Origin of the sequence: Longispora albida DSM 44784 (assembly GCF_000379825.1) — a bacterium.
GTDB classification, from domain to species: domain Bacteria; phylum Actinomycetota; class Actinomycetes; order Mycobacteriales; family Micromonosporaceae; genus Longispora; species Longispora albida.
Window position 1 is genome coordinate 115,343 of the sequence record NZ_KB903833.1, and the last position, 55,387, is coordinate 170,729.

Below are 55,387 nucleotides of genomic sequence, written 5' to 3' on the forward strand. Positions count from 1 at the left end.
ATGGCCCGGGCGGCACCCGCGACGGCCAGGTTGATCTGGCGGGCGCCCTGCGAGGCACCGAAGACGAACAGCGTCGGGCGGTCCGGGTCCAGGCCGAAGTAGCGGCGGGCCTCCGCGCGGCGGGCCTGGCGGTCCAGGGTCGCGATGGACCTGCGCAGCGGCACGCCGACCACCCGGCCGCCCAGCTCGGGCAGCGCCGCGGCCTGGCCGGGGAAGCCGAGGGCCAGGTGGCCGCCGACCTTCATGCCCAGCTTGTTCGCGACACCCGGGGGCACGTTGACCTCGTGGATGACGACGGGGGTCTTGCGGCGCCACGCGGCGAGGTACGCGGGGACGGCGACGTAGCCGCCGAAGCCGACCACGGCCTCAGCCTTCACCTCGTCGAAGATCGCCTTGGTGGCCTGCATCGCCCGCCACATCCGCGGCGGGGTCTTCACCAGGTCCAGGTTGACCGAGCGGGGCAGCTGGTAAGCCGGCACCGTCCGCAGGTCGTAACCCGCGGCCGGGATCAGCTCGTTCTCCAGGCCCTTCGGCGTGCCGAGGCAGGTGATCCTGATCCCCGGGTCATGCCGCCGCAGGCAGTCAGCGAACGCGAGCAACGGATAGATGTGCCCGCCCGTGCCACCACCAGCGAGAACCACTGACCTCATGACCGACCCTTCGAAGATGTACCGCTGCGCTGCCTGGGCGCCGCCCGGTCCGCGCCGTTACCGGGCAACGGGGGCAGCGGAGCCCAGAGTAGTCGTCCCCACTTCCCGGGCGGCCGGGCGTGCAGGGCAGCCGCAGCCTCGGGCTCGGCCCTGGCGAAGGAGGCGAGCATCCCGACCGCCGCCAGCGAGACCACCAGGGAACTCCCGCCAGCCGAGATGAACGGCAGGGTGACCCCGGTGATCGGGACCAGGCCGATCACCACGCACATGTTCAGGATGGCCTGCCCGGCCAGCCAGATCGTCGCCGACCCCGCGGCGAGCCGCCGGAACGGGTCGGCCACCCGGCGGGCGATCCGCAGGCCGGCGTAGGCGAGCACGCCGAACAGCGCCAGCACGACCGCGCAGCCGACGACGCCCAGCTCCTCGGCGATCACGGCGTAGATGAAGTCGTTGGCCTCCTCCGGCAGGTACCCCCACTTGAGGCTGCTCGCGCCGAGGCCCACGCCGAACCAGCCGCCGCGGCCGATCGCGTAGTAGGACTGCATGGCCTGTAGGCCGGTCTCCGTCGGGTCCAGCTCTGGGTGCCAGAAGGACTTGAGCCGGGCCTCGCGGTAGTCGGAGGGGATCAGCCAGATGAGGGCGAGGATCGCGGCCGTGCACGTCGCGAGCAGCAGGCCCAGGATGCGCAGCCGGACACCGCCGATCCACAGCAGGGCTCCGAACGTGGCGAGCATGCACAGCATCGTGCCGAGGTCGTGGTACCCGACGAGGCCCAGCAGGAGGCCTGCCACCGGGAACAGCGGGGCCGCCAGCTCCTTCGGCTGGTCGAGCACGTCACGCTTGCGTACGAGCAGCTCGGCGGCCCACAGCACCAGCGCCAGCTTCGCGAACTCCGCCGGCTGGACCTGCATCGATCCGATGTGGAGCCAGATGCCCTGCGCGTCGACCTGGATCCCGCCGAACGACAGCTTGCCCCCCATCAGCCCGCCGACGAACATGAACGCCTGCACGCAGATGGCGACGATGACGAGTGGCGTGCCGAGCGCCCGGTACGTGCGGACGGGCAGCCGCTGGAACAGCCAGAAGCCGATCAGGCCGAGGACGGCCCAGGTGGCCTGCTTGGTGACCACGGCGAACGCGTTGCCCGACTTGACGTACGCCGTGACGCTGGTCGCCGAGAAGACCATCACGAGCCCGATCGCGACCAGCAGGCCGACGCTGGCGAGCAGCAGGTAGTACGACGCCAGCGGGCGGGCGAGCAGGCCGCGCCACGCGGCGAGGGGCGTGGCCGGGCGGGCGGAAGCAGTCGTCACGGATCACCTCTCACGCTGTCTGTGGCACCGTCAGGTGCGATGTGCCCGCAGGCCCGCCCTGATCGCGTCCGGGCCGGCCCCGCAGGCCAGGGCGAGGGAGGCCGCGGCCAGGGCGTTGACGATGTCGTGCACGGTCTCCGGGTGCAGGTCAGCCAGGACGCCCAGCTCCGTGGCGTCGCCCTCGCCCGTCCGGTCGACCAGGATGTCCTCGACGAGGCCCACACAGCCGCTCGGCGGGATGTCGAGGGTGAAGCCGATCGTGCGGCCGGGGTGGGCGGCCAGGGCCGCCGCCACCTCCGGCTCGTCGAGGAAGCCGACAGCGATCCCGCCCTGCCAGGCCGCCGGGTGCCGGTCGCCGTTGAGCCAGACCCCGGCCAGCGGGGCGCTCTCGCAGGTGTCGCCCGCGGTCAGCTCGGTGACGGTGAGGCGCAGGCCGGCGGCGTCGAGCATCGGGGCGAGCAGCCGGGCGGTACCCGTCTTGCCCTGGCCCCCGGACACCGCCAGCCAGTCACCCATGCTCAGCCCTCGGCCTTGATGAAGTCGGCGTAGAACACGCCCAGCGCGACCAGCACACCCAGCCCGGCGATGATCCAGAACCGGACGACGATGTTGACCTCGCTCCAGCCCTTCAGCTCGAAATGATGCTGGAGGGGTGACATGCGGAAGATCCGTTTACCGGTGGTCCGGAACGAGATGATCTGGAGCACCACCGACATCGTGATGATGACGAACAGGAACCCGAGGATCGGCAGCAGCAGCACCGTGCGGGTCGCCATCGCCATGCCGCCGATCAGGCCGCCCAGCGCCAGCGCGCCCGTGTCGCCCATGAAGATCCGGGCCGGGGACGTGTTCCACCACAGGAAGCCGAGCAGCGCGCCGGCCGCCGCGGCGGCGACCATCGCGATCTCCAGCGGATCCCGGGTGACGTAGCAGTAGGCCTCGCCCTGGCGGGCCGGCGGGTAGTCGGGGCACCAGTGCCGGTACTGCCAGAAGGCGATCATCGTGTACGCCATGAGGACCAGGATCGACGCGCCGGTCGCCAGGCCGTCGAGCCCGTCGGTCAGGTTCACCGCGTTACTGGTCGACATGATCACGAAGATGAAGATGACGACGGCGACGATCGTGCCGGTCCTCATCCACTCCACGTCACGGGCCAGCGACAGGTACTCGCTGCCGACTGTCAGCTCGTAGATCTGGTTGCCGCGCTCCAGCACCCGGGGGAAGTTGAGCGCGAGGATGCCGAAGAACGCGCCGACCAGCACCTGGCCGATCAGCTTGCCCCGCTTGTTGAGCCCGGCGGAGTTCTTCTTCTTGACCTTCATCCAGTCGTCGAGGAAGCCGACCAGCCCACAGCAGACGAACAGGCCCAGCAGCACGATGCCCGTCATCGTGATGTTCTTCGGGCGGCCCGCCGACTCTGGCAGGCCGATGCTGACCAGGTGACCCACGCCGTAGGCGATCACGGTGGCCAGGATGAAGACCACGCCGCCCATCGTCGGCGTGCCCCGCTTGCCGAGGTGGGTGGCCGGGCCGATCTCGCGGATCGGCTGGCCGGCCTTCAGCGCGCGGAACACCCGCACGGCGAAAGGGGTGGCCAGCAGCGACAGTACAAACGCGACAAACGCCGCGATGATAACGGCTCTCACGCCGTGATTCCTTCCCGGAGCGCGTCAGCGACCTGCCAGGTCCGATAGCGGGAACCCTTCACCAGCACCACGTCGCCCGGCCGCAGCTCCGCGCGGAGCACAGCGATCGCGGCTTCCTGGTCTTGCAGCAGCACAGCCTCTCCTCCCGCACCCTCGGCGATGCCAGCGGCCTCGGCCGACACGGCGAGGACCCGGCTGACGCCCAGCTCGGCGGCCAGCCTGCCCGTCTCCAGGTGGCCCTCGCGTTCCGCGTCGCCCAGCTCGGCCATGTAGCCCAGCACCGCCCAGCTCCGCCGGCCCCTGCCGATGTCGGCCAGCGCGCGCAGCGCCGCCGCCATTGAAGCGGGATTGGCGTTGTACGAGTCGTCGATGACCGTGACCCCGCCGGAGTCGAACACGTCCATCCGTCTGGCGGAGACTAACCGCAGCCCCGGCAACACGCCAGCCAGGGTTTCGGTGCTCATGCCGAGCTCGCGGCCGATCGCGGCCACCGCCAGCATGTTGCCTACCTGGTGACGGCCGGAGACGGCGAGCGTCACGGGCGCGGAGCCCTCCGGCGTGACCAGCGTGAAGCTGGGCCGGCCGCGATCGTCCACGGTGACGTCCTCCGCGCGGATGTCCGCGTCCGGGGCCTCGCCGACGAGCACGACGCGGGCCTTGGTGCGGCCAGCCATGGCGCGGACCCGGTGGTCGTCGGCGTTCAGGATCGCCAGGCCGTCCTCCGGGAGCGCCGCGACCAGCTCGGACTTGGCCTCGGCGATCACGTCAGCCGAGCCGAACGCACCGAGGTGGGCGACGCCGACGTTGAGCACGGCGGCGATCCGCGGCTGGGCGATCCGGCACAGGTACTCGATGTGGCCGACGCCTCGCGAGCCGTACTCCATCGCGAGGAACCGGGTCTCCGCCGTGGCCTTCAGCACCGCGCACGGGAAGCCCAGCTCGTTGTTCGGGCTGCCGGGCGGGCCGACAGTCGGGCCGAGGGTACGCAGCAGCCCCGCGATCAGGTCCTTGGTCGTCGTCTTGCCCGAGGAACCGGTCACGCCGACGATCGTCAGGTCGCCGTGGCGGCGGACCAGCTCGGCGGCGAGCCGCCCGACCGCGATCTCCGGGTCGCCGACGACGATCGCCGGGACACCGACGGGACGCGTGGCGACGACGGCGGCCGCTCCACTGTGGATGGCCTGCTCGGCGAAGTCGTGCCCGTCGAACCGGGCGCCGGCGATGGCGACGAACAGCCCGCCGGGCGTCACGGCCTGCGAGTTGTGCTCGGCGGTGCCGGTGACCAGCGTTTCCGGGTCGGCGTCGTGCAGGACACCGCCCATGACGGCGGCGGCGTCGGCGAGGGTCATGGGGATCAAAGGCTTGCTCCTGCGGCCCGAGGGTCGTGGTCGGTGGTCACGGCGTGCCGGTCGTGGTCAGTCACTGCGCGCCGCCGGAACGGGCCTGGAGGGCTGCCGCCAGCTCGATCCGGTCGTCGAACGGCAGGATCTCCCCCGCGACCTCCTGGCCGCGTTCGTGGCCCTTGCCGAGCAGTGCGATCGTGTCGCCGGGCCTGGCGATCCGGACGGCTTCCTCGATGGCGGCCCGGCGGCCGGGCACCTCCACGCAGCTACCGGAAATCCCGGCGATGACCTCGGCCCGGATGACCGCCGGGTCCTCGCCGCGCGGGTTGTCGTCGGTGACGATCACGACGTCGGAACCGGTCGCGGCCGCCTCGCCCATGACCGGGCGCTTGGCGCGGTCCCGGTCGCCACCAGCGCCGATCACGCAGATCAGGCGGCCCTCGGTGACCTCACGCAGCGCGGCCAGCGCGGCGCGGATCGCGTCGGGCTTGTGCGCGTAGTCGACGACGCCGAGCACCGGGCGCTCGGCGACGCACTCCAGCCGGCCAGCGACACCCGCACAGGCCGCGACGCCCGCCGCCGCGACGACGGGGTCGACGCCGGCCTCAGTGAGCATCGCGATGGCGAGCAGCGCGTTGGAGATGTTGTGCCGGCCGGGGAGCCGGACGCCGGCCTGGACAGCTCCAGCGGGGCCGTTGGCCGTGAACTTCTGCTCGTAGCCGGTACCGGAGATGTCCGTGGCGTACCAGGTGGCCGCCGCGTCGCCCGCAGCCGAGTACGTGACCGTCCCGTCCGTCACCAGTGGACGGAGCGCGGGGTCGTCGTAGTTGAGGACGGCGCGCTCGGAGCGGCCGTCGAACAGGCGGGCCTTGGAAGCGAAGTAGTCCTCGACGGTGTGGTGCAGGTCGAGGTGGTCCATGCCGAAGTTGGTGTACCCGGCGACCTTGTACCGCACGCCCTCCACCCGGCCCAGCTTCAGCGCGTGGCTGGACACCTCCATCGCCACGGCCGTCACGCCCAGCTCCACGGCCCGGCCCAGCAGGCCCTGGAGCGCCGGGGCCTCTGGCGTGGTGCGGGTGCTCTCCACGACCTCCTCGCCCAGCCGGGTCTCCACCGAGCCGACCATGCCGGTGACGTGGCCCGCGGCGCGCAGGCCGGACTCCAGCAGGTACGCCGTGGAGGTCTTCCCCGCCGTCCCGGTCACGCCGAGCATGATCAGCTCGCTGCTCGGGTCGCCGTAGACGAAGGACGAGACGGCGCCGAGGACGGCACGCGGGTCTTCGACCACGAGCACCGGCAGGTCACCGGCCCGCTCCGCCCCGGCGGGGTCGGTCAGGACAGCCACTGCCCCGGCCTCGCGGGCCTGGGCGGCGAACTCCGCGCCGTGCCTGTTCGCGCCGGGCAGCGCCGCGTACAGGTCACCGGGCCGCACCTCTCCGCTCGCCAGGGTCACTCCGCTGACGGCCACACCAGCCGGGGCGGTCAGGCCGAGGACGGCGGCGATCCCGGCGAGATCCACCGGGCGATTCTTCTCAGGACGCGGGTAGCCAGGCACAGCCCCGCACCCTACCCGCCGTGTGCGACATCGCCACGCAGCACCACACCCGGCCGCTAGCCGTACACCTTGAAATCCGGTGCTTTACCCTCAGACGGGGGCACAGCGTACCGGAGCAGGGTGGAACGCATCACATCCTTGAAAACCGGGGCAGCGATCGTCCCGCCCTCCCCGCCCGGGGAGTACGCGAACACGGCCACCACGTACCGGGGCGCCTCCGCCGGGGCCATGCCGACGAAGGAGGCCACCTCGCCCGGCGCGTACTTGCCGTCGGGGCCGACGAGCTTGCCGGTGCCGGTCTTGCCGGACACCCGGTACCCGGCGATCGCGGCGCCCTTGCCGGTCGCGCCATCCACGTTCTGGGAGGTCACGGCCTCCATCATCGTCCGCAGCTCCTTGGCGTGCTGCGGGTCGAGGACCCTGTGGGACGGGTTGAGGACGACGGGCTTCGGCTTGCCGCCGGAGGCGGTGGTCGAGGCGACGAGGTGCGGCTGGACGTACACCCCGTCGTTGGCGATCGCCGCGTACGCCGCCGTCATCTGGATCGGCGTGACCGAGACGCCGTGGCCGATCGGGATCGAGCCCGAGCTGCTGCCCGACCAGTTCTCCGGCGGCTGGACCAGGCCGGGCGACTCGCCGGGCAGGCCCAGGCCGGTCTTCTTGCCCAGCCCGAAGCGCTGCTGGTACTCGTACAGCTTCTGCGGTCCGAGCTTGTCGGCGATGTGGATCGTGCCGACGTTGCTGGAGTGCGCGAAGATGCCCGGCAGTGTCATGTTCTTCGGGTCGTGCCAGTGCGTGTCCTCGTACGTCGTGTCGCCCTTGCGGATCGTCGGCTCGGTGAAGATCAGGTCGTCGGGCTTGACCACGCCCTCCTGGAGCGCCCCGCCGATCGTGATCGCCTTGTGCACCGAACCGGGCTCCACCGCGACCTGGGTGCACGAGTCCGGCTTCGGCTCGTCCTGCGGGTTGGCCAGGTCGTAGCCGGGCGTGCTGGCCAGCGCGAGCAGCTCACCGGTCTTCACATCCATCACCACAGCGCAGGCGAACTTCGCGTTGTGCTTGAGCATCTTCTCGGTCAGCATCTGCTGCGCCTGGAACTGAAGATCGTTGTCGATCGTGAGCTGCACGGTGCTGCCGGGCCTGGCCGGCGTCTCCCGGTAGAAGCCGCTGGGGATCTTCAGCTCGCCCCGGTACGCCTCGAACTCCTCCGTGCCGTCTCGCCCGTAGAGGTAACTGTCCAGGCTGGACTCCAGCCCGTTGAGGCCGCGCCCGTCGGTGCCCGCCCGGCCCACCACGTTGGCCGCGAGGTCGTTGCCCGGCATCTCGCGCTTGAAGTCGCGCCGCACGCCGACACCGGCCAGGTTCAGCGCCTCGATCGCGTCGCCCGTGCTGATGTCCGCGCCGCGCTGCAGCACCACGTACCGGTTGGGCTGGCCGTTGTCCAGCTTGGTCACCTGGAGCTTCTGCCACAGGTCGGTCTTGGACATCGCGAGCAGCGGCGACAGCTTCTCCGCCACCTCGGAGACGTTCTCGACGAGCGGCGGGTCGGCGAAGACCAGCCGCGCCTCGACGCTGTGCGCGAGCACCGCGCCCTTGCGGTCGAGGATCGGGCCGCGCGGCGCGGGGATCGTCCGCTTCGCCAGCCGCCCCACCAGGCCGTTCGCCGAATACTCCGCGGCCTTCGTCACCTGGAGGTGGATCAGCCTGCCGCCCACCGCCGCGAACAGCAGGAGCAGCAGCGCAGCGCTCAGCCGGAGCCTGCGCCGCGGATCGGTCAGCCGGGCCTTCTTCCCGTCCCGGCCCAGGAGCCACTTCGCCACAGGCCCGAGACGCACCGGCTTCCTGCCGGGCTTGCGCGCCGTTGCCTTCTTTTTCTGTGTACCCGCTGCCTTCTTCCCCTGGCCGGCCGCCGGAGCCCTGCGCGCCGCCGGCTCAGGCTGCTCCCCCTGGCCGCGCCGGGCCGGGCGGGGCCTGGGTGGCGGTGTGCCGGGCGGGGCCGGAGCCTCGGCCGTCCCCTCCTCCGGCACGGGCACGACCCGCAACTGGGGACGCGCCTCGTCCCCGGCCTCGCGCAACGTCTTCGCCCGCGGCGTGTACCGCCGGGCGTCGGACATGGCACTACGGCCGCGGAGCGGGACGACGTTGCCGTCCCGCTCCGTGCGCTCTCTGGGCCTGCCCCGGTCCGTGGCCACCTGCCGTTACCTCCTCGGCTGCCCCGCCGGCTGCGGTACGCCGATCGTCCGGCCGTCCGGGAGCACGATGTACGCCGGGCTGCCGATCGGGACCATGCCCAGCCTGGCAGCCTCGGCCGCCAGGTTGCCCGGGGCCTCCTTCTTCGCCAGGTCCTTGTTGAGCTGCTGCTCCTGGCTGTCCAGCTCGGTCTGCTTGTCGCGCAGCCGCTGGAGCTCGAAGGCGTCCTGGTTGATCTGGATGTTGAGCAGGAGCAGGCCGACGATGCCGCTGACGATCAGCCCGAGGGTGAGCACGACGAACGGCATCCTGGCCGTGGCGACCGGGGCCGGCGGGGCCAGGGTCAGCTCGGCGGCCTTCACCGGCTCGGCCTTGGCCTGCTCCGGCTCGGCCTTCTTCGGCTTGAGTGCCGCAGACCCCTCCGTGCGTACCCTGCTGTCCGGCTCCTTCGGCGCTTGCTGCCTGGGCTTCGGCTTGGCTTGAGCCGGGCGGCCCGGCTCGACTCCGGCGAACTCGTCGCCGATGTCCTCTGTGACCAGGGTCAGCCTGCGGCCGCCACGGCGGGCGGGTGCTGGCTGGTCGGAGATGCCGGCCCTGGTCGGCCGGCGTGCCGGTACAACCGGCGGGTGATCGTCTTCCGGCGGGATGTTCCGCGCAACGGCCGCGCTCATGTGGTGTCCTCCCCTGTGCCGGCCCGCCCCCCGCGGCCCGGCGAATAACGAATGCGCTCGGCGGCGCGGAGCTTCGCGGAGGCCGACCGCGGATTCTCTGCGATCTCGGCCTCCGACGGCGGCTCGGCGCCCCGGGTGAGAAGCCGGAACTCGGCTGCGCCCTCAGGCAGCTCCACCGGCAGGTCCAGCGGGCTGGTGGAACGCGATCGCGCCACCAGCTCCCGTTTCACGATGCGGTCTTCCAAGGAGTGATACGCCAGTACCGCGATCCGGCCACCGGGCCGCAGCGCGTCGAGCGCGGCGGGCAGCGCCGTTTCCAATGCGGACAGTTCCTCGTTGACTTCAATACGAAGCGCTTGGAATGTCCGTTTCGCAGGATGCCCACCCGTCCGGCGGGCCGCGGCCGGAATCGACTCGCGGACCAGCTCGGCCAGGCGGGACGACGAGGTCAGCCGCTCACGGCTCCGCTCGCGCACGATGGCGGCGGCTACCCTGGACGCGAACTTCTCCTCGCCGTAGACCCGGAGGATCCGGGCCAGGTCACCGGCGGAGTATTCGTTGACGATGTCCTCTGCGGTACGGCCCCTGGTCGGGTCCATCCGCATGTCCAGCGGGGCGTCCTGCGCGTAGGCGAAGCCACGGCTGGCCTCGTCGAGCTGCAGTGAGGACACCCCGAGGTCGAAGAGCGCCGCGTCGATCCGCTCGTAGCCGAGCCGGTCGAGCACGCTGGTGAACTCGTCGTAGACCGCGTGCACCGGGCGGAACCGGTCGCCGAAGGGCGCGAGGCGCTCGGCGGAACGACGGTGCGCTTCCGGGTCACGGTCGAGGCCCACGACGGTGAGCTGGGGAAATGCCTGGAGAAGTGCCTCGGTGTGCCCACCGAGCCCGAGAGTGGCGTCCACGCAGACGGCTTCGCGGCCTTCGAGGGACGGGGTCAGGATCCTGAGGATCCGGTCGAGGAGGACGGGCACGTGGGTGCCTCGCGTGTGCTCCACCGCGGCCTCGGCCGGCCGGCGTCGTGGTGCGCGGTCCTTCATCTCAACCCCCCTTGTCCTCGGCTCCGTGCCGCGAGATTTCCTGGCGCCGGGGAAGTGGCGCCAGGCAATCTCGCGGCACGGTCACCGCGCCTTCACGGCGTGTGTGACGCGCGCTGGGAAAACTGTGTCCCCGGCTCGCGTCAGAGCCCCCCGGGCAGCACCCCCTCCTCGATGTCGGCGAAATCGTCTTCGCTTTCCTCGAGATAGGACGCCCATGCCGCCGCGTCCCAGATCTCCACCCGGCTGCTCGCCCCGATCACGACCAGATCCCGGTCGAGCCCCGCGTAGTTACGCAGGTGGACGGGCACTGTGACCCGGCCTTGCTTGTCCGGCACCTCGTCGTGCGCGCTGGCGAAGAACACCCGGCTGTACGCCCGAGCCGCCTTGTGCGTCATCGGCGTGGTGTGCAGCTGCTCGGCGATCCGCTTGAACTCAGCCATCGGGAACACGTAGAGGCAGTGTTCCTGCCCTTTCGTGATCACGAGACCTCCCGCGAGCTCATCCCGGAACTTGGCCGGCAGGATCAGCCGGCCCTTCTCGTCCAGGCGCGGGGTGTGCGTGCCGAGGAACATCCGGCACCTCCCTGCCCCTGGGACGGAGTGACCGGCAGAGCCTCCCAGCCCCGCCAATGCGCTCCACTGTACTCCACTTCCCTCCACCTGCAACGGCGAAACAGCCCACTCCGAACCTGAAAGGCAGGTAAACGCCCAGGTCAGAGGGGGTGGAGGGGGGTGGAGGGCAGAAGGGTTCCGCCGGTTGCGGTCGGCTAATCGACAGCGTGTCGCCGCCCGTCAAACCACCATATTGGGGAAATTTCAGCTACTGAGGGAGGGCTCCTGAGCGGGTTTGGCGGCGGGGGTGGAGGGATGTGGAGGGGTGCGGAAGGCCGCTACGCCGGGCACCACGAGTACCACATAGGAAAAGAAGACGATCACTATCGCGGCCCCGATCCCGAGAGCCGGGACGCCGATCACGCCGGCCAGCCAGGGGGTGAGCGCGAGGCCGATCGGGTTGAGCACGAAGGTCAGCAGAGTGTCGAGGGAGAACACCCTGCCCTGGAGCTCGGCCGGGAACTCCTGCTGCAGGGCCGAGATCCACAGGGCGAAGAAGACGGAGATGCCGGCGGCGCCCAGTACCTGGAAGCCGAGGTATATCCACAGTGGAAGCGGGAGGGCCAGGCCCAGGCACATCGGGGCGAAGAGCGCCACGGCGTGCATGGCCGACAGGCCGGGCAGTTTCGGCCGGTACCTGAGCATCAGCAGCGAGCCGACGACGCTTCCCGCGCCCTGGCAGAACGCGAGCGCCCCGTAGCCCGCCGCCCCGTACCGGTCGAGCGCCACGATCGGCAGCAGCACGGCGATCGGCGCGAATCCCGCGAGCACCTGTACCGTGCCCTGCCCCATCACCACGGCCACCCACGGCCGGGCCCACACGGCCCTGACGCCGTCGGCGAGCTCGCCGAAGAACTCACGGAACGGGTTGGCCCCCGACGGACGCTCCCCGACGCGGGGCAGCCGGATGAACAACAGCGTGACGATGGAGATGGCGAACGTCGCCCCGTCCACCGCGAACGCCCACTTCGGGCCGACCGTGGCGACCAGCAGGCCTGCGAGCGCGCCGCCGAGCGCGAAGGCGCCCTTGTTGAGCAGGCCCTGCATCGCGTTGGCCTGCCGGAGCTGTTCGGGCTCGAGGAGCTGGGACAGCGAGGCGCGGAAGGCCGGGAGGTACAGCGCGGAGCCGAGCCCGCCGAGCACCGAGAGGGTACCGAGGACGGCGAGCGGGGCCTTGCCGGCCAGCAGCACGTAGCCGACGACGACGGACAGCCGGATCGCGTCACCGAGCGCCATGACGAGCGTGCGCGAGTACCGGTCGGCGATCACCCCGCCGAACAGTGTCGCGACGGCGAAGCCGACCGAGTAGCAGGCCAGGACGAGGCCGAAGGCCGACTTCCCGTAGTGCGCGAGGACCAGGGTCGCCATCGCGATCGGGGTCATGCCGTCGCCGAGGACGCTCACGGCTTGGCCGAGCCAGAAGGTCATGAACCGCCGATTGGCGAAGAGATCACGCACCGTGCCAGGCTCCGGCGATCCGGCCGGGTACGCAACTGGATTTGCGCGGGGCAGGCGCGCGAGGGGTACAGGGGCAGGCGGAGGCTGGGTTGGCGCGCGCGGCTAGGCTGGGGCGGTGACCGCTGATCTGCCCCTGCGGGCCAAGCTCGCCACCACCCTGCTGAAGAGCGCCGCGGCGCTGTCGAGGGCCACCGGCCGCGGCGACGGCTCCGTGATCGGCGGCCGGGTCGGGCTGAAAGTCGAGCCCCAGCTCCTCGCGCTGCTCGCCAGGGGGCGGCAGGTCGCCCTGGTCAGCGGGACGAACGGGAAGACGACGACCACCCGGTTCGTCGCGGCGGCGATGGGCGTGCTGGGCGAGGTCGCCACGAACAGCTTCGGCGCGAACATGCCGACCGGCCACACCACGGCTCTCGCCCAGGCTCCGGCGAAGGCGAAGCTGGCCGTGCTGGAGGTCGACGAGCACTACCTGCGGCACGTCCTGCCCCAGACCCAGCCCAGGGTCGTCGCCCTGCTCAACCTCTCCCGCGACCAGATGGACCGCGCGATGGAGGTCGGCATGATGGCCGAGACCTGGCGCGGGGTGCTGTCCGGTGTGGACACCCACGTCGTCGCCAACTGCGACGACCCGATGATCGTGTGGGCGGCCTCGGCCGCGAAGTCCGTGACCTGGGTGGCGGCGGGGCAGCGCTGGCAGGAGGACTCCTTCGTCTGCCCGAACTGCGGGCGGCACCTCGACCGGCAGGGCGCCGGCTGGGCCTGCCCAGGGTGTGAGCTGCGCCGGCCGGTACCGCAGTGGTCGCTGGACGAGGCCGGTGCGGTGATCGCGCCGGACGGGCGGCGGTTCGAGGTCACGCTGCAGCTGCCGGGGCGGGTCAACAAGGCGAACGCCGCGACGGCGCTGGCCGTGGCCGCCCAGTTCGGCGTCGACCCGGCGCACGCGCTCCCCCGGCTCGCGCAGGTCGCGTCGATCGCCGGGCGGTACGCGACGGTGGTGAAGGACGGGCACACCATCCGGCTGCTGCTCGCCAAGAACCCGGCCGGCTGGCTGGAGGCTCTCGACATGGTCGAGCCGGGCTGCCCCGTCCTGCTGGCGATCAACGCGCGGGACCCCGACGGGCTCGACACGTCCTGGCTGTACGACGTGGACTTCAGCCCGCTGCACGGCCGGCGGGTGCTGGTCTGCGGGGACCGGGCATACGACCTGTGCGTGCGGCTGGACATCAACGAGGTCGCCTTCGAGCACGTTCCGGACTTCCCGGCCGCGCTGCGTGCGGCCGGGCCGGGGCGGCTGGAGGTCGTCGCCAACTACACAGCGTTCCAGGACATCCGAGCGGAGCTTGACCGTGTCAACTGAGGCTATCCGGCTGGTGTGGGTCTACCCGGATCTGCTGTCCACGTACGGCGACCGGGGCAACCTGCTCATCCTCGAGCAGCGGGCGCGGCGGCGCGGGCTGGCCGTCGAGGCCATGGGCGTCAACTACGACCAGGCGCTCCCGGAGAGCGGCGACATCTACCTGCTCGGCGGGGGCGAGGACCGGCCGCAGGTGCTGGCTGCCGAGCGGCTGCGCGCGGACGGTGGCCTGGGCCGGGCCGTGGCGCGGGGCGCCGCGGTGTTCGCGGTGTGCGCCGGGTACCAGCTGCTGGGGAACTCGTTCTACGGCAACGGTGAGCAGTACGCCGGGCTGGAGCTGGTGGACATGCGGTCCGACCGGGGCGAGACCCGGGCCGTCGGCGAGCTGTCAGGTGAGGTGACGCCGGAGCTGGGTGTGCCGGCGCTGACCGGCTTCGAGAACCACGGCGGGCGCACGCATCTCGGGCCGGGCGTCCGTCCACTCGCGACGGTCACGCACGGGATCGGCAACGACGGGGCGACCGAGGGCGTGTGGTCGGGGCGGATGCTCGGGACCTACCTGCACGGGCCGGCGCTGGCACGGAATCCGGCACTGGCCGACTTGCTGCTGTCGTGGATCGTGGGGGCCGCGCTGCCGCCGCTGGCCGACGAGTGGCCGTCCAAGCTGCGCGGGGAGCGGCTGGCCGCCCTCCGGTAAGGGTTTGAAGATCTTGGTTGAACCCCGGACAGTGAGCGGCCGGCGGGGGACGATCGAGGTATGAAGACCTACGAGCTGGGCGAGATCATCGCGGAGCGTCAGCTCACCGCCCACCACGCCGACGGCAAGACCTATCCGGTACTGCTCAGGATCGGCAAACCGGCCCCCGACCCGGCCACGCCGGGCGACTGGTACTGCGCGCACCAGATCAGCGGGGTCGGCGACGGGGAGATCCGGGCGATCTTCGGCGTGGACGCGCTCCAGGCGCTGACCCTGACGCTCCAGAGCGTGCGGGAACTGCTGGCCCAGGACGCTGCGGCCGAGGGTGTCCAGCTGACGTGGCTGGGGTCGGACGAGCTGGCGCTGGTGTGAGCTGAGCCTTGCGCTTCGCCGGGGGGCTCCGGGGGCGCTGGCGGGTGCCGGGGGCTGCGATTCCGGTACAAAATTATGGGTTTGGGGTTTGGTGGGCCTTTCTTGGCCTGCGGCTCGTTGCTGGAGGCTGCCAGGTTGGGCGGAGTGATTGACTTGGGCAACTGTCCACATAGACTTTCATGACTGTCTATGTGATGGAGGTTGCCATGCTGGGGAAGCTGACTGACCGGATGCTCGGGCTGCTCGTGCCGAAGGCGCGTGCCGCCGCCGCGTCCTGCTGGGTGGACGCGACGAACTGTGAGCGGTGCGCCGGGGCGTACGTACGGAAGGTCACCTGGTACCTGTGCTCGGACGGGTCCGCCTACCGGACCGTCACGGCGTGCCGGCTCGGCGGCTGCTGAGGTTGCTGAGCACGCAGGGAGAAGGGGGTGGCCCGGAAGCCACCCCCTCTTCTGTGCCCTGCGTCAGGCGTGCCTGGGATCAGACGACGACGCTGACCATGCGGCCCTTGACCACGATGACCTTCTTCGGCTCCTTGCCGGCCAGTGAGCCGGTGACCTCGGCCAGCGCGGCGGCCTGGATCTCGGCCTCCGGCGTGCCGGCCGGCAGCTCGATCCGGCCACGGACCTTGCCGTTGACCTGCACCGGATAGGTGACGGTCTCGGCGACCAGCAGCGCGGGGTCGGCGGCCGGGAAGTCCGTGTAGGCCAGGGAGTCGGCGTGGCCCAGGCGGGACCACAGTTCCTCCGCGACGTGCGGGGCGACCGGGGCCATCATCAGGACCAGGGCCTCGGCCGCCTCGCGGGGCGCGGCCGGCAGGCTGGTCAGGTGGTTGGTCAGCCCGATCATCTTGGCGATGGCGGTGTTGAAACGCAGGTTCGTGTAGTCGCCGCGCACGCCGTCGATCGTCTTGTGCAGCTCCTTGGCCGTCTCGGTGTCGGGAGCGGTGTCCGTGACGCGCAGGGCTCCGGTCTCCTCGTCGACGATCAGGCGCCAGGCACGCTGCAGGAAACGCTGCGAGCCGACGACGGCCCTGGTCTCCCACGGGCGGGACACGTCCAGCGGGCCCATCGCCATCTCGTACACCCGGAAGGTGTCCGCGCCGTACTCCTCGCACATCTCGTCGGGGGTCACGACGTTCTTCAGCGACTTGCCCATCTTGCCGGCCCGGCGGCTGACCTCCTGGCCCTCGAAGAAGTACTTGCCGCCCTGCTCGGTGACCTCGTGGGCGTCGACGTAGAAGCCACGGTCGTCCTGGTAGGCGTACGCGTCGATCATGCCCTGGTTGAACAGCTTGCGGAACGGCTCGGACGAGGAGACGTAGCCCAGGTCGAACAGCATCTTGTGCCAGAAGCGCGCGTACAGCAGGTGCAGGACGGCGTGCTCGGCGCCGCCGACGTACAGGTCGGCGCCGCCCGGGTCGCCGGGACCCTGCGGGCCCATCCAGTAGGCCTCGTTGGCCGGGTCCACGAAGGACTCCGCGTTGTGCGGGTCCAGGTAGCGCAGCTCGTACCAGCAGGAGCCCGCCCAGTTGGGCATGGTGTTGGTCTCGCGGCGGTACTGCTGCGGCCCGTCGCCGTTACCCAGGTCCAGCTCGACCGTGATCCAGTCGGTGGCGCGGCCCAGCGGCGGCTCCGGCGAGCTGTCCGCGTCGTCGGGCTCGAAGGTCTTCGGCGAGAAGTCGTCGATGTCGGGCAGCACGACCGGCAGCATCGACTCGGGGACAGCGTGCGCGAAGCCCTCGGCGTCGTAGACGATCGGGAACGGCTCGCCCCAGTACCGCTGGCGGCTGAACAGCCAGTCGCGCAGGCGGTAGGTGGTGGCGCCGGTACCGTGCCCGTTCGCCTCCAGCCATTCGATGATCTTCGCCTTGGCCTCGGTGACGCCCAGCCCGTCCAGCATGCCGGAGTTGACGGCCGGGCCGTCGCCGGTGAACGCCTTGCCCTCCCAGCCGGCCGGCGGCTGGACGGTACGGATGATCGGCAGCTCGAAGACCTCGGCGAACTCGTAGTCCCGCTCGTCCTGGGCCGGGACAGCCATGATCGCGCCGGTGCCGTACCCGGCCAGCACGTAGTCCGCGACGAAGATCGGGGTCCGCGCGCCGTTCACCGGGTTGGTGGCGTACGCGCCGATGAAGACGCCCGTCTTCTCCTTCGCGTCGGCCTGCCGCTCGACGTCGCTCTTGGCGGCGGCGAACCGGCGGTAGGAGGCGACGGCCTCGGCCGGGGTGGCGTGCCCGCCGGTCCACACGTCGTGCGTGCCCTCGGGCCACTCGGCCGGGACCAGCGCGTCGACCAGGGTGTGCTCGGGCGCCAGGACCAGGTACGTCGCGCCGAAGACGGTGTCCGGGCGGGTGGTGAAGACGCGGATGGCACCAGCGGCCGAACCGAAGTCGATGTGCGCGCCGGTCGACTTGCCGATCCAGGTGCGCTGCATCGTCTTGATGGACTCGGGCCAGTCCAGGCCGTCCAGGTCGGCCAGCAGCCTGTCGCCGTACGCGGTGATCCGCATCATCCACTGCTTCAGGCTGCGCTTGAAGACCGGGAAGTTGCCGCGCTCGGAGCGGCCGTCTGCCGTGACCTCCTCGTTGGCCAGGACGGTACCCAGGCCGGGGCACCAGTTGACCGGAGCCTCGGAGATGTAGGCCAGCCGGTGCGCGTCGACGAACGCCTTCTTCTCTGCCGGGGACTTGGTCGCCCACTCCGGCGTGCCCTCCTGCGCGGCGATCAGGGTCTCGATCGGGCGAGCCTTGCCAGCCTGGGGGTCGAACCAGGAGTTGAAGATCTTCAGGAAGATCCACTGGGTCCACTTGTAGTACTCAGGGTCGATGGTCGCGAACGACCGCCGCTCGTCGTAGCCCAGGCCGACGCGGCGCATCTGCTCCTTGTACCGCTCGATGTTCTTCTCGGTCGTGATCCGCGGGTGGGCACCGGTCTGCACCGCGTACTGCTCGGCCGGCAGCCCGAACGCGTCGAAGCCCATCGGGTGCAGCACGTTGAAGCCGGCCATCCGCTGGAACCGGCTGTACACGTCGGTCGCGATGTACCCCAGCGGGTGCCCGACGTGCAGGCCAGCCCCGGACGGGAACGGGAACATGTCCATCACGAACAGCTTCGGGGCACCGCTGCGCGGGTGCGCCGGGTCGGCCAGGTCGCCAGCCGGGTTGGGTGCGTGGAACGTGCCGGTCTTCGCCCAGTGCTCCTGCCAGCGCAGCTCGATGTCCTGAGCCATCTGCGCGGTGTACCGGAAGGCCGGGGTGTCTTCTGCCTGCGCGCTCATCGTCTCTTTCCGCCTCGTGGGTGTTGGGGTTGGCCTGGTCGGTGCCCGGTCCCCGGGCGGCCCCCGATTCGGGGCATGAAAAAACCCCTCACGCAGGAGGGGTAGCCGTGCTGTGGAGGACCTCCGGTCAGCACGGCTTGCTAAGGAGCAGGAAGAACCTAGCCATGCTGGCATCATAACTGGTATGGGCGCTCGGCGCTCAGACGCGTGGCGATCTTGGACAAACGGCGACTAATGTGATGGCGAGGACGAACAGATGTCCGAAGACAAGCCAACCCCTACCGACGGAGAGCCCGACATGGCCCTGGCGATCGACTACCTCAGCGGCGGCATGACGCCCGAGGAGTACGAGGCGCTGCCGGAGGATGGCACACGCCGCGAGCTGATCGACGGAGTTCTGCACGTGACCCCGACCCCCAGCATTCCCCACCAGACTTTCGCCGGGCTCCTCATGACCCAGCTTGCGCTGTCAGCACCTGAGGAATACCTCGTCACACAGGCTGTGGAGATCAAACTCAAGGAAACCCTGAGATACGTTCCCGACCTGCTGGTCGTCACGGCGGACGTCATGGATGCCGCCCGGCCCCCGTGCCGGGTCGCCCCCAGCCAGGTGATCCTCGCGGCAGAGATCGTTTCCCCGTCCACGACCAGCATGGACCGGATCACGAAACCGGCTCAGTACGCACAGGCAGGGATCCCCTGGTTCTGGCGGATCGAAACCCGGCCGACCCTGAGGGTCACGGCGCATCAGATCTCAGCGAATGGCGGGGTATACGAACTGGCCGGCGAGTTCAGCACGCGGATCAAGCTGGAGGATCCCTGGCCGATGGACATTGACCTCCAGCCACTCGCCAGGATGGCCCACCTGATGACCTGACCAGCCAGCGCGGCCAGTAGACACTGCCCCACGACCAGGGTGGCGAGTTACCGCTCCTGGTAGCCGAAGCGGGAGGACGCGGGGCGTTCCATGTACGAGTCGTCGGGCTTGGCGAAGCCGAACTTCCCGTACAGCCCGTGGGCGTCGGAGGTGTGCAGCATCCAGCGGAAGTTCTTGCCGGGGCCCTCGTCGATCATGGCTCGGACCAGCGCCTCGCCGATCTTGTGGCCACGGTAGGCGTCCTCGACGTACACGTCGGCGAGGTACGCGAGGGCGAGGCCGTCGGACAGTGCCCGGGCGAAGCCGATCATCCTGCCGTCGGCGAAGGCCCCCACGACCCGCCAGGCGCCGTCGACGTGGACGTCGAAGTCGGCGCGGGTCCGCCACCGTCCCCAGTAGACATGCTCGGAGAGGTAGGCGTAGGCAGCGTCCCGGTCGATGCGCGCCGGGTCGTCAGTGATCTCGAAGTCGATCATCCTGCGAATGTAGCTCGGCCCGGCGGGGTCACCGGTAGGCGGACGTGGCGTTGGAGGCGATGGTGGCCGAGGCTGTCGTGACGATGGTGCGGAGTGCCGGGTGCAGGGCGCCGGCGAGGGCGGAGACGGTTTTCGGTACGCCGTCGAGGAAGGCCCTGCCCTCGATCTGGAGTACCTGGGCCAGGCAGATCAGCGCCGCGTCGGCCTCGGTCAGCTCGCCGGCGTGGACGGCGTAGCGGAGCCGGGCGCGGAGGCGGCCCAGGAGTTCGGGGTCGGCCGGTTCTAGCTTGGTCACCGGGACCAGGAGCTTGCGGGTGGTGACGCGGCGGAGCGTGCCGGAGGCGAGGAGGCCGCCGGAGACCCGGTCCCACGCGTCGGAGCCGATGATCCGCAGCCACTCCCCCAGTGCCGTGTCCGGGGACGTGATCAGCGCACCGAGGACGCTGTCGGCGAAGGGCCAGCCGGTGGGCTGACGGTCGTAGATGGCCAGCCTGCCGTGCTCGCTCACGCCGATCCGGCCGGAGAGGACCAGGTCGGCGAGCAGTCCCGCACCGAGGGCGATGCCGAGGTGCGGGACGTGCACGTGCCCGTTGCCGAGGAAGAACAGATCGTCAGCGATCATGCAGGATCACAGGCTCCTGGCGAGAGCGCGGAGCCTGGCGTGGGTGCCCTCGTACGGCGTGCCGCCGAGCAGGTAGCGCTTCGGCAGCTTGGCGACCATCGTGTACGCGGGATCGCACACGTTCCCGACGGGAGCCTCCCCGGCCTGGCTGACGAGCTGGTACGCGTCGAGGGCGTCGAGCCCGGTCAGGCCGCAGGCCCAGGTGACCAGGTCGTGCTGGCTGAGCCGGTAGGCGTCCTCCAGCGGGCGGGCCGAGCCGGTCGACATGATCGCGTCGTCGGTCTCCAGCCTCGGCCACGGCGTCGTGTACCCCTTGACCAGGTCCACGATCACCACGGTGTTCATGGCCGACTCGACGGCCGTCCCGCACACCTCGCCGTGGCCCTGCCGGGCGTGCCCGTCGCCGAGGGAGAACATGGCACCCGGCACGTTCACGCCGAAGTACGCGGTCACGCCGGCCCGGAGTTCCGGGCTGTCCATGTTGCCGCCGTGCGCGCCAGGCGTGATGGTCATCCGGGCCTCGCTGGCGGCCGGGGCCACGCCGGCCGTGCCGTGCATCGGGTCGAGGGGAAGCTCCACTGTGTACTCGGAGTTCCGCGCGCTGTACACGACGACACCGCGCGCCAGGTCCAGGTCGTAGACCCAGACGCGTTCCTCCAGGGCGGGCTGGAGGGTCGCGAAGCCGGTCAGCGCCCCGAAGTGCGGGAACGTCGTCGACACCGCCCGGTCCCGCGCCGGGGTGATCGACACGAAGTGCACGGCCAGCGTGTCACCGGGCTCGGCGCCCTCGACGTGGAAGGGGCCGGTGACCGGGTTCAGGTACGGGAACTGGCACACCTGGGACGGCAGGTCGCCGAAGCCGAGCACCCTGCCGCCGAAGCAGTCCTCCGTGTAGACGGCCAGGGCGTCGCCGGGCCGGACCCGGGCGACGGGCGGCCTGCCGCCGAAGGTGTACGCGTAGTCTTCCGGCTGCGGCCGGTACGTGATCAGGTTCAAGAGCCCATCCCGGAGAGCTTCGGCTTGCGTCCCGTCAGGTACAGGATGACGAGGATAACCACCCCGGCCCCCAGCCACGCCAGTCCCGCGCGGATCGCCGACAGGTCGGCGTGGAACACGATCGCGGCGAGGATGCCGAAGCCGATCAGCGGGAGTACCAGGTGGCGCAGGTAGTCGCGGCTGCGGTTGCGGAGCACGTGGTGCCAGATCACCGAGATGTGCAGGACTCCGAAGGCGATCAGCGCGCCGAAGTTGATGAGCGAGCTGAGCAGCGGGATGCCGTCGGCCCGGCTGTTGACGTACAGGCCGAGGGCCAGTGACAGGGCGGAGACGAGGAAGACGGCGTTGGCCGGCACGCCCCGCCGCACGCTGATCTTCGCGAGGAAGCGGGGCAGCTGCCGGTCACGGGCCATCGCGTAGATCAGCCGGGACGTGGCGACCTGCGCGACGAGCGAGTCGGCGAAGCCCCAGGCGATCGCGGTGGTCACGGCGGTGAGTACTGCCAGCCAGTGGCCGCCGGCCACCTCCGCCGCGTCGTAGAAGGCCGTGCCTGCCGGGTCGCCGTCCTTGATCAGGGCCGCCGGGTCCTTCACGAACATCGAAGCCACCCAGGTCTGCACGATGAACAGCAGGCCCGCGAGGCCGAGTGCCGCGATCATCGACCGGCCGAGCTGGCGTTCCTCCTCCTTGTTCTCCTCCGCGAGCATCGCGATGCCGTCGAAGCCCAGGAAGGACAGCGCGGCGACCGAGACCGCGCCGAGGATCAGGGACCAGGAGAACTGGTCGCCGTTGTAGAGGACGGTCATCGCCTTGCCGGTGCCCTTGCCGGCCAGCAGGCCGCCGATGCCCACCGCCAGGAAGATCGCGAGGACGATCAGCTCACCGGCCAGCAGTACCTTGGTGACGGTCGCGGTGAGCTTGATGCCGAGCAGGTTGACGGCGGTGTTGACCACGACGAAGCCGACCAGCCACAGCCAGATCGGCACGGCGGGGATCGTGGAGTGCATGGCGACCGAGGCGATCAGGTACAGCAGGCCCGGGATCATCAGGTAGTCGAGCAGGATGGCCCAGCCCGCCAGGAAACCGACCGGCGGCGCGATGCCCCGGCCGGCGTAGCTGTACACGGACCCGGCGACCGGGAACGCCCGCGACATCTGCACATAGGACAGTGCCGTGAACATCATCGCGACGGCACCGATGGCGTAGGCGAGCGCCACCATGCCGCCCGAACGCTGGTACACGCCGCCGAAGATGCCGAACGGCGCGATCGGGACCATGAAGATCAGGCCGTAGAACAGCAGGTCCGTGAACGTGAGCGAGCGGCGTAGTTCCTGGGTGTACCCGAACCGCTCCAGCGAGGGGGATGCCATTGGCGCACAGTAGCCCCAAAGCTTTCTGCAGAAAAGATTTCACGAGAAAGTTTTAACGATCTCAAAGAACAGGCCATCCGCCCTGGCCAGGTATGTTGCTTGCCGCACGTGCCTGTCCACGAGAGTCAGAACTCCCCGGCCACCAGCAGCACTCACCCCGTCCGACACCGGGTCGATGTCCGCCGCGTGCAGGCTGCCGGCATTGTTCACCAGCGCGGCCAGCAACTGGAAACCCCCGTAGCAGCCCTCAGCGTGGCCGCCGGGAACAGGAGCATGAAAACCAAACTCTTTCTCGTACCTGGCGGAAAAGGCCGATTCCCGGCCGGCGAAATAACCGAGGCTCGCGTACAGCTCTCCCGAGTCGTCGCCCCCGCAGCCGAGCAGCCCGTTCTCCTCCAGCGCGGCGGCGAACCGGGTCACCCGGCCGGCCAGCCCGCTGGCCGCGAACGCCCGGTTGAAGGTGACGAGGTCCGCGCCGATCAGGGTGAGCAGCACGATGTCGGCCCCCGACCTGGCGATCACGTCGACCAGCGGCTGCGGGTCGTCCAGCCCGCGCGGGACACACCGCTCGGCGACCACGTCCCCGCCGGCCGAGCGCACGTACGCGCGGGCGGCGGCGTGGAGCTTGCGGGGCCAGACATAGTCGTTGCCCACCATCGCCCAGCGGGTGCGCCGGCGGCGTACAAAATAATGAATTTGAGGTCTTAATTGGTTTTCCGGGGTTTCACCGAGCAGATAGAGGCCCGGGGACGTCTCGCCGCCCTCGTATGGTGGCGTGTAGACGTAGGGCAGTGAGCGGGGCACGGCCTGCGCGAGGGCCACCCTGACGTCGCTGGCATGTGTGCCGACCAGGGCATGGATCGCTCCGGCCCCGGCGAGGTCCCTGACGTCGGACACCACCTCCGCCGGGCTGCGTCCGCTGTCGACCAGCACCAGCTCCACCGGCCGGCCGAGCAGGCCAGGGCCGGCGTTGATCTCGGCCGCGGCGAGCCTCGCGCAGTTCAGGGCGGCCGGGCCGACCATGCCGAGCGTGCCGGACAGGGGCACGGCGAAGCCGACCCGCAGAGCCTCCCCAGGTTCCGGCGCGAGCACTTTCGCTTCCAGCAGGTCGCTGATCACGGTCACATCGCCGGGCATCGGCCGAGTATCGTCCTGTGCAGACGGTCGGGGAAGGGGCAGCGGATGCCAGTGAAACTGGAAGCGCACCTCGCCTACCTGCTGAGTGCCGCCGAACGCGCGATGCATCGCGACCTCACCGAACATCTCGGCGCAAACGGGCTGAACGTCGAACAATGGCGGATACTCAGCGCTCTCGCCGAAAACCCCGGGCAGCCGATGGGCGACCTGGCAGCGGCGGTGCTCATGCCGCACCCCACCGTGACGAAAGCCGTCGACCGGCTGGTCGACGCGGCCCTCGTCTACCGGCGACACGATCCGGCGGATCGTCGCAAAGTCGTCGTTTACCTCTCCGAGCGAGGGGCAGAATTACAGGACAGAGGCGCTGCGGCTGCGCGGGGGCAGCAGCGTGCGGTCCAGCGGGCACTGGGGGCCGGCCGGGCCGAACGGCTGATGCAGGACCTCGCCGATCTGGTCAGGATGATGGAGTCATGATCCGGTGTCACGATCGAGTCATGATCCAGTAAAGTCACCTGTCCTGTTCCTGGACGGTAATAAAACCGTTGCCGCGCGGGGACGGGACACCACCGTTGATCTGAGAAAATTCCTCCCAGCTGACCAAACCCCCGGGCCAGCTGCCCAAGGCTTTCCCGGGCGACACATCCTTCGGCCAACACGAGATCCCTCCGGCCAACAAAGTGAATGAGGAGGCCACTGGTGACCACCCCGCGCACCGCCGAGGAGTACGGCGCACAGCTCGGCACGGCAGGCACGGCGCTGAGCACCGACGAGCTCTTGCGGGCGACGTCCGCGATCGTCGCCAACATCGAGCAGGTCATCGAGGGGAAGACGGCCATCGTCCGGCTCGCCCTCGCCGTGCTGCTCGCCGAGGGCCACCTCCTCATCGAGGACGTACCGGGCGTCGGCAAGACCAAGCTCGCCAAGGCGCTGGCCAAGTCGATCGACTGCTCGGTCCGCCGGATCCAGTTCACCCCCGACCTGCTGCCCAGCGACGTCACCGGGGTCAGCGTCTACAACCAGGAGACGCACGACTTCGAGTTCAAGCCGGGCGCGGTCTTCGCGAACCTGGTCGTCGGCGACGAGATCAACCGGGCCTCGCCGAAGACCCAGTCCGCGCTGCTGGAGTGCATGGAGGAACGGCAGGTCACCGTCGACGGCCACACCTACCACCTCCAGACGCCGTTCATGGTGATCGCGACGCAGAACCCGATCGAGATGGAGGGCACGTACCCGCTGCCCGAGGCCCAGCGCGACCGGTTCACCGCCCGGATCGCGATGGGGTACCCGGCGGCGGGCGCCGAGCTGGCCATGCTCGACCACCACGGCGCGCACGACCCGCTCGACGACCTGTCGGCCGTGGCCGACGCCGACCTGATCCGCGACCTGATCGTCACCTGCCGGCAGGTACACGTCGCCGACAGCATCAAGCAGTACGCGGTCAACCTGGTCACCGCGACCCGTGAGGCCTCCGACCTCCGCCTCGGCGCCAGCCCCCGGTCGACCCTCCAGCTCCTGCGCACCGCGCGGGCGGTCGCGGCGCTCGAAGGCCGCGACTTCGTCCTCCCCGACGACCTCCAGGCGCTCGCCGTGCCGGTCCTCGCCCACCGGCTGATCCCCACCGCCGAGGCCCAGCTCGCCCGGCGCACCACCGACGCCATCGTCGCGGACCTGCTGCACAAGCTGCCGCTGCCCGCCGACCCGCGCGACAACCGGAGGCGATAACCGTGCGCGAGGCACTGAGCGGCCTCACCACCCGCGGCAGGTCCTTCCTCGCCGCGGCGGGCGCGGCCGGCTTGTCCGCCATCCTCCTCGGCGAGAAGGACCTGCTCCGGATCGCCCTGCTCCTGGCGGCCGTGCCACTGCTGGCCGCGCTCTACGTGTCACGGACCAAGTACCGGCTGGCGTGCAGCCGGGTGCTCGACCCCCGCCGGGCCTCCGTCGGGGCCAGCGCCCGGGTCGTGCTCCGGCTCCAGAACATGTCCCGCATCCCGACCGGCACGATGCTGCTGGAGGACCGGCTGCCCTACGCCCTCGGGTCGCGGCCACGGCTCGTCCTCGAACGGCTCGGCGCGCACCAGACGTCGACCGTGGCGTACACGGTGCGGGCGGACGTGCGTGGCCGGTACGAGGTCGGGCCGCTGGTGGTCCGGCTGACCGACCCGTTCGGGCTGTGCGAGCTGACCCGCTCCTTCCCCTCCACCGACAACCTGACGGTCATCCCGCAGGTCACCGCACTGCCCGAGATCAAGCTCGCCGGGGAGTACGCCGGGTCGGGCGAGAGCCGTGCCCGGTCGGTGGCCGTGCACGGCGAGGACGACACGGCGACCCGCGAGTACCGGCACGGCGACGACCTGCGCCGGGTGCACTGGCGCTCCACAGCCCGGGTCGGCGAGCTCATGGTCCGCCGCGAGGAGCAGCCCTGGGAGTCGAAGGCGACCATCGTCCTCGACACCCGCGGGACGGCCCACCGCGGCGAGGGCCCGGCCTCCAGCTTCGAGTGGTCGGTGTCCGCAGCGGCCAGCATCGCGCTGCACCTGCGCCGCGAGGGCTACAAGCTGCGGATGGTCACCGACACCGGAGCCGACATCGACGCCACCGAAGGCGACGGCGAAGGCGCGCTCCTGGACTACCTGGCCGAGGTCAAGCTGGCCACCCGCCCCGACCTCAGCCGCCTCATGGAACGGATCCGGCGCCGCTCGGACGGCGGCCTGATCATCGCCGTCCTCGGCCTGGTCACCCCGGAGGAGGCCGAGCAGCTGGCCGGGCTGCGCCGCACCGGCTCGACCTGTGTGGCGCTCCTGCTCGACAGCACGTCCTGGCTCCAGCTGCCGCCCAGCCAGCGCGAGGCGGCCCAGCGAGCCCACGAGGCCTCCGCGCTCGCCCTGCTGCGGGCCGGCTGGCGGGTCGTGGGTGCCGGGCACGGCGCCAGGCTCCCCGCCCTCTGGCCGCAGGCCGCCCGCAGCAACCAGGGCTTCGCGTACCGGGCGGCGATGGCCGAGACCGTCTCGACGGGAGTGCAGTCATGAGCCAGCGCAGGCATGTCGCGATCATCGCCGCGGTGGCGAGCCTGCTGGCCATCGCCCCGCTGACCACGGTCTTCGAGAGCTGGGGCTGGCTGGTCACCCTGTCGGTGATCGTGATCGTGCTCATCTCCGGTGCCGCGGTCACCGCGCGGGCGCTGCGCGCCCCGTCCTGGGCGCAGCCGCTGATCACCCTGGGCGTGCTGCTGCTCTTCCTCACGTCGCGGTTCAGCGGCGGGCACGCCATCGCGGGGATCATCCCCACCGGCGGGGTCTTCGGGCACTTCAACGAGCTGCTGACCCGGGCGGGCAACGACATCCAGGAAGTGGGCGTGCCTGCGCCCAGCCGCGAGGCCCTCCAGTTCCTCACCCTGCTCGGGGTGGGCGTGGTGGCCTGCCTGGTCGACCTGTTCGCCGTGACGCTGCGGCGGCCTGCCCTCGCCGGGCTGCCGATGCTGGCGATCTACTCGGTGCCGGTGGCCGTGATCGACACGGGTGTGCCGATCGTGCCGTTCGTGCTCGGGGCCGGCGGATACCTGTGGCTGCTGGTCGCGGACAACACCGACCGGGTGCGCCGCTGGGGCCGCCGGTTCAGCGGCGACGGCAAGGACATCGACGCCTGGGAACCCTCGCCGATGGCGGCAGCCGGGCGCAGGCTGGGCCTGGCCGGGCTGGCGATCGCGGTGGCGATCCCGCTGCTGATCCCGGGGCTCAGCTCGGGCTTCCTCGACAAGTTCGGCGTGATCAACGGCGGGGACGGCCCCGGAGGCTCCGGCTCCGGCCGCAGCGGCAACTCCACGGTGGTCAACCCGATCACGCAGCTCAAAGGCTCGCTGATGCGCGACAGGAAGATCCCGATGGCCCGGGTGACCAGCGGCGACGACGGCTCAGCCACGTACCTGCGGCTGGCTGTCGCCGACAAGGTGACCCAGGCCGGATTCGAGCCCAGCTCGGCCAGCAGCGGATCGGTGAAGCCGCTCAACGCCATCCCGGACCCCGGGCTCGGCCTGCCTGCCGACGTGAAGCGCAAGGACCGGACTGCGACCATCGAGATCCTCGAACTCGAGGCCCGCTACCTGCCGGTGTTCGCCCGGCCGAAGGCCGTCACGCTCGACACGAAGAAGACCAAGGGCAAGTGGGAGTACGACACCCGGACCAGCGCCATCTTCACGAACTCCGGGAACATACGCAGCGGCAAGTACACCGTGGCCTACTCCGACCTGACCTTCCCCAGTGACGGGCTCCGCAAGGCACCGAGCCTGTCCCCCGACGACGAGAACATGCGGCTCTACTCGAGCGTCCCGGCGAACAGCTACGTCGCGAACGAGGTCGCCAGGCTCACGTCGGGGCAGAACACCCAGTACGACAAGGTCATGGCGATCTTCAACTACTTCGCCAAGGACAACGGGTTCGACTACACGCTGTCCACCAAGGAAGGCACCTCGGGCAGCGACATCGAGAACTTCCTGAAGAACAAGAAGGGCTACTGCGAGCAGTACGCCTCCTCGATGGCGTGGATGGTCCGGCAGGCCAAGTTCCCGGCCCGGGTCGCCACCGGCTTCACCGTCGGCGACTCGGACCCGCTGGACCCGTCGAACAGCAAGAAGCGCATCGTCTCGAACTTCAACCTGCACGCCTGGGTCGAGGTGTACTTCGCCGGCTACGGCTGGGTGGTGTTCGACCCGACCCCGAGCAGCAACGTCACCGGCTCCATCGTCTACCCGTGGGCCCCGGACCCGAACAAGCCGTCCACCTCGCCCGGCACCGGCCAGGAGAACCAGGCCGACCCCGACGAGGAGACCGACCCGAACAAGGGCCCCAAGGAGAAGGGCGAGGACATCAGCACCGCCCCGATCCCGGCACCGTCCGGACCGGAGGCCAAGCCGGCCCAGTGGCCCTGGTACGCCCTCGGCACGCTGGCCGTCCTCCTGGTCCTGCTGGTCCCGGCAGCCGCCCGTGCGCTCCGGCGGCGGCAGCGGCTCAGCACCCGGGCAGGCGCGGCTGGTGACCTGGCCGTCGCCAGGGAACGAGCACACGCAGCCTGGGCCGAATTCCTCGACCTGCTGGCCGACTACAAGGTCAGCGGAGAGACGAACGAGACCCCGAGGGCACTGGCGGCCCGGCTCACCGGCCACCGGGTCGGCGACCGGAGCTTCGCCGGGCTGCTCACCGGCCCGGCCGCCGACGGGGCCGCGCTGATCGCGACCGCCGAGGAACGGGCACGCTACGCCCGCAGCCCGATCACACCCGAGGGGCTGGAGGAGGCCGTGGCCGCCGTCCAGGCCGGGCTGCGAGCAGGCGCCGGGCGCAGCACGAAACTCGCCGCCACGCTGTTCCCGCCCTCCACTGTGGAGGGCTGGCGGCTGGGGCTGGCCTCGGCCGGCTACGCCATCCTCGAACGGGGCGGGCGGTTCCAGCGGCGGTTCGCGCCGAGCAGGCTGCTGCGCAGAGCGGGATAGCGGCAGTTTCTGGGCTCTAGTGGTGATGGCTCCCTCCGGCCAGGTGGGAGCCATCACTGTTCCCGGCTTCGAGTGAGGCCGGAACAACACACTTGTACCACGGCGAGGGCATGAGTGGGGTGCTGGCGGCAGGGTGCCGGGGGCCCGGGTGTGGCTGCGGTCGGGTCAGGCTGAGGCCGGAGGCCGGCGCTGATCGGGGCCGGGGCGTGTCAGGGCAAGGTGAAGGCCCGGCGGGCGGAGACGGGGGTACTCCGCGCCCGGGCCTGATCAGGATCGGTGACTAGTGGTCGTCCATCCGCCGCCGCCAGCGCTCTTCGAGCCGGTCGACGATGGAGGACCGTCGCTGGCGAGTCCGGCGGCTCGCCTGCCCGCCGACCGCGCGCAACTCGGGCCGATGCGCCCTGCGCTGCGACTGCAGTCCGAAGGCCGCTGCGCCCAGCATCACCACGAAACCGGCGACACCCAGCAGCGTCAGGTTGCTCACAGTTCCAAAAATCAGCAACGCGAGCCCGACGACCAAGAGCCCGCCCGCGGCCACCAGACGACGCCGGCTGCGGTAGCCGGGATCGCTGGCGCGCACCGCCGAGGCGAATTTGGGGTCATCGGCGAGCGACCGCTCGATCTCCTCGAACAGTCGCTGCTCATGCTCGGAGAGCGGCACGGCACTCCTCCCCGGTCGTCGAGCCGACCCGGGGCGGGTCGGCGGACCGCGCAGCCGATCGGCTGCTTAGTGGCCAGTCTACGAGGGGTCCATCGAGTCGGAAAGCATGATGTTGGCCAGAGATTCGCTCAGCCGGCCTTCAGCTTCCCAACCCGGGGTGTAACGGACCTTAACCCGGTGTCACCCCTCTATCCTGCCACCTTCCGGGCGGTAGCGGGCAGCCGATCGGCGGGTGAGAGTTCACAACCTTTCAGCCCCAGGGTCACGTTGCCCGGATCATCCCTGGTCAAGGCTTTGATACGTGGCCAGGAACGAATTTCTGCCTGCGGCGGATGCGTTCCCGGGATGGCTGGGCCCTCGCCGGGGAGGCGCGCGGGACGGTGCCGGGCGGCCCGGATCAGGCGGAGGATGCGGCGGTGCCGGGGTCCTCACGAGGACGCAGCAGGCTGGCGGGGCGGATGGCCGCGGAGCCGAAGCGGGCCGTGACGGCGTCGGCGGCCTGGTCGGCCTCGCGCCAGCCGTGCTCCGGCTCGCCGAGCGTGAGCTGCCGAGGAGTACCGGCGGCCTCGACCAGGCTCTCGATCCGGACCCCGATCAGGCGGACGGGGCGGGCGCCCTGAGTCGCGCGCAGCGTCTCGTACAGCCCCCAGACCGTCTCGAAGACCTCCCGGGTCACGTCGGTGGCCACGGCCAGCGTCCGCGAACGGCTGACGGTCGTGAAGTCGTCGTACCGCACCTTGAGCGCGACGGTGCGGCCGGTCAGAGCTGCCGAGCGCAGCCGCCGGGTGGACTGCTGTGCCAGGCCGAGCAGCGCCCGTCGGAGCTGGTCAGGATCGGTGACGTCCACGTCGAACGTCGTCTCGGCGCCGATCGACTTCTCCGCGGCGCGCGTCGTGACCCGGCGCTCGTCGCGGCCCCAGGACAGCTCGTGGACGTGCCGGCCCGCCGCCTCGCCGAGCGCTGAGCGCAGGGAGGCCGGCGGGGCGTTGGCGACATCCCTGACCAGGGTCAGGCCGAGCCGCCTCAGGACCTCGGCAGTCCGCTCCCCCACACCCCACAGCGCCCCGACGGGAAGCGGGTGCAGGAAGTCGAGCATGAGGGCCCTGGGGACGATGAGCAGGCCGTCGGGCTTGGCCCGCGTCGAGGCCAGCTTGGCGAGGAACTTGTTCTGCGCGACGCCGACGGAACAGGTCAGGCCCAGCTCGCCCGCGACCCGGGCCCGGAGCCGCTGAGCGATGGCGCCCGGCGAGCCGAACAGGCGGACCGCGCCGGAAACGTCCAGGAACGCCTCGTCGACCGACAGCTGCTCGACGAGCGGGGTCACGTCACGGAACATCGCCATGACCAGCTTCGACACCGCCGAATACTCCGTGAAGTCCGGCGGGAGATACACACCCTGCGGGCAGGCGCGGCGGGCACGGGCCATCGGCATGGCGCTGCGGACCCCGAACGTGCGGGCCTCGTAGCTGGCGGCGCTGACGACGCCACGCGGGCCGAGGCCGCCGACGATCACGGGGCGGCCGCGGAGCTCCGGGCGGCGGCGCAGCTCGACGGACGCGTAGAAGGCGTCCATGTCGACGTGCAGGATCGGGCAGCCCGCATCGTCGGCGCCCGGCCCGAAGCGGGCGTCGCGCTCACGGGGGACGGGCTGACGGCTCACGGGAGCAAGCTACCTGGCGGGTACGACAATCAGCGGGATGCCGGTCTCGGCGGGGCTGATGGCACCGTGGTACCCGACGAGCATGGCCTCGAGCGGCTCCGTCGTGGCGCAGACGACGGCCTGAGCCCCCTGGCACACCACGACGAGGTCACCGATGCGCGGCAGGTGCGCCGGAGCCACCTCGCCGTACCAGCCGGTGTCCACGGCTTCCTCACGGGTGAGGATCAGCGGCTCGGGGCCGAGAACGGCGCGCCAGGCAGCGGCGACGTCAGCGGTCGCGCCGGGTGTGGTGTGGACGTACCGGACGCGGGCCTCGCCGGTCAGGACGCGGACCCCGGACCGCAGGCCGGGAATCGCGTCGAAGTCGACCTTGCCGGACTCCGGGATGTCGACCATGCCGTGGTCGGCGGTGACGATCAGCGCCGTGCCGGCCGGAAGCTCGGTGGCCAGCCGGTTGAGCAGCTCGTCGACGGCGGCGACCTCGGCCAGCCACTGCGGGGAGCCGATCCCGAACCGGTGCCCGGCCGCGTCGACCGCCGGGTGGTACCCGTAGACGAGGTCGGCGTCGCTGGACAGGATCTGGTCGGCGAGGGTGTCGAGCGAGGCACCGTGGTACGGCGCGCCCCGGTACGCCGAGCGGGTGAGGCCGCTGCCCTCGTACGCGGCGGGGGCGAAGACGGCTGTCCGGAGGCCCGCCAGCTCGAACTGGGTACTGAGTGGCTGCCAGAGAGCCGGGTCGGGCTCGTCCATCCACTGGATGTGCGTGAGGACCTGGTCGGAGCCGGGCACGTTGACCCGGAAGCCGACGATGCCGTGCGCGCCGGGCAGGGCACCCGTGCCGAAGCTGACCAGGCTGGTGGGCGTGGTGGACGGGAAACCGCACCGGATCTCGTCGACGCGGCCCAGGCGGCCGGCCAGGATGTCGCCGACGGTGGGGGCGGCGGGCCCGGCCTGCCGCAGCAGGTGGTACCCGAAGCCGTCGATGAGCAGGACGACAGCACGGCGGGCACCGGCCAGGCCGATCGGGTCGGTGCGGCCGGTGAGGGCGGAGAGCGTACCGGGCAGGACTTCCGCGAGGCTGCCGATCCGGGGGCCGGCGGGTGGCCCGCTGCTGGTGACGGCTTCTGGCATGGGTTCCTCGCGCTGGGTGGTGGGGCGGCGGCGTCCTTGCTGGTGGGTGTGGTGTGTCTTCTGGAGTGGCCGCTGGGGGGGTGCCGGTTGGGGTTGTCGGCCGGGGCGGTGGTGCCCTTTCCGGCCCGGGTGCCGGCCGGGCGGGTGCTGGTGGCCTTGTCAGGTGGGGTGGCCGGTGGGGGTGGTCAGGATTTGCGGGCCAGGAAGTGGAGCTGGGTGGCGATGTCGCGGTACGGGGGGACGGCTGCGGTAGCGAGCTCGAAGCGGAGCAGCGCGTCGTAGGCACCCGGCTCCGAGTCGAGGAGCGCGCCGGGGACCAGGTCGGTGGCGACCCGGACGCCGTGAAGCTGCTCGACGGCGAGCCCGGCCGCGGAGAGCAGGCTGGAGGCCGAGTCAGCGTCGAACCTGCGCAGCAGCGTGTCCTTCGGGCCGGAACGGCCGCCGGGGTCGGTGAACGTCGCCAGGGCGGCCGGCAGCTGGCCAGCGATCGCCCGGGCCAGCGCGGCCGCCGCCCGGTTGGCGACGAGCACGCTGGCGGCCCCGCCGGGACGCAGCGCGTCGGCCAGGTCGCTGACGACAGCCTCCGGGTCGTCGACGAACTCCAGGACGCTGTGGCAGAGGATCAGGTCGACGCCGCCGTCCGGCACGAGATCCGCGAGCCGGTCAGCGTCGCCCTGCACACCGGTGATCCGCTCGGCGACACCAGCTTCGGCTGCCCGGCGGGTGAGCGCGGCCAGGGCGTCGGGGCTGGCGTCCACCACCGTCACCGAGTGCCCGGCCTCGGCCAGCGGAACCGCGAAACCGCCCGTCCCGCCGCCGACGTCGACGATGGTCAGCTTCTCGCCCCCGCGGCGCTCCAGCTCGGCGCGCAGGACCGCCCAGACAACGGCGGTACGCGGGGCAGCGTGGGTACGCTCCACGGCTCTTTCTCCGTTCGTCGACGTCAACGTATGGAGCCTAACTGTCTGGGCGGACGCCGTGGTTGCGGCGGGGAGCGGTTGGGCCGAGGGAACGGTGGTGTGGGTGGCTGTGAGGCGGGTGGGTGGGAGCAGGCGGACTCGGGCGCGGTTCAGGAGGGCCAGTGGGTCGAGGTACGTGCGGCCGCGTCTGAGGCCCCAGTGCAGGCATGCGGGAGCCGGGCAGCCTTCGTGGCCGGGATCGAGGGTGCCGATCGGGTCTCCGGTGCTGAGCTGCTGACCTGCCGAGACGGTGGTGGTGACGGGCTGGTACGTGGTGAGCAGGCCGTTGGGGTGGGCGATGCTGACGACTCCGGTACCGGCGACTGTCCCGGCGAAGTGGACGGTGCCCGGGCCAGCCGCGCGGACCTGCTGGCCAGGCGAGCCTCCGAGATCCACTCCACGGTGGCCCGGTAGCCAGGGCTTGGGCGGAGGGTCGAACCTGCGGTGAATCCGGGGACTGCCGTCGAGGGGCCAGCCGAAGCGCCCGGGAGGAGGTGGGGGCGCCTCGGCTCGTACAAAGTGAAGGGTTTCGGGGTTTGGGGGTTGGGCTGGTTGAAGGAGGAGGGTGGTGGTGAGGAGGAGGGGGAGGAGTTTGGGCATGAGCGCAGGATGCGCCTGTGAGGGGTGGAGGTTGGTTCCCTTGTGGACAGCGCGTGGGGGTGTGGAAAACTCAGAGGGCTGTGAGCTGCTTGTTCAGCGTTTCCGCGCACCGGGCGTACTCGCCGGGGTGGTTGTAGACCTGGGCGGAGATGCGGACGAAGGCCTGGTCCCGCCAGTAGTTCATCGCTAGTTCGAGCTTGGCTTCCTCTGCCACCTTGTCGCGGAACCTCGTGAGGTCCCCCGCGCTGGTGAACATGCCGGCGGGCAACGGGAGGAGGCGCATGGCGATCGGGGTTGAGGCTGGCGGGCCGGCGGGCAAGTTCAGGGCTTCGGCGATGATGCGCTGGCCATAGGCGGCGAGGGCGGCGTTGTGTGCCCTGACCTGGTCGGCGCCGAGCTGGTTGAGGACGGCGATTCCAGCCGGAGCTGCCAGCCAGCCGGTGTAGTCGGCGGTCGCCTGCCATTCGACGGAGCCCGGGAAACCCGCGTTGTCCTCCCAGGACACGACCACGGGCCGGATCTGGTCACGCCAGCGGGGCTTGATGACGAGCGCCGCGGTGCCGCGAGGGGCATAGGCCCATTTGTGCAGGTTACCCAGCCAGAAATCGGCGCCGAGGGCCGTCACGTCCACGGGCAGCATGCCCGGGGCGTGGGCGGCGTCGACCATGACTGGCACCCCTGCTTCGCCCATGGCCGCGACGATCCGCTCGACGGGCATCACCTTGGCGGTTGGTGAGGTGATGTGGTCGACCATGAGGAGCCGGGTGCGAGGAGTGACGGCCGACTGCAGAGCCGCCACTATCTCGTCATCTGTGGCGTCCAGGTCGATCGGCACGGTGACGACCTCAGCACCGGAACGAGCACATGCCCTGGTCAGACCCCAGACCACCGTGCCGTACGCATGATCGGTGACGATGACTTGATCGTCGTTCGTGAGGGGAACTGACTCGGCGACGATCTGCGCGGCGGTGGTGGCGTTCGGGACGAGGGCGGTGAGAGCCGGGTCCGCACCGAGGAAACCGGCGATCGCATGCCGGGCGTCCGCGACGAGACCGTGGATCTCGCGTGCGAAGAAGCGCATCGGGTTCGCTTCCATCCGCTCCCGGAACTCGCGCTGTACGGCCTGGACGGGCAGCGGCACCGTGCCGTACGAGCCGTGGTTCAGGTGAGCGACCGACGGATCGATCGAGAACAGTTCGCGGGCACTGGGCAGGGGCTGCGGAGGCAGGATCATGGAACTTGATCCTATGCGGGGGCTGGGATGGCGGGTGGCAGGCGGGTCCTGGTCCCTGCCGTTGGCAGAGCCACGAGCAGTCAGGCTCGGGGGTGGGCCTGCTGGAAGGCCGAGCGGAGGCGTTCGACGGAGACGTGGGTGTAGACCTGCGTTGAGGCCAGGGAAGCGTGCCCCAGCAGTTCCTGTACCGAGCGGAGGTCCGCGCCGCCTTCCAGAAGGTGGGTGGCGGTGGCGTGCCTCAGGTCGTGAGGCGACTGGTGCGGGAGGCCCCGGTCGGCTGCCGCCCTGTTCACGATGCGGCGAGCGCTGGAGGGGTTGAGACGGCGGCCTTTGTCTCCCAGAAGGAGGGCATGACCGGATGCTTGCCCGGTTGTGGTCGCGGTCTGCGGGCGGGGGCTTTGCTGCGCTGCCTGGAGGAGGGCCGGGCGGGCGTGGGTCAGGTACGCGGTGAGGGCGCGGTCAGCGGGGACGCCATAAGGGACGGTGCGCTCCTTCGCTCCCTTGCCGAAAACCCGGAGGACGCGGCGCTCGCGGTCGACGTCGTCCAGGTCTAGGCCGCAGAGTTCGCTGACCCGGATGCCTGAGGCGTAGAGCAGTTCCAGGACCAGGTGGTCTCGGAGGGTGGTGGGTGGGAGGCCGTCGGGTAGGGCCGGGGCCGGGGTGGTGGGTTGCGGGGTGACCAGGTGGGTGACCTGGTCGGGGCGTAGGACCGTGGGGAGGGTGCGCTGCGGTTTGGGGCTGGCCAGGAGCTGGCCGGGGTCGGTGGGTAGCAGGCCCAGGCGGTGCGCCCACGAGCAGAAGACCCGGGCCGCGGCGGCCCGCCTGGCGATACTCGACCGGGCTGCGCCGTTCTCGCGGAGAGCTGCGAGCCAGGCTCGGAGGATCCGGATGTCCAGTGTGGAGATGTCTGTGACGTCCATAGACGCCGCTTGCGTGAGAAGCGAGACGACATCGGCGGTGTAGGCGCGGACGGTGTGCACGGAGCGGTTTCGCTCGGCGGCGAGGAAGCGGGCGAACTCGTCCACGCAGTCCCGGAGGGGAGGCGGGAGGAGCTGGTGCTGGCGCTCCACTCGGGGGTTCATTCCTTGAGGTTAGTGGGGGTGGGGGGTGGAGGGGCGGGTTGAGGCTGATCTCCGCGGGGCCTTTGGGGCCCTCCCCCACCCCCTCCCCTCCCTCCCCCTCTGCGTTCCTAGCTCATTTCGTCACGCGGGTTTGCCCGGCGGGCGGGTACGCCGGGGAGCCCTCCGGGTGCGTAACCTGCCCGGCGGGTCCTCTGTGACAAGCTGCCGTGCGATCAGGCTTGGCAGGTTCCGGCGTGCCTCGGCTGGTGAGATCCCCGCGCTGGCCGCGACCTCCTCCAGGCTTCTCGACCGGGTTAGGGGTATCGAATCCAGCAGGCGGGCAGCAGCCGGTTCAAGCCCGTCGCGTTCGTTACCCGGCCCGCGTGGCGGCATCGCGAGATACTCACCGATCCGCCCAGCCTCTTCGAGAACCTGTTCCGCACTGGTCACCAGCCGGGCATTGCAGTCACGGATCTCGCTGTGCGTACCAGCGCTCATCAGCGAGTTCGCCGGCCCGGGGCAAGCCATCACCGGCCGTCCGAGTTGCCGTGCCCGGCGGGCGGTACTGCGCGCCCCACTACGCGCCGCCGCCTCCACGAGAACGGTGCCCCGGCTGAGCGCCGCGATGAGCCGGTTGCGTACGAGGAACCTGGTCCGGTGCGGCGTGGCTCCCGGCGGCCACTCGGTGATCAGCAGCCCCTCTTCGGCGACCTGGTCGAAGAGGCTCGCGTGGCCGAGTGGGTAGATGGTGTCGATCCCGCAGGCCAGGACCACCGCGGTCAGCCCGCCAGCGGTCAGCGCCCCGCGGTGCGCAGCCGCGTCGATCCCGTACGCGCCGCCGGACACGACAGCCCATTCCCGCCGTGCGAGGTCGTAGCCGAGCTCTGTGGCGAGCCGCGTGCCGTAGTTGCTGGCCGCTCGGGAGCCGACGATGGCTATGGATCGGTCCAGTGCTTCGGCGACCGGGTGCCGTCCTCGTACCCAGAGGCAGATTGGCGGCTGGCTGTCGCGTTCCGCTGACGAGGTCCGCGCCAGATCGTCCACACTGGACGGCCAGTCCGCGTCCTCCGGGGTGATGAGCCGGGCTCCTAGTCGTTCCGCCGCTTCGATGGCTGTCGTGGCCACCTCTTCGGGTTCGCGGCCGCCGAGCCGGGCTCTGGCCGCTGCGCCGAGGGCGGCGAGCTGGGCAGGGGCGCCGGAGGACCGGGCTTCGGGCGGCGCGGTCAGCAGCATGTCGAGTGCCTGTTCCGGGCCTGCCGTTGCCAGGAGCTGGCCGAGCAGCGTGTTGCCTGGTTCGATCAGGCAGGCCAGCGCGACGCGGGCGAGCCGGGTGTTCGCGGGGGTGTTCATGGCGCGTTCCTCATTCTCAGGTGGATGGCTTCGGCGATGTCTTCGCGGTCCGGGGAGGGCCGGCCCGCCAGGTCGGCGATGGTCCAGGCGACGCGGAGCACCCGGTCGTAGCCGCGCGCCGACAGCAGGCCGAGGTCGAGGTGCCGGGTGAGGTCGGCTGTGACGGGCAGCGGGAGCCGCCAGGGCTGGGCCCGGAGCGCCCGGCCTGGTACTTCACTGTTGGTCCGCCAGCCCCATTCCAGCCATCTGGCCTGCGCGGCGGCACGGGCCTTGGCTGCCCGGGCAGCGACCTCGGCCGAGCTGTCGGGTACTGACTCGGACAGCAGGTCGGCAGCCGCGACAGGTTCAAGGGTGAGCTGGATGTCGACCCGGTCGAGCAGCGGCCCGGACAGCCTGCCGAGGAACCTGCGGCGTGCCAGCGAACTGCACTCACACGCCCTCGGCCCGGCAGCGCACCCGCAGGGGTTGGCGGCGATGACGAGCTGTGGCCTGGCCGGGTACTCGATGGTCCCCTGAACCCTCAGCAGCTGGACCCGGCCCGACTCCAGCGGCTGCCGTAACGCTTCGAGCGCGCCGCTCTGGAACAGCGGGGCCTCGTCGAGGAAGAGCACTCCCCGGTGCGCCAGGGTGACCGCTCCCGGCCGGGCAAGCCCGCTGCCACCTCCGACCAGCGCCGCCGGGCTGCTCGTGTGGTGGGGCGCCTGGTACGGCGGGCGGCGGATGAGGCCGGCTTCCGGCAGCAGGCCGGCGATGGAGTGCACGGCCGTGACTTCGAGCGCTGAGGCGTCGTCGAGTTCGGGGAGGAGCCCCGGCATGCACTCGGCCAGCAGGGTCTTCCCGGCTCCGGGTGGCCCGATCATGGCCAGGTTGTGCCCGCCTGCCGCCGCGATCTCCAGGCCCCACCGGGCCGTCTCCTGTCCGGCCACTGTGGCCAGGTCACCCGCTGGCGGGGCTGGGCTGTCACCGGCCGGTTCCGCCGCCGGCAGCCGCGTACCTTCCCTGAAGTGGGACAGCAGGCCCCCGAGGGTGCTGGCCGGGGAAACCGCGATGCCGGGCACGAGAGCCGCCTCCCTGGCATTGCCCGCCGGGACGATGGCCCGTGCGATGCCGGCCCTGGCCGCGGCGAGGACCGCAGGCAGCACTCCTGGCACCGGGCGGATCTGGCCGTCGAGGCCCAGCTCGCCGATCAGCAGGATGCCGTCGACCGCGTGGGCCGGCAACGACTCGTCGGCGCTGAGCAGCGCGATCGCGATCGGCAGGTCGAACCCTGAGCCGAACTTCGGCAGCGAGGCCGGAAGCAGGTTGACCGTGGCACGGTGCCGTGGCCACAGCTCCCCGGAGTTCAGGACGGCGGCGCGCACCCTGTCCCTGGCCTGTTGCAGGGCCGCGTCGGGAAGACCGGTCAGCAGCAGGCCTGGCAGCCCGCTGGTGACGTCGGCCTCCACCTCGACCAGCCGGCCCTCCGCGCCCTGGAGCGCTGCCGCTGTGACTCGCGCGTACCCCATCAGAACGCCCCGCGCAGGTACTCGACCTTCGCCGGCCCCCGCCGCTGTGGCCAGACGCTCAGCACGTCGAACCGGACAGCACCCGGCTCCGGCCTGCCGTCGAGCCATCGGCTGGCGAGGCTGCGGAGCTGGTCCTGTTTCCGCAGGGTGATGGCTTCCGCCGGGTGCCCGTACCCGGCGCCGCGCCGGGTCTTCACCTCACAGATGACGAGAACGTCCCCGTCGGCCGCGATGATGTCCAGCTCGCCGTAGCGGCGCCGCCAGTTGCGGGCCACGATCCGCATGCCCGCCTCGGCCAGGTAGCGGGCCGCGACGCGCTCGCCGTACCGCCCGACTCCGTTTCTCGCCCCCACGTGTTCCTCCTCCGCTGGCGGGTCGTGGGGTTACTGTGCGGGGCGGGGAGTCCACAGTGCCGGTGCCTGTGGATAAACATCCACCCTTGCCGAACAGGGGAAATAAAGATCAACTAGCGGGTCTGGTTATGGATGTGCACAGCCTGTGGATAACTTCGTGCGAGAAATGCCCCCGCCGGGTAGCTGGTACCCAGCGGGGGCCGTGGGTTCTAACGCCAGTCGTTGTCAGGTTCGTCGATCCAGTAACGGGCGGGCCAGTGGGTGCTGGCAGTGATGCCGAACCGCTCACGGTCCGGGCGGCCGTGCTTATCCCATGTGGCGGCGGTGCGCTCGATCTGTGCCCAGACACGGCGGGGGCCGCCCTCGGTCACGGTGCCGCTGCTGTCGAGTTCGGCCCAGGATTCACCGGCCCGGATGTACAGCTTTTCTGGCCCGTGGTCGTAGCTGATGGTGCCCGGGGCGGTGATGTGGGGTTCGTCGAGCTGGACCACGAACCTGAACCCTGGGTCGTCGAGGATGGCTGGGTCAAGGCTGCTGGGCCGGGTGGTGCTGTTGGTGTGGTCGCGGTCGCGGATGAGGGTTCCGCCATCGCGTAGAGGGTTGCCGACTGCTGCCCTGAGCCACATGAAGTGGCCTGGCTCTGCCAGGAACCGGCCGACCACAGTGTCAACGGCAACCCGATCGAGGACCACGAGGCTGCTTGTCAGCTCGCCACGGATGTCGGTCACGATGCGGCCTGCCCGGTGAAGCTGGCTGATCCACGCGGACGGGATCGCGGGGACGGCGCAGGTGGCGATGATCCGGTCGTAGGGGGCGTGCTCTGGCATGCCGAGTGATCCGTCGCCTGACGTGAGGTGCGGGTGGTAGCCGAGGACGGCGAGCCGTTCGCGCGCGATGGCAACGAGTGACGGGTCGATGTCGATGCTGGCGACGTGGGTGTCTCCGAGGTGGTAGCACAGCAGGGCGGCGTTGTAGCCGGTACCGGTGCCGATCTCCAGCACCCTCTGCCCGGGTTGCGCGCCGAGTAGTTGCAGCATGCGGGCCATGAGGCTTGGGCGGGTTGACGAACTGGTCGGGAACGTGAGGTCGGCGTCGGGCGCCTGTGCCCGCTGGGTGACCAGGGATTCATCCGAGTAAACCCCGTCGAGCCATTCGCCGCGCAGGTCAGGCTCAGCGCTGGAGACGAGGGCGTTGTCTGGGTAGCGGTAGAAGCGGGGTACGAACAGGTGCCGTGGCACGTCCTCGAATGCCGTGCGCCAGCCGGGTTCCAGTACGCCGAGGGCGTCGAGCTGGGCGGCCAGCGCGCGGGAGTGTGCGCGCCATTCGTTGGTCATCAGCGGGTTCCGTTCATGAGCAGGTTGGCCAGGGTTGCGGCGATCGGAGCCCCGGTTTCGTCTTCGAGCCAGCCCCACTGCCCCATCGGATTGCCTTCCAGGAACCACCACGTTCCGGCGGGGTCGACCACGAAGTCAAACGCGCAGTAGGTCAGGCCGAAGGTAGCCATGTAGGCGGTGAGCTGGCTTGTGACATGTCGCGGTGTGTCAATGAGTTCGTAGCGCAGCGCGCCGAAGTCCGAGCGCCAGTCCACGTGAGCACGGTCGCTGTCAGCGTGGATCGCCACGGACAGCGGAGTCGCACCGATCATCGTGACCCGGACCTCGTAGCTTTTCGGTACCCAGGCTTGGAACAGGTGCGCGGTGACAGCGAGCTGTGCGGGGTCGACGGCGGCAGGATCGACTCTGGTCGTGTAGGTCATGAGGGGTTCAGCGCCCTCTGTGAGCACGATCGACGAGAGGGTCTTGCACACGATGGGGCTGCCAAGTGCTGCCGCCCATTCGGCGAGCTGGGCGTAGTTGCTGGTGATCAGCGTCTTGGGAACGTTGAGCCCGCACCGGATCGCCGTGCACAGCCCGAGGGGCTTGTACTCGGCGGCGGCGACCCGGTGCGGGTGGTTGACCCACACAGCATCGAGGGAGGCGAGCACGCCCCCGAGCCCGAGGCGGGCCTCGACGGTCGCGAACACGGCATCGCCGTCCGACAACCCTTCCGGGAGAACGAACTTGGTGGGCCGCCGGTAGTACACGCTTCCGATCTCCCCCAGGTTCACGGTTACGTCATCGCCGTACAGCACCCCCTGCCAGCCGGCTTCCCCCGTTGATGCCGCCAGGTACAGGTGCCGGGGGAAGTCGCCGGTGTCCATGCAAACCACACGCGCAGCCCGCTTGCGCAGCGCATAAACCACCGCATCGGCGGTTGAGTCGTCATGGGCGGTCAGCACGAGAATCGTGTTCGCGGTCATCGAGGCTCCCCGTTCCTACGTGTCTGTCGTGACGACGGTGTTCGTGTCGCTCGTGACTTTGCCGTCCGCAGAGATCTCGGTCGGGTCCTTGCGTGTGTTGCTCGTGCTGACGGTGTCGTGGTTCTTGCTGGCGGGCTGCATCGGGCGTGCCAGGGTCGCGGCAAACGGGCGCAGCGCCCCGGGCGTGTGGGCAATCGGGTGAGTGACGCCGCCACGCTCGCTGAGCGGCAGCAGCGACCCGCCCGGAACCAGGGGGTCAACCCTGGTGTCCCGGCTGTGCAGGGGGTGCATGTCTGTTCCTCCTTCAGGATGTGCATTTCCTTTGTGCGGCAGGTCCTATGCGGCGAGGAATGCCGCCGCACGTGCCGGAACCTGCACGATGGTGATCGCGCGGCGCAGCGCCCACGCGACGTTGTCGACGGTCACCCCGCCCGGGGTCACAGCGCGCGCCGTGCCCCAGTGCGAGTGACCACAGAACACATGGCTGGCGCCCCCGAGGTCAGCCGCGACGCCCAGCAGCCGGTTCCCGAGCTTCCACTCAGCGGCCCGGTCACCGACCGTGATACCAACGCAGGGGGCGTAATGGAAAACGGCGATCTTCACATCGGTGTTCAGCGACGAGAGAGAGGTAGCGATCTTCACGGCGGCCTCAGCGTGTTCTGAGTCAGCGGTCGGCCCCCACCCGCCGGGGAACCCTTTGCCGCCCGCGATCCCGATGGTGACGCCCCGGACGGCGAGCGTCGTCGCCCCGTTGTCCAGGATGGTCACTCCGGCATCGGTGAGGATGGCTGTCAGGTCGGCGATCTCGCGCGGCGATCGACCGTTCGTGTCGTGGTTGCCGAGGACTGCGACTTTCGGCAGCTTGCTGCGTGACAGGTCAGCGGCGACGCTGTACGCCTGCTCCCGGCGGCCTGCCTGGGTAAGGTCCCCGGGCAGAAGCAGCAGGTCAGCCCCGGCGTCCTCCGCGCGGAGGAACTCATCAGCGAGGGATTCGGGGTAGCTGTGGTGTCCCCGGTGCAGGTCGGACACGGCGGCGATGCGTGCGGACATTGCGTACTCCATGATCATGGTCCGGTGCCTCCGGCGAGGTCGATGCGCCGGGAACCTGGGGTAGCTGGAAAAGTGTGGTAGACGCCGGGCTGCGCGGCGCAGGTCCGCACAACCGTTCCGGCGAGCTGCCCAGGGGGCATGCGCCCCAGCTCGGCAGCGGTATAGGTAGCCAGCGAGCCGGGGCAGCAAGCCTGCTTGTCCACGTCTTGCCTCCTATGTGGACTGTGGCGGGGTGGCCTGGGGACAGATGTCCCTGCACTTCCCCGCCACGGGGGCGGTCAGGAATAGGCAGACGTGGCCCGGTATAGGCCCGAGGCGTTCACGAACACACTGCGGCGGGCAGTCGCCTCACCACGCTCGTTGAGCTGGTATCCCTCAACCCACAACCAACCAGCCACAGTGGACTTGCGCGGCGCCACCTTCGTCGCGCGCACCGTCAGCCCGCGTGCGAACTGAGGGCTGGCCTTATCGGTCAGCCAGAGCACGTCGCCCGGCTGCGGGGCACGATCCAGCAACCGGAAACGTGCGAGCAAGGCCGTCGTCATGCCGAGACCCAGCCGCGCGCATTGAACTGCGGTTCACGGCGCACGGGTGCACTGTGCCGCCCCTCGCCGAGCATCAGCCGGAACGCCCGGCTCAGCAGCGGCGCAGAGGCCGGACGCTCGGCGACCTCGACGGGAATTGTCATGTGCAACAGGTAGTCACGGGCCGCGACGGCAGAACGGCATGGAGACGAAACCTTGCAGATAGCGCACCGCCCCCCGCGCTCGGTGCTGTGTTCCCGCAGCGCACGGCGGGCCTGGTCAGCGCCCAAGTACAACGAGAGCGGCGGAACCGGCGCGACACCGATAGCCCTCGGCGGCCAGCCGTGGGAAACTGGGGGCGAGTCGAGCTGGTGATTCCTCATGGGTGTTGCCCTTTCGCTCTGGCCGGGGCGGGCGCTGGGAGCCAACCGATCGCCCGCCCCGGTGCTGTTTAGACCGCTGGCATATCGCCAGCGGGTAGCGCCCTGAGGTACCGCGTGATGTCCTCAGCATTTTCGAGCGCGTGATCGATAAGCGTAGTAAGGCCCGAGTTGCGTGGGTCTGCCAGCATTAGGGCAGCTTGGGCGCGGTCAATGCTCACGGCCAGGTTGCGCGAGTGAAACAGTGCCCGGCTGATCTTCTCCAGCGCGCGTGCACACTCTTGCGGCGATTCGATCGCCATGCCCGTTCCTCCCGTAGCCGATCGCTTACATGGGCTGACTTGCCGTGACGTTGGATAGGTACCAATCATTTATGTGACCACGGCCGCAGTCAAGCACTGAGCTAGATTTGGTTGGTACCTATACCGGAGGATGGCAGCGTGACCCTGTACCGCAAGATCGCGTCAGAACTACGCGGCCAGATCGCCGGCGGGCAACTGAACCCCGGCGACAAGCTGCCCACCGAGCCTCAGCTCGTCGAGATGTACAAGGTGTCGCGCAATACGGTCCGGCTCGCTATCGCCCAGCTCGTGAACGAGGGCCTGATCTCCGTGCAACCAGGTCGCGGCTTCGGCACCGTCGTTCGCGATCGAGTCGTGCTGACCTACCACGCCTCCCGCGCCGAACAGGTCGACGTCCTGGTCGCCGAGTCCGACGCCTACGTGACAGAGGTGCGAGACCAGGGACGGACGCCCACCCAAACCTTCGAGTTAAGGATCGAGGCCGTATCCGCCGAAATCGCGGAACGGCTGGAGATCGTCGAGGGCGACTCGGTGGTCGTAAGGTGCTGCACACGCAGCGTGAACGGCGAGCCAACGTCTACGCAGGACACCTACTACCCGATGTGGCTTGCCCATGAAGTACCAGAGCTGATGAGCCCAACAGACATCGCGCAGGGCACAACGAGGCTACTCGCCGACAAGGGATTCCAGCAGCCCGCCGAGATTGACGAACTGCTGGCCAGGATGCCAACGCCAGCAGAGGTGCAGCGCCTTGGCCTTCCGGCAGGAACACCGATCATGGAGTACTACCGCACAGGGCTTCTGGCCGATGGGCGGCCGGTCCGCGTCACGACCATCGTTTTCCGGGGTGACGCGAACCGCGTGGTTTACACCCTCGGAGACCCCAGCGTCTTCGCCCGGCGCGAGGCTGGCGAATGATCGTCACACGCGCGACGCTGGCTGACGTCGAGGTGATCATGTCATGGCGCCGTGAACGCGTCGCCTGGCTGGCAGCACGCGGCGAGGATCAGTGGTCGATCCCTCTCCCCACGTCAGCGATTGCCGCCACCGTTCAGTCAGGCCAGACATGGATGGTGTGGGACGGCGACGATCCCGCCGCAACGCTCACCCTCACTGGATACACAGACCTCGACGACCTGTGGAAGCCCGATCGAGACCCCGAGGCTCTGTGGTACGCAGAGGACGACCCCGCTGACGCTTTGTACGTCGCAAAGATGATGGTGCCCCGGCGGCGCGCAGGCACAAACCTCGGGGCGGAAATGCTCGACTGGGCAGGCGGGCAAGCTTACCTCGCGGGGCTGACTTGGCTACGCCTTGATGCGTGGACCACCAACCCGCGACTGCACGCCTACTACGTCGGACAAGGGTTTCACCATGTGCGAACGATCGAAACCAGGGTCAGCGGGGCCTGCTTCCAACGGGCAACACAGCCCTACCTTGGGCGCCTACTGAAGACTGAAGGCTAAGGGCGGCTCCCCGGTAGCGGGGCCGCCCCTCCTTCGGGTTGGAATGACAGGTCAGGCCGGGCGGGGTGCGATGCGGCGGATGTAGGCAGTGGACGAGGTGAGGGCGGCAGCGATTGCTGCCTCGCTGAGATCCGGGAGCGCGGCGCGGATCTTGTAGATGACGGCAGCGGTCTGCGGTGCGGTGCGCTGGCCTTTCGGGGGCAGGTCGGCGAGCAGGGCGGCGAGAATCTGGTCCTGGGCCAGTGGGGCGGCCGACTCAGGTTCGGGCTGCGGCTCGGGTTCGGCGAGCTGGTGCACGCGCCAGCACACCAGCGGCGGCACGGCGGACACGACGACGGTGAGGGCGACCAATCCGGGCTGCGACCAGTCGGCGTGCACGAGGTGGGCGGCGATCTGGGCGACGATGGCCAGCCCCAGCGCCCAGGCGACATCGCGGGAGCGGCCTCGCATGATCGCGGCCCACATGTAGGCGTCAAGTCCCACGGGAAACAGCACGGCGGCCATGACCGGGAACCCGATCACGACGGCGAGGTCGTACTCGCCCCGGGCGGCGAGCGCTGCGGTGGCGAGCATCGAAACCCAGCGGAGAACAGCGACGGCGGACATGCGGGGGCTCCAGTCAGGATGGTCGGGCGCAGGGCAGGAAGGGTGCCGGGGCGGCGGGTACCGCCCCGGGCGGGCTACGGCTGGGGACGGCTGATGAGCACAGCCTCGCCTGCTACGACGTAGCAGCAGCGGGGCGCGGACTGGCCGGCTCGCTCGCGTCCGTCCTTGCGGAGCGTGAGCCCGTAGACGAACCGGCGGCCCAGGCGGCAGGGGCCGTGGTCCACGCTGGTCACCCGGATCGTGTATCCGCTGCGGCGTCCCCCGAGGTCTGCGCTTGCGGGGATGTGCAGGATGTCGCCGACGCGAAGGTCGTTGCCGTTGGCCGTGGTCATGTCGCTCCTCCACTCGCTCATGATGCCACATCAGTAGGCCACATCATGAGGCATTAAGTCAACTGATGCGGCCTACTCGTGTGGCCTACTGGTGTGTGAGACGATGGCGGCATGAGCGGCGATGCTGAATTCCCCGAGCGCAGGGCGGTCCGTGAGGCGGCCGAGGCGCTGCGCGCGGCAGCCCCCCGGCTGCATGACGCAGTGATTGCGGCGGCTCGCGCTGGTGTGCGGCAGGCCGACATCGTGCTCGACTCTGGGTACTCCCGCGAGCAGGTGCGGCGCATCCTTCGCGAGGCAGGCATCGGGCCGAGCCGGTAGGACGCAAAAAGCCCCGCCCCGCCGACCCTGTTACAGGTCAGCGAGGCGGGGCGTCGTGTGCAGCGGGTGTTACTCGGCTCGGATGAGCGGGGTTCCGTCGCGGTCGCGCGGGTCGGCGACAGGCGTTACCCGGGGCCGGACCACACCGAGGTACACCGCGAGGTCAGCAACAGCGGCGACCGCGAGGACGAGGGCGGCGACCTGCGATTCGTCGAGCGGGACCAGGCGCAGTGCGACCAGGGCGAGTAGAACGGCCTTGGTGGTGACGGAGATGGCCGCGCCAAGCGCGGTCGGGGTCAGGGTGGCGGGGTTCAACGTTTCTCCTTCGTGAGGGTGTCGATGACGGCGCGGAGGCGGGCGATTTCGGTGCGGGCGTCGGCCAGCTCGGCGGCCATGCGCTGCATCTCGGTGCGCAGCTCGACAGCGAGCGCACCGGCGGCGTCAGCGACGGCCTGGGCAGCTTGTGCCCGCAGGGCGTCACGTTCGGCGTAGAGCCGGGCTATCTCGGCGGTGCGGGCGCGGCGGGCGAGCAGGGCGGCGATGATGCTAGAGACAGCCCCGGTCCCGAGTAGCGCAACGATCAGTTCCGGGGCGGCCACGGTTACTCCTTGAGGCGTGCGGCCTGCGCGTCAAGCACGGCCTTGGCGACTTCTGCGGCGGTCGGGGGCTTGGGTAGGTACGGGGCGACGGCTGCGGCGAGCGCGGCCGGATCAATGCCGCCGGTTGCCTGCTTGTCGAGGCGCTGCTCGATCCCGGTCACCTTGCCAGTGAGCGCGCCGATAGCCGCCTGGGCTTCGCGGACGAGAGCGCTGGTGTTGCTGTGCGCGAGAGCATTGGAGTTGACCGCTCCGCCGCGTGCTGCGGCCTGGTCGTAGACGGCGCCGTCGCCGCCGGCCCTGACCCAGTCGGCGCGGGACGGCGCCCAGTTGTCGAACAGCAGCTTGAGGCGGAAGTCCTGTACGGGGTCCACGTCTTCGGGTTCCTTCACGGGTTCGGGGTTGGGGCTGGTGTTGCCGGTGATGACCGACAGCACAGCGGACATGGCCTCGGGGCTGCCCGCGTGCTGGCGGAGGAAACTGATGTGGACATGCCACAGATGGCTGTCGTCGGATGTGGCCGGGTGTCCGTGGTAGGTGTCCCAGCCGGTCACGTCGCGGCCGTTGAGAGTGCCGTAGAACTCGCGGCAGTAGTTGAGCCTGGGGTCGTTCTGGTCTTTGGCTGAGGCGAGCAGCCGACCAGTGACGAGCCGCATGTCGGCGGGGTTCATGTTCATGTCGACGGCGCTGGCCCAGGTCGCCTGGCCTGCCCGGTCCTCGGGTAGCTGCACGCTGTAGTTCGACGTGGGCTGGTCTTCACGGCTGATGTGATAGCCGCCGGTGCGGGCGTGCGCCGGGTCGCCGACGATGCCGGAGCAGACCGCGGAGGCGATGGCCGTTTCCCACGCGTCGGCGAACTGCCTCATGGCTGGGGTGGCGATGGTGGTCACAGCGTGGTGTCCTCCCTGGTGGCGGGCATGGTGAGGGGGCGCACGCGTGCGGGGCGCGGCGCTGGGGCGGGTTGCGCGGGGTGGCTACGGTGGCAGGGCGGCTGGCGCCTTCCCCCGTGGGTGCCAGCCGCCCCGCATGCGGGGTTAGCGGACGCGGCGGAGGCTGAACCGGGCCGGCACGGCACCGGCGGCTAGGAAGTTCAGCGGGCCTGCCGCGCCGTGGAACACCAGCACCTCGACGTAGGCGCCGGGCGTGGCGTCGAACTCCGCCGTCAGGGTGAACGGGGCGTGGTTCGACGGAAGTGCGTTGTACCGCTGGTCAGCGAGCCAGATACCGCCGCTGAGGCGGATGTGCGCCGCGCGCATCAGCCCTGTGCTGGTGTCCTGTAGCGCGAACGCTGCCGACACCACGTACGTCCCTGCGGCAGGCACGGTGAGCCTCATGGGGTAGTTCGCGAGATCGGCTGTTCCGGGCGTGGCTGTGGCGATGGCCTGCCACGGGATCGGGACCTCCGCCCCGGCTGCGACGGGGTAGTCGGTGGTGCGGGTGAGTACCGCGTACGCGCCGCGCAGCACCGCATCGTGGTCCTCGACGGCAGCGGCTACGGCGTTGATGTACTCCGGCGTTGCGACCTGCCCGTACTCCTGGGCCGGGAAATCAACGGGTGGTGTCATGCGGTGATCCCCCATGCGTGTGTGCCCCACGCGCCTTGTCCCCAGCGCAGGACGGCCGGGGCGCGGCGTGCGGTGATGGTCTGCGTGTAGCCCGAGCTGCTGAGCCGGTCGGTGATGCCGCTGATCCAGTACTCGCCGTCGAGCGCGAGGCCATCGGGGTCGGTGACGCGTACCCGGTCGCCGAGCTGTAGCCGGGGGTCGCCGATGATGTCGAGGCCGGTGATGGCGGGCTGTGGCCAGGCGAGGTCGGACAGCAGCTCTGCGCCGAGGGCGTCGGCGACCTGCTGCGTCTGCACCCACGGCCCTGCCGGAAGGGTGAGAGGCTGCGGCCCGAACCGCTGCACGGACTTGGCGTCGGTGACAGTGTGCTCAACCTCAGGGCCGACGATCAGCGCGTACCCGGCGACACTGATCGTCGGGGTGCCCGCCGTATTCGCGGTGTACAGCACGTCGCCCGTTCCGTTGGTGAGCAGGAGACGTGCTTTCGTGGCCTGCCACTCCACGACCATGCCCGTCTCACCCGTCCCCGGATCTCCGGTGCCGTCAGGGTTACGGGCCAGGGTGACCTGTGTGGACGGTGCCGGGAGGCCGATGCTCACCGGATCGATGGCGTAGGCGGGTTTGGTGAACGCGACCCACAGCTCGATCCGGCTGCGCGGCTCGATCCGGTGCACCTCCGTGCTCTCGTACAGCAGCGACGATGCCAGGTCGCGGCGCACCGGCCGGTAGGTGACGGTGATCTGATTGCGTACCCGGTCGAGTTCATCAGCCGACGCCAGGCCCAGCAGCGAGTTCGCTGCGGTGAGGGCGCGTACCGGGGTGTGTGCCCGGCGGGACGCCGCGCGGGTCCGGTAGTGGAACACGCCCTGTTCGTCGAGCATCACGGTCGCCTGCTCGGCGGCGGCGAGTTCCTTAAGCAGCGCCCACGCCTCACGCGGCGTGTGATCGAGCACCCCGACAAGATCGAGAGCCGAGGTGTCCAGCCGCGCCGTGGGAACGAACCCCGGCTCGTGCGGCCACTGCACGCCGGTGCGGTGCCAGATCATGACCTCACACACCGGCTGATACGCGGTGAAAGCAGCTCGCAGGTTCAGCGGGGCCAGCCCTGCGGGGTCAAACGTCGCCGTGGTCTCGGTGCCGTTGAGGAAGAACCTCACCTGCCCGGCGGCAAGGTCGAGGCTCACACCCGCGTGGTGCCATCCGCCGTCATCGGGCACGGCCGGCCCGTACACGTCGCGGTAGACCGTGCCCGGCCCGCCCTCCGGCCCGCTGGGGTTGTAGGCGTAGCGCATGCACAGCCGATGATCGGCACCTGCACCAAGCCACAGGGAACCCTTGAAAACGTTGGGCTTGGACCCAGCGAACGCCGTGTAGCCCGCGCGCAGCCGCGCACCGTCCGGGAGCGGCTCGTTTCGGCGGCGGGTCCACCAGGCGACCGTCACACGCTGCCAGGTCCGGGTACCCGAAGGCATACCCGGCGGCTCGGCCGGGGTGCAGGCGACTTCCGCTGACTGCCAGCCGACCGTGCCAGGCTTCGCGTCGGCGGCGAGCACGTACCTGCCCGGGATGAACGCCGGGGCGGCGGGTGCTGAGCCGAAGGAGTTCGGTGCGGTGCTGTACGCGCGGCCCAGTCCGATCACGGTGCTGAACTCCGAACCGTTGACCCGGTACGGGTGCGTCGAGCCCCACATCGGGGCGTACACATCCGGTTCAGCGCCGCGCGGCGCGGCGTCGAACGTGATCGCCGCCCCGCCCCGCGCAGCACGCGCACCGTAGGCGATCAGTCCGGCGATCCACGTGCCTGACAGGCCAGCGGATGTTTCCACGGCTGGGACTGCGGTGGTGTGGCGGAAGAACTCCCGGTAGTCCAGGGCGTCGAGCTTCACTGTGCGGCGGGCAGCATCCGCTGTGACGGACCGCGTGAGGCCAGTGAAGCGCCTGAGGTACTGCGTCCCGGTAGCGGTCATCATGCCGATGTCAGCCGTGACCGGCCGCGCGAGGCGTTCCCGCCCGGCCAGAGGCGAGGCTGGGTTGGTGCGGGAAAACCACCAGGCGGCGTGCCGGGCGCTGTCGGCCGGATCGCCGATCGTCAGTTCAGCGGACAGGGCAGCGGCGGCGGCCCCCTCAGTGAGAGCGACCTCGTCGGGCAGTTCACCCGACAGTGCCCGGTCCACGCTGATACTCCCTACCTGGGCCGACAGGTCGTCGATCCCGCTGCCGTACCCGTCGCCGTCCCAGTCCGCCCGCAGCCGCAGCACCGGGCGGCGCTCCGGGGACTCGATCGCTGCGGCCAGCTCGGTCGAGGCGGGAAGCATCAGCCCACCTCCGCAAGGGTCATCTCAGCGTCGTGCAGGTCAGCCCACGGGTACGTGTCGGTGAGGGACGTGATGGACACACGCGGCACGCCACGACCAGGCCGCCACGGCCCCGCCGTCGCGGACAGGTCAGCGCGCAGCGCGTCAACCGCAACGACAGTCGCCGCTGTGACGGTCGACGGGGTGGCCTTGATCATGACCGCAGCCCACGCTGCCCCGGCGGGGAACGTGCCGGTGAAGGAGAGCCGTGTCCAGGCCGCCGCGACAGTCGCGGCAGCACCGGCGAACGTTCCGGTGCCGCCTGTTGCGGTGAGCCAGGTTCCTGCGAGGCGCAGCTCGACGGCGCGCGTAGACCGCACCGATGCGGACACCGCGAGGGGCAGCCCAGCGGCCCCGGGCAGAGTCTCGGCAGCGAGTACCCCGCCGGCCGGTGAGGCTGGCAGCGACCACTCAACCACCCTCAGCCCGTGCACCGGCTGGTATCCGGATGGCATGACCGAAGCGAGGGACTCCCCTGCCCCGGCCACGCTGAACCCGGCAACGCCAGCCAGCACGTCGCTGCCGCTGGCGGCGTTGGGCGTGAAGTAGTTCCACGGCACATCCTGCGGCAGCATCAGGAACGGGCCGCGCCCCTGCGTGTGGAACGCCTCCAGAATGGCGTACTGGGCATCGGTGAGTGCCCGCCACGCCAGGCTGTACGTGCGGCGAGGCTGGCCCGTGTAGTCGATCGCCCTGCCACCGCCCAGCGTCCGGTGCTCGCCGAGCATGGGCTCCGCAGTTGCCTGCACGCCCCGCAGCGGCGGCGGCAGGGCGGTGAGGTTCCCGGTGGTGCCGAGGTACAGGGGCATGTCAGCCTCTCCGGTTCAGGTACCGGTCACCGGTACGGGCTGCGGCGGCCACTGCCTCGGGCCGCTGGGTCAGCACGCCCTCGACCATGTCGCTGACCGCGCGTTCTCCAATCTGGACAGTCACGTAAACCGGCCCGCCGCCGCCCGCGCCGAGCATCCCGGCCAGGCGGTTCAGTGGAATCACGGCCTCGTCCTGGCCGCCCTCGCCGACCACGGCCAGCCGCCCGCCCGGGGTCGCCGGGACGATGCCGCCCTTAGCCAGCATCGGAATGTCGGGGAACAGGTCCGGCACCGAGAACCCCTGGCCTCCGATGCCGGGCACCCAGTCCGGGATACGGATCGAGAACCCGAGGTCCAACCTGTTCCACAGGCTGATCAAGAAGTTCAGCCCGGACCGTCCGGCGCTGACCAGGCCGTCGAACAGGCCAGACGCCGCCGACGTGATGCGGCCCTTGAGCCCGAGCACGAACCCGACGAACGAGTCGATCTTGGATGAGATCCAGCCGAGCGCGGCCGACGCCCCGTCGAAGATCATCCGGAAGTAGCCGATCACCAGGTCACGAGCCCAGCGCAGCACGCCGAGCAGCAGGTCCCAGGCACCCCGCCAGATCGACAGGATGAAATTCAGGTACCAGGTGACGGCGGCGACGATCCACGACCACACAGTTTTGATCGCGCCCCAGACGGCCTCCCAGGCCGCCACGGTCGCCTTTTTCACGGTGTCCCAGTTGGCAATGATCAGCGCCACCACTGCGATCACGAACGCGATGACCCAGCCGATCGGCCCCATCGCCACCACCCACGCGGCGGCCATCCGTGCGGCCTGCATGAGGCTCTGAGTACCCATGAGAATCCAGCCGCCCACCATCCGGGCGAACGTCAGGGACGCGACACCAGCGGCCTGCGCCTGGGCGGCCTGTATGACCAGCCACGCGGCGGCCGAGCGGGCGGCCTGAACGCCGGACTGCACGGCCAGCAGTACCCAGCCCGCGACGTGACGGGCGAACGTCACAGCGGCCGTGGCAGCGGAGCGGACCGCGCCGCCGTCCATGAGCGCGTACGCGACGAGCAGGCGGCCGGCGTTCCAGATCGCTTGTGCGCCAAGGAAAATCCAGCGCGCCACCATCGCCACGACCTGAGCGGAGTGCACAGCGGCGGCACGGATCGCGGCGACTTGCGTCATCACCCACGCGGCGGCCGTCTTGACGCCGGTGACGGTGGCCGTGACGCCCAGGGCGATCAGGTGCGGCAGGAAGATCGCGGCGATGATCCCGGCGACGACTTGCAGCGGCACCTTGTTGGCGTCGACCCAGTGATAGAAGTCCGATAGGGCCGGGATGATGTCGCCAGAGATGAATCCGGCCACCAGCTTCACGGACGGCCCGAAGTTGGCCGACAGGTAGCCGGTGACCTCCTTCAGTACCGGCAGGCCCTTACCACCGACGAAATCGACGAACGCCGTCTGCACCTGCCGTTTGAACGCCTCAAGGCTGCTGGCTGCCGTGTCGTGCAGCGTCGCGCCAGCCTTGTCGGTGGCTCCGGTGAGCTGGCCGAGGCCGGCAACGGCGCTGCTGGGGTCCAGCGCGTACAGCGCACCCTGCAAGTCCTCGGACTTGGTGCCGAACAGCCCGAACGCGACAGTGGCGGCGTCCGCCTTGCCTTGGGTCTTGCGCAGCCGGTCGAGCACCTCGTCGAGGGCTGCGGCAGCGGCCGGGCCGCCCTTGGCGACCGCCGCGCGCATCTTGTCGGCGTTGAGGCCAAGGGCGGCGAAGCTTGCCGCTGACTCGGCGGTCCCTTCAACAGCGCGGATCGCGAACTCTTTCAAGGCGTCCGCTGCAACATCGCTGTCCCTGGCACCGGCCTTGATCGCCTGTGACAGCAGCCCGAGGGCCTGCGGTCCGGACAGCCCGAGCTTGGCGAACTGAACCGAGTACTCGTTGAACGTGTCAACGAGGTCGTCAGCCTTGTTCGCGCCGTTCTGCGCGCCGGCCGTGATCAGGTCGAACGCTTCCTTGGCGTTCTTCGCCAGGCCGTTGCGGAGGATGTTGCCGACCGCTGTCGCCGTTCGGCCGACTTCCTCGCCAAGCACCTCGGCCACGGTCAGCAGCCCGCCCGACACCTGCTTGATCTCAGCGACCGTAGCGTCACGGCCCAGGATGCCGTTCTGGGTAGCAGCGCGGATGGCGTCGCTGACCCCTGCTAGGGATTCGCCGTAGCCTGCGGAGTACAGCGCCCCGGCTGCCTGCCCGTACCGCTTGGCCTCAGGGCCGGTAGCGCCGAGCTGGGCGGTCAGCCTGGCGTTCGCCGCCTCGGTGTCCATCGCCCCGGCCAGCCCGCCGACGAGAGCGGCCCCGATGGCGATGCCGGCCGCAGCCGCCGCGATGGCCCCGGCTTTGAGGGTGCCGAGCAGACCCTCGAACGCGCCCTCTGTCTCGTCAAGCCCCTTGCGGGCCTGGCTGCTGTCGATCGAGACCGTGCCGAACAACTCACCGACGTTGAGGGCCACGAGCACCCCCTCGGCGCGTTGTTCAGTTAGGTCGAGTGCAGCGCGGCCCGGATCTTGCCGGGGTCATCCACAACGGACAGTTCAGGCCCGGCGACGTGCCGGAACACGGAGTGTTCGCTCAGGCCGTGCATCAGGGCGCGGAACTCGGCTACGTCCAGGGCCGCGAGCTGCTCGCCCGTGATGCCGTACTCCCGGCGGAAGTCGGCCAGGATCAGCGACCAGTGCGACCGCGTGACCTGCCACCAGCGCGGCGGGCCGCCCGGTTGCCCGGCGCCTGCGCTTTTCCCGCTGCGGCCTTGGCTGCGGTGGCCTCGGCGACCCGGGCGGCGATCTCGTCGAACGTCACGACCTGGCCGCTGGCGCGAGCGAACCCGTAGGCCAGCAGGATTTGGAACTGGGCCATGTCGCAGCCGGCCCGGCTCCACTCGTCGAGAGCGTCCTCGCCCCAGACCATCGCGACGAGCCGCCGCGTGTCGCCGAGGTCTTCGGAGTCGGCCAGCCGGTCGCGTTCGTACAGCACCTGCAGGGGCAGCGACATGGGGACGGGGACCAGCGCGCCGAAGATGCGGGCGCGGGGCTGGGTGCGGCCTGTGGTGTGCCGCTGCCAGAACGCGTCGAAGTCCTCAACCTCGGTGG

Annotated in this window: 55 protein-coding genes and 1 pseudogene (2 of these 56 cut by a window edge); 12 read left to right on the forward strand and 44 right to left on the reverse strand. The window is 70.2% G+C overall.

Annotation, left to right across the window (positions count from 1 at the left end; all coding sequences use genetic code 11):
* The 11 genes from murG to A3G1_RS0118135 form a co-directional block, all read right to left on the reverse strand.
* Positions 1–650, reverse strand: the 5' portion of a protein-coding gene (murG, locus tag A3G1_RS0118085) for an undecaprenyldiphospho-muramoylpentapeptide beta-N-acetylglucosaminyltransferase (protein WP_040478796.1). It extends 448 nt beyond the left edge of the window; 650 of the gene's 1,098 nt are visible here — the first part of the coding sequence; its start codon is at positions 648–650; its stop codon lies off the left edge, out of view.
* Positions 647–1,963: an FtsW/RodA/SpoVE family cell cycle protein gene (locus A3G1_RS0118090; RefSeq protein WP_018350889.1), complete on the reverse strand. Its 1,317-nt coding sequence runs from the start codon at positions 1,961–1,963 to the stop codon at positions 647–649. Before A3G1_RS0118090 ends, murG begins: the two co-directional genes overlap by 4 nt.
* 30 nt (positions 1,964–1,993) lie before the next feature.
* Positions 1,994–2,479 carry a Mur ligase family protein gene (locus A3G1_RS0118095; RefSeq protein ID WP_018350890.1) on the reverse strand — a complete coding sequence of 162 codons (486 nt, stop codon included), beginning with the start codon at positions 2,477–2,479 and terminating at the stop codon, positions 1,994–1,996.
* A 2-nt stretch (positions 2,480–2,481) separates the two neighbouring features.
* Positions 2,482–3,609: a phospho-N-acetylmuramoyl-pentapeptide-transferase gene (gene mraY / locus A3G1_RS0118100; protein ID WP_018350891.1), complete on the reverse strand. Its 1,128-nt coding sequence runs from the start codon at positions 3,607–3,609 to the stop codon at positions 2,482–2,484.
* Positions 3,606–4,967, reverse strand: coding sequence for a UDP-N-acetylmuramoyl-tripeptide--D-alanyl-D-alanine ligase (locus A3G1_RS0118105; protein ID WP_026212256.1), 1,362 nt, complete (start codon positions 4,965–4,967; stop codon positions 3,606–3,608). Before A3G1_RS0118105 ends, mraY begins: the two co-directional genes overlap by 4 nt.
* A 61-nt stretch (positions 4,968–5,028) precedes the next feature.
* The gene (locus tag A3G1_RS0118110) at positions 5,029–6,471 is read right to left on the reverse strand and encodes a UDP-N-acetylmuramoyl-L-alanyl-D-glutamate--2,6-diaminopimelate ligase (RefSeq protein ID WP_018350893.1); all 1,443 of its coding nucleotides are present in this window, start codon (positions 6,469–6,471) and stop codon (positions 5,029–5,031) included.
* Between the two features lie 92 nt (positions 6,472–6,563).
* Positions 6,564–8,699 carry a peptidoglycan D,D-transpeptidase FtsI family protein gene (locus A3G1_RS35430; protein ID WP_245563524.1) on the reverse strand — a complete coding sequence of 712 codons (2,136 nt, stop codon included), beginning with the start codon at positions 8,697–8,699 and terminating at the stop codon, positions 6,564–6,566.
* A 6-nt stretch (positions 8,700–8,705) separates the two neighbouring features.
* Positions 8,706–9,368, reverse strand: coding sequence for a cell division protein FtsL (gene ftsL / locus A3G1_RS38690; RefSeq protein ID WP_018350895.1), 663 nt, complete (start codon positions 9,366–9,368; stop codon positions 8,706–8,708).
* Positions 9,365–10,405 carry a 16S rRNA (cytosine(1402)-N(4))-methyltransferase RsmH gene (rsmH, locus tag A3G1_RS0118125; RefSeq protein WP_018350896.1) on the reverse strand — a complete coding sequence of 347 codons (1,041 nt, stop codon included), beginning with the start codon at positions 10,403–10,405 and terminating at the stop codon, positions 9,365–9,367. Before rsmH ends, ftsL begins: the two co-directional genes overlap by 4 nt.
* 140 nt (positions 10,406–10,545) lie before the next feature.
* Positions 10,546–10,977, reverse strand: coding sequence for a division/cell wall cluster transcriptional repressor MraZ (gene mraZ / locus A3G1_RS0118130; RefSeq protein ID WP_018350897.1), 432 nt, complete (start codon positions 10,975–10,977; stop codon positions 10,546–10,548).
* A gap of 243 nt (positions 10,978–11,220) precedes the next feature.
* Positions 11,221–12,474, reverse strand: a complete 1,254-nt coding sequence (locus A3G1_RS0118135) for an MFS transporter (protein WP_018350898.1) — start codon at positions 12,472–12,474, stop codon at positions 11,221–11,223.
* Between the two features lie 127 nt (positions 12,475–12,601).
* Between A3G1_RS0118135 and A3G1_RS0118140 the strand changes: the two genes are divergently transcribed.
* The 4 genes from A3G1_RS0118140 to A3G1_RS0118155 all read left to right on the forward strand — a co-directional run bounded on the left by A3G1_RS0118140 (position 12,602) and on the right by A3G1_RS0118155 (position 15,295).
* The gene (locus A3G1_RS0118140; RefSeq protein WP_026212258.1) at positions 12,602–13,828 is read left to right on the forward strand and encodes a MurT ligase domain-containing protein; all 1,227 of its coding nucleotides are present in this window, start codon (positions 12,602–12,604) and stop codon (positions 13,826–13,828) included.
* Positions 13,818–14,522 carry a type 1 glutamine amidotransferase gene (locus A3G1_RS0118145; RefSeq protein WP_026212259.1) on the forward strand — a complete coding sequence of 235 codons (705 nt, stop codon included), beginning with the start codon at positions 13,818–13,820 and terminating at the stop codon, positions 14,520–14,522. The genes A3G1_RS0118140 and A3G1_RS0118145 overlap by 11 nt, the downstream gene beginning before the upstream one ends.
* A 60-nt stretch (positions 14,523–14,582) precedes the next feature.
* Positions 14,583–14,894: a DUF6968 family protein gene (locus A3G1_RS35440; protein ID WP_018350901.1), complete on the forward strand. Its 312-nt coding sequence runs from the start codon at positions 14,583–14,585 to the stop codon at positions 14,892–14,894.
* A gap of 206 nt (positions 14,895–15,100) precedes the next feature.
* Positions 15,101–15,295, forward strand: coding sequence for a hypothetical protein (locus tag A3G1_RS0118155; RefSeq protein WP_018350902.1), 195 nt, complete (start codon positions 15,101–15,103; stop codon positions 15,293–15,295).
* Positions 15,296–15,374: 79 nt separating this feature from the next.
* On the opposite strand, the gene leuS is transcribed toward A3G1_RS0118155, so the two are convergent.
* Complete coding sequence (gene leuS, locus A3G1_RS0118160) at positions 15,375–18,173, reverse strand: leucine--tRNA ligase (protein ID WP_018350903.1); 2,799 nt, start codon at positions 18,171–18,173, stop codon at positions 15,375–15,377.
* Positions 18,174–18,471: 298 nt separating this feature from the next.
* Here leuS and A3G1_RS0118165 point away from each other — a divergent pair, with 298 nt between their 5' ends.
* Positions 18,472–19,050: a Uma2 family endonuclease gene (locus tag A3G1_RS0118165; protein WP_018350904.1), complete on the forward strand. Its 579-nt coding sequence runs from the start codon at positions 18,472–18,474 to the stop codon at positions 19,048–19,050.
* Between the two features lie 47 nt (positions 19,051–19,097).
* Here the strand turns inward: A3G1_RS0118165 and A3G1_RS0118170 are convergent, their stop codons facing one another.
* The 5 genes from A3G1_RS0118170 to A3G1_RS0118190 are packed head-to-tail and all read right to left on the reverse strand — an operon-like array spanning position 19,098 to position 23,651.
* Positions 19,098–19,526, reverse strand: coding sequence for a GNAT family N-acetyltransferase (locus A3G1_RS0118170; protein WP_018350905.1), 429 nt, complete (start codon positions 19,524–19,526; stop codon positions 19,098–19,100).
* 28 nt (positions 19,527–19,554) lie between these two features.
* On the reverse strand, positions 19,555–20,148 hold the full coding sequence (locus A3G1_RS0118175; RefSeq protein WP_018350906.1) for a GOLPH3/VPS74 family protein: 594 nt from the start codon (positions 20,146–20,148) through the stop codon (positions 19,555–19,557).
* A 6-nt stretch (positions 20,149–20,154) separates the two neighbouring features.
* Positions 20,155–21,144, reverse strand: coding sequence for an acetamidase/formamidase family protein (locus tag A3G1_RS0118180; RefSeq protein WP_018350907.1), 990 nt, complete (start codon positions 21,142–21,144; stop codon positions 20,155–20,157).
* Positions 21,141–22,514, reverse strand: coding sequence for an APC family permease (locus tag A3G1_RS0118185; RefSeq protein ID WP_018350908.1), 1,374 nt, complete (start codon positions 22,512–22,514; stop codon positions 21,141–21,143). Before A3G1_RS0118185 ends, A3G1_RS0118180 begins: the two co-directional genes overlap by 4 nt.
* A 39-nt stretch (positions 22,515–22,553) precedes the next feature.
* A complete protein-coding gene (locus A3G1_RS0118190; RefSeq protein WP_026212260.1) occupies positions 22,554–23,651 on the reverse strand; it encodes a substrate-binding domain-containing protein in 1,098 nt (365 codons plus the stop codon).
* 45 nt (positions 23,652–23,696) lie between these two features.
* Between A3G1_RS0118190 and A3G1_RS0118195 the strand changes: the two genes are divergently transcribed.
* The 4 genes from A3G1_RS0118195 (at position 23,697) to A3G1_RS0118210 (ending at position 29,130) form a co-directional block, all read left to right on the forward strand.
* Positions 23,697–24,125 carry a MarR family winged helix-turn-helix transcriptional regulator gene (locus A3G1_RS0118195; RefSeq protein WP_026212261.1) on the forward strand — a complete coding sequence of 143 codons (429 nt, stop codon included), beginning with the start codon at positions 23,697–23,699 and terminating at the stop codon, positions 24,123–24,125.
* Positions 24,126–24,347: 222 nt separating this feature from the next.
* Positions 24,348–25,373: an AAA family ATPase gene (locus A3G1_RS0118200; protein ID WP_018350911.1), complete on the forward strand. Its 1,026-nt coding sequence runs from the start codon at positions 24,348–24,350 to the stop codon at positions 25,371–25,373.
* A gap of 2 nt (positions 25,374–25,375) precedes the next feature.
* Positions 25,376–26,677 carry a DUF58 domain-containing protein gene (locus tag A3G1_RS0118205; protein ID WP_018350912.1) on the forward strand — a complete coding sequence of 434 codons (1,302 nt, stop codon included), beginning with the start codon at positions 25,376–25,378 and terminating at the stop codon, positions 26,675–26,677.
* On the forward strand, positions 26,674–29,130 hold the full coding sequence (locus tag A3G1_RS0118210; protein ID WP_018350913.1) for a transglutaminase TgpA family protein: 2,457 nt from the start codon (positions 26,674–26,676) through the stop codon (positions 29,128–29,130). The genes A3G1_RS0118205 and A3G1_RS0118210 overlap by 4 nt, the downstream gene beginning before the upstream one ends.
* Positions 29,131–29,410: 280 nt before the next feature.
* Here the strand turns inward: A3G1_RS0118210 and A3G1_RS0118215 are convergent, their stop codons facing one another.
* From A3G1_RS0118215 to A3G1_RS0118295, 17 genes and pseudogenes are all read right to left on the reverse strand, one after another.
* Positions 29,411–29,791, reverse strand: a complete 381-nt coding sequence (locus A3G1_RS0118215) for a DUF3040 domain-containing protein (protein ID WP_018350914.1) — start codon at positions 29,789–29,791, stop codon at positions 29,411–29,413.
* A 397-nt stretch (positions 29,792–30,188) separates the two neighbouring features.
* Positions 30,189–31,451 carry a DNA polymerase IV gene (locus A3G1_RS0118220; protein ID WP_018350915.1) on the reverse strand — a complete coding sequence of 421 codons (1,263 nt, stop codon included), beginning with the start codon at positions 31,449–31,451 and terminating at the stop codon, positions 30,189–30,191.
* 9 nt (positions 31,452–31,460) lie between these two features.
* Positions 31,461–32,582, reverse strand: a complete 1,122-nt coding sequence (locus tag A3G1_RS0118225) for an alkaline phosphatase family protein (RefSeq protein ID WP_018350916.1) — start codon at positions 32,580–32,582, stop codon at positions 31,461–31,463.
* Positions 32,583–32,767: 185 nt separating this feature from the next.
* Positions 32,768–33,502 carry a class I SAM-dependent methyltransferase gene (locus A3G1_RS41165; RefSeq protein ID WP_018350917.1) on the reverse strand — a complete coding sequence of 245 codons (735 nt, stop codon included), beginning with the start codon at positions 33,500–33,502 and terminating at the stop codon, positions 32,768–32,770.
* Between the two features lie 123 nt (positions 33,503–33,625).
* Positions 33,626–34,141 (reverse strand): annotated as a pseudogene (locus A3G1_RS41170) (murein hydrolase activator EnvC family protein); the annotation flags it as partial.
* Positions 34,142–34,211: 70 nt separating this feature from the next.
* Positions 34,212–35,375: an aminotransferase class V-fold PLP-dependent enzyme gene (locus A3G1_RS0118245; protein ID WP_018350920.1), complete on the reverse strand. Its 1,164-nt coding sequence runs from the start codon at positions 35,373–35,375 to the stop codon at positions 34,212–34,214.
* Between the two features lie 80 nt (positions 35,376–35,455).
* Positions 35,456–36,457, reverse strand: coding sequence for a tyrosine recombinase XerC (locus A3G1_RS0118250; RefSeq protein WP_026212263.1), 1,002 nt, complete (start codon positions 36,455–36,457; stop codon positions 35,456–35,458).
* Positions 36,458–36,577: 120 nt separating this feature from the next.
* On the reverse strand, positions 36,578–37,786 hold the full coding sequence (gene dprA, locus A3G1_RS0118255; protein WP_018350922.1) for a DNA-processing protein DprA: 1,209 nt from the start codon (positions 37,784–37,786) through the stop codon (positions 36,578–36,580).
* Positions 37,783–39,291, reverse strand: a complete 1,509-nt coding sequence (locus A3G1_RS0118260) for a YifB family Mg chelatase-like AAA ATPase (protein WP_018350923.1) — start codon at positions 39,289–39,291, stop codon at positions 37,783–37,785. The genes dprA and A3G1_RS0118260 overlap by 4 nt, the downstream gene beginning before the upstream one ends.
* Positions 39,291–39,644, reverse strand: coding sequence for a YraN family protein (locus tag A3G1_RS0118265; protein ID WP_018350924.1), 354 nt, complete (start codon positions 39,642–39,644; stop codon positions 39,291–39,293). The genes A3G1_RS0118260 and A3G1_RS0118265 overlap by 1 nt, the downstream gene beginning before the upstream one ends.
* A 209-nt stretch (positions 39,645–39,853) precedes the next feature.
* A complete protein-coding gene (locus A3G1_RS35445) occupies positions 39,854–40,978 on the reverse strand; it encodes a methyltransferase domain-containing protein (RefSeq protein WP_018350925.1) in 1,125 nt (374 codons plus the stop codon).
* The gene (tgmB, locus tag A3G1_RS0118275) at positions 40,978–41,943 is read right to left on the reverse strand and encodes an ATP-grasp ribosomal peptide maturase (RefSeq protein WP_018350926.1); all 966 of its coding nucleotides are present in this window, start codon (positions 41,941–41,943) and stop codon (positions 40,978–40,980) included. Before tgmB ends, A3G1_RS35445 begins: the two co-directional genes overlap by 1 nt.
* 15 nt (positions 41,944–41,958) lie before the next feature.
* Positions 41,959–42,234, reverse strand: a complete 276-nt coding sequence (locus A3G1_RS0118280; protein ID WP_018350927.1) for a hypothetical protein — start codon at positions 42,232–42,234, stop codon at positions 41,959–41,961.
* A gap of 45 nt (positions 42,235–42,279) precedes the next feature.
* Positions 42,280–42,993, reverse strand: a complete 714-nt coding sequence (locus A3G1_RS35450; RefSeq protein WP_157641217.1) for a metallophosphoesterase family protein — start codon at positions 42,991–42,993, stop codon at positions 42,280–42,282.
* Between the two features lie 278 nt (positions 42,994–43,271).
* Positions 43,272–43,538 carry a hypothetical protein gene (locus A3G1_RS0118290; protein WP_018350929.1) on the reverse strand — a complete coding sequence of 89 codons (267 nt, stop codon included), beginning with the start codon at positions 43,536–43,538 and terminating at the stop codon, positions 43,272–43,274.
* Complete coding sequence (locus A3G1_RS40645; RefSeq protein ID WP_157641218.1) at positions 43,535–43,681, reverse strand: hypothetical protein; 147 nt, start codon at positions 43,679–43,681, stop codon at positions 43,535–43,537. The genes A3G1_RS0118290 and A3G1_RS40645 overlap by 4 nt, the downstream gene beginning before the upstream one ends.
* A gap of 287 nt (positions 43,682–43,968) precedes the next feature.
* Positions 43,969–44,199, reverse strand: coding sequence for a hypothetical protein (locus A3G1_RS0118295; RefSeq protein ID WP_018350930.1), 231 nt, complete (start codon positions 44,197–44,199; stop codon positions 43,969–43,971).
* Positions 44,200–44,337: 138 nt separating this feature from the next.
* Here A3G1_RS0118295 and A3G1_RS0118300 point away from each other — a divergent pair, with 138 nt between their 5' ends.
* Together A3G1_RS0118300 and A3G1_RS0118305 are read left to right on the forward strand one after the other, a co-directional pair.
* A complete protein-coding gene (locus A3G1_RS0118300) occupies positions 44,338–45,117 on the forward strand; it encodes a GntR family transcriptional regulator (protein ID WP_018350931.1) in 780 nt (259 codons plus the stop codon).
* Positions 45,114–45,665 carry an N-acetyltransferase gene (locus A3G1_RS0118305; RefSeq protein WP_018350932.1) on the forward strand — a complete coding sequence of 184 codons (552 nt, stop codon included), beginning with the start codon at positions 45,114–45,116 and terminating at the stop codon, positions 45,663–45,665. Before A3G1_RS0118300 ends, A3G1_RS0118305 begins: the two co-directional genes overlap by 4 nt.
* A gap of 51 nt (positions 45,666–45,716) precedes the next feature.
* On the opposite strand, the gene A3G1_RS0118310 is transcribed toward A3G1_RS0118305, so the two are convergent.
* On the reverse strand, positions 45,717–46,271 hold the full coding sequence (locus tag A3G1_RS0118310) for a hypothetical protein (protein ID WP_018350933.1): 555 nt from the start codon (positions 46,269–46,271) through the stop codon (positions 45,717–45,719).
* Positions 46,272–46,345: 74 nt separating this feature from the next.
* Positions 46,346–46,624 (reverse strand): hypothetical protein, encoded by a 279-nt coding sequence (locus A3G1_RS0118315; RefSeq protein ID WP_018350934.1) that lies wholly within the window; start codon positions 46,622–46,624, stop codon positions 46,346–46,348.
* A 90-nt stretch (positions 46,625–46,714) separates the two neighbouring features.
* Between A3G1_RS0118315 and A3G1_RS0118320 the strand changes: the two genes are divergently transcribed.
* The gene (locus tag A3G1_RS0118320; RefSeq protein ID WP_018350935.1) at positions 46,715–46,921 is read left to right on the forward strand and encodes a hypothetical protein; all 207 of its coding nucleotides are present in this window, start codon (positions 46,715–46,717) and stop codon (positions 46,919–46,921) included.
* Between the two features lie 69 nt (positions 46,922–46,990).
* On the opposite strand, the gene A3G1_RS0118325 is transcribed toward A3G1_RS0118320, so the two are convergent.
* The 8 genes from A3G1_RS0118325 to A3G1_RS35465 all read right to left on the reverse strand — a co-directional run.
* Positions 46,991–47,236 (reverse strand): hypothetical protein, encoded by a 246-nt coding sequence (locus tag A3G1_RS0118325; RefSeq protein ID WP_018350936.1) that lies wholly within the window; start codon positions 47,234–47,236, stop codon positions 46,991–46,993.
* The gene (locus A3G1_RS0118330; protein ID WP_018350937.1) at positions 47,233–47,520 is read right to left on the reverse strand and encodes a hypothetical protein; all 288 of its coding nucleotides are present in this window, start codon (positions 47,518–47,520) and stop codon (positions 47,233–47,235) included. The genes A3G1_RS0118325 and A3G1_RS0118330 overlap by 4 nt, the downstream gene beginning before the upstream one ends.
* Before the next feature lie 2 nt (positions 47,521–47,522).
* Positions 47,523–48,407: a hypothetical protein gene (locus A3G1_RS38695; RefSeq protein ID WP_018350938.1), complete on the reverse strand. Its 885-nt coding sequence runs from the start codon at positions 48,405–48,407 to the stop codon at positions 47,523–47,525.
* Between the two features lie 144 nt (positions 48,408–48,551).
* On the reverse strand, positions 48,552–49,082 hold the full coding sequence (locus A3G1_RS0118340; protein WP_018350939.1) for a hypothetical protein: 531 nt from the start codon (positions 49,080–49,082) through the stop codon (positions 48,552–48,554).
* On the reverse strand, positions 49,079–51,397 hold the full coding sequence (locus A3G1_RS0118345; RefSeq protein ID WP_018350940.1) for a LamG domain-containing protein: 2,319 nt from the start codon (positions 51,395–51,397) through the stop codon (positions 49,079–49,081). Before A3G1_RS0118345 ends, A3G1_RS0118340 begins: the two co-directional genes overlap by 4 nt.
* Positions 51,397–52,245, reverse strand: a complete 849-nt coding sequence (locus A3G1_RS0118350; protein WP_018350941.1) for a hypothetical protein — start codon at positions 52,243–52,245, stop codon at positions 51,397–51,399. The genes A3G1_RS0118345 and A3G1_RS0118350 overlap by 1 nt, the downstream gene beginning before the upstream one ends.
* A 1-nt stretch (position 52,246) precedes the next feature.
* A complete protein-coding gene (locus A3G1_RS38700; protein ID WP_157641219.1) occupies positions 52,247–54,751 on the reverse strand; it encodes a phage tail tape measure protein in 2,505 nt (834 codons plus the stop codon).
* A 211-nt stretch (positions 54,752–54,962) separates the two neighbouring features.
* Positions 54,963–55,387 carry the 3' portion of a hypothetical protein gene (locus A3G1_RS35465; RefSeq protein WP_018350944.1) on the reverse strand. Its footprint extends 34 nt past the window's final position, so 425 of the gene's 459 nt are visible here — the last part of the coding sequence; its start codon lies off the right edge, out of view — the gene reads right to left on this strand; it ends in the stop codon at positions 54,963–54,965.

Bases quoted from the DNA above. Each gene is read 5' to 3' on its own strand.
- A3G1_RS0118095 (WP_018350890.1), bottom strand. From the start codon at position 2,479: ATGGGTGACTGGCTGGCGGTGTCCGGGGGCCAGGGCAAGACGGGTACC.
- ftsL (WP_018350895.1), bottom strand. From the start codon at position 9,368: ATGAGCGCGGCCGTTGCGCGGAACATCCCGCCGGAAGACGATCACCCG.
- rsmH (WP_018350896.1), bottom strand. From the start codon at position 10,405: ATGAAGGACCGCGCACCACGACGCCGGCCGGCCGAGGCCGCGGTGGAG.
- mraZ (WP_018350897.1), bottom strand. From the start codon at position 10,977: ATGTTCCTCGGCACGCACACCCCGCGCCTGGACGAGAAGGGCCGGCTG.
- A3G1_RS35440 (WP_018350901.1), top strand. From the start codon at position 14,583: ATGAAGACCTACGAGCTGGGCGAGATCATCGCGGAGCGTCAGCTCACC.
- A3G1_RS0118155 (WP_018350902.1), top strand. From the start codon at position 15,101: ATGCTGGGGAAGCTGACTGACCGGATGCTCGGGCTGCTCGTGCCGAAG.
- leuS (WP_018350903.1), bottom strand. From the start codon at position 18,173: ATGAGCGCGCAGGCAGAAGACACCCCGGCCTTCCGGTACACCGCGCAG.
- A3G1_RS0118165 (WP_018350904.1), top strand. From the start codon at position 18,472: ATGGCCCTGGCGATCGACTACCTCAGCGGCGGCATGACGCCCGAGGAG.
- A3G1_RS0118170 (WP_018350905.1), bottom strand. From the start codon at position 19,526: ATGATCGACTTCGAGATCACTGACGACCCGGCGCGCATCGACCGGGAC.
- A3G1_RS0118175 (WP_018350906.1), bottom strand. From the start codon at position 20,148: ATGATCGCTGACGATCTGTTCTTCCTCGGCAACGGGCACGTGCACGTC.
- A3G1_RS0118185 (WP_018350908.1), bottom strand. From the start codon at position 22,514: ATGGCATCCCCCTCGCTGGAGCGGTTCGGGTACACCCAGGAACTACGC.
- A3G1_RS0118190 (WP_026212260.1), bottom strand. From the start codon at position 23,651: ATGCCCGGCGATGTGACCGTGATCAGCGACCTGCTGGAAGCGAAAGTG.
- A3G1_RS0118195 (WP_026212261.1), top strand. From the start codon at position 23,697: ATGCCAGTGAAACTGGAAGCGCACCTCGCCTACCTGCTGAGTGCCGCC.
- A3G1_RS0118210 (WP_018350913.1), top strand. From the start codon at position 26,674: ATGAGCCAGCGCAGGCATGTCGCGATCATCGCCGCGGTGGCGAGCCTG.
- A3G1_RS0118225 (WP_018350916.1), bottom strand. From the start codon at position 32,582: ATGCCAGAAGCCGTCACCAGCAGCGGGCCACCCGCCGGCCCCCGGATC.
- A3G1_RS0118245 (WP_018350920.1), bottom strand. From the start codon at position 35,375: ATGATCCTGCCTCCGCAGCCCCTGCCCAGTGCCCGCGAACTGTTCTCG.
- A3G1_RS0118250 (WP_026212263.1), bottom strand. From the start codon at position 36,457: ATGAACCCCCGAGTGGAGCGCCAGCACCAGCTCCTCCCGCCTCCCCTC.
- dprA (WP_018350922.1), bottom strand. From the start codon at position 37,786: ATGAACACCCCCGCGAACACCCGGCTCGCCCGCGTCGCGCTGGCCTGC.
- A3G1_RS0118260 (WP_018350923.1), bottom strand. From the start codon at position 39,291: ATGGGGTACGCGCGAGTCACAGCGGCAGCGCTCCAGGGCGCGGAGGGC.
- A3G1_RS35445 (WP_018350925.1), bottom strand. From the start codon at position 40,978: ATGACCAACGAATGGCGCGCACACTCCCGCGCGCTGGCCGCCCAGCTC.
- tgmB (WP_018350926.1), bottom strand. From the start codon at position 41,943: ATGACCGCGAACACGATTCTCGTGCTGACCGCCCATGACGACTCAACC.
- A3G1_RS0118280 (WP_018350927.1), bottom strand. From the start codon at position 42,234: ATGCACCCCCTGCACAGCCGGGACACCAGGGTTGACCCCCTGGTTCCG.
- A3G1_RS35450 (WP_157641217.1), bottom strand. From the start codon at position 42,993: ATGTCCGCACGCATCGCCGCCGTGTCCGACCTGCACCGGGGACACCAC.
- A3G1_RS0118290 (WP_018350929.1), bottom strand. From the start codon at position 43,538: ATGACGACGGCCTTGCTCGCACGTTTCCGGTTGCTGGATCGTGCCCCG.
- A3G1_RS40645 (WP_157641218.1), bottom strand. From the start codon at position 43,681: ATGACAATTCCCGTCGAGGTCGCCGAGCGTCCGGCCTCTGCGCCGCTG.
- A3G1_RS0118295 (WP_018350930.1), bottom strand. From the start codon at position 44,199: ATGGCGATCGAATCGCCGCAAGAGTGTGCACGCGCGCTGGAGAAGATC.
- A3G1_RS0118305 (WP_018350932.1), top strand. From the start codon at position 45,114: ATGATCGTCACACGCGCGACGCTGGCTGACGTCGAGGTGATCATGTCA.
- A3G1_RS0118310 (WP_018350933.1), bottom strand. From the start codon at position 46,271: ATGTCCGCCGTCGCTGTTCTCCGCTGGGTTTCGATGCTCGCCACCGCA.
- A3G1_RS0118315 (WP_018350934.1), bottom strand. From the start codon at position 46,624: ATGAGCGAGTGGAGGAGCGACATGACCACGGCCAACGGCAACGACCTT.
- A3G1_RS0118320 (WP_018350935.1), top strand. From the start codon at position 46,715: ATGAGCGGCGATGCTGAATTCCCCGAGCGCAGGGCGGTCCGTGAGGCG.
- A3G1_RS0118340 (WP_018350939.1), bottom strand. From the start codon at position 49,082: ATGACACCACCCGTTGATTTCCCGGCCCAGGAGTACGGGCAGGTCGCA.
- A3G1_RS0118345 (WP_018350940.1), bottom strand. From the start codon at position 51,397: ATGCTTCCCGCCTCGACCGAGCTGGCCGCAGCGATCGAGTCCCCGGAG.
- A3G1_RS0118350 (WP_018350941.1), bottom strand. From the start codon at position 52,245: ATGCCCCTGTACCTCGGCACCACCGGGAACCTCACCGCCCTGCCGCCG.